Origin of the sequence: Anaerococcus nagyae, assembly GCF_040364225.1 — a bacterium.
In the GTDB taxonomy this organism is placed as follows: domain Bacteria; phylum Bacillota; class Clostridia; order Tissierellales; family Peptoniphilaceae; genus Anaerococcus; species Anaerococcus nagyae.
The window spans coordinates 1,384,117-1,441,787 of sequence record NZ_AP031484.1; the positions used below are offsets into that span (position 1 = coordinate 1,384,117).

Below are 57,671 nucleotides of genomic sequence, written 5' to 3' on the forward strand. Positions count from 1 at the left end.
TCTATAGATTGACTTTTAAAATCTACTACAATATCTCCTGTATCATTAAAATTATAAATTACATCAGTATCTGAATCACCATCATAATTAACGGGATTTTCATATACTGCATCTGGTAAAGTTTCATTTTGACTAACTTTATTAACAGTAACAGTAGTATTATCTTGTGGATATAATAACTTTTTCCAATCTCCGTCTTTCCCGTAAACTCCATCAATATAAAATGATATATTGTGATTATCACTAGCTGTAATTGTATCTTTATTAGGGTTTATATAAAATACTTGTTTGTATTCACCAGTTTTTTCATCATTACTTATAAATTGGCTCTTACCATTTGCATTCCAATTATCACTCACATTAATTGGGCCATAGTCAACTGTTAAAGTTTTATTATTACTTTTATCTCCTACTGAAATTTCAAAAGTTTGATCCTGAGTATTTTTGATTTTTTCTTTTACATCATAACCATGTGAGTTAATATTACCACTTATATCTTTTACATCATGAATATTTTCAGTAAAAGTATAAACTATATGGTTTCTATCTGTTCTTTTGCCCTCTGCAATAACAACGCCATTTTCATCTATGATAGGATCAGCAAAATCAGTATCAGGCTCAATCCCTTTTAAACTCCAATTATCTGAAAGCGTTATTGTAAATTCATCTCCTGGTTGTATATCAGTAGGTGCTTTAAAAGATATGCTCCAGCCTAAATCTTCACCATCAACAGATTTTAATTTTCCTCTTTCTTCTGTATCATAGATTTTAATATCAACATCTTGTAATTTATTACTTATATCTCTACTAGGATTAGCAGTTCTTAGCTGACTTTCATTAAATTCATTGCTTATCTCTAATTCTTCATTGTCGTTTTTATCTAATGTATCTTCTGTTTCTTTTTCTGATTTTACAACTTCATCTGATTCTACTTTTTCAGTAGAGTTATAATTTTCTTTAGGTTTAGGATTATCTTCTTTTTCACTATTTACATCATCTGCTAAGTCTTTATTATCAGTCTCTATATTTTCTGTTTCTGCTAGATTTTCTTTATCTTCTATATTAGAATTTGAAGTTTCTATATCTGATGATTCTATTTCATCGGAGCTTTCTTTGTCTATGCTTACTTCTTTATCATCAGCTTTTTCTTTATCTATTAAAGCTGATAGTTCCTCTTCTAGCTTACTGTCTGTACCCCCCCCCCATATAATTTTGGGTATTTAATGGTTTTTCTTCGTTTGTTTGTTCGTCTGCATGACTTGTCACAGGTAATACTAATACCATTGCCAATGACAAAATAGTTACGGTTTTCTTGGTCGAATTGTTATTTTTCATATTATCCCCCAATTTTTTATTAATGATAATCCTATCATTTCAATTATATTATATCAAGACCTAAATAAATTGCAAGATATATAAAATAGTTTAATATATATTTAAAATAATATAATTTTTTAATCATTACTACTTTTTATAAATTTTATAAAAGATATAGATTCATAAGCTCGTAATATTATTTTTTCTTTCATTTCTCTATTACCATAATTACCTAAAAGATATGAAAAGTCTTTATAATCTGGAAGTATTGCTGATAAGTCAATCTCCACTTCTTCTTTATAGAAATTATTTAAATTTATTAAAACTTGATCCTTATATTTACGCAAATATGCAAAAATCCTTGGATGATCTTCTAGAATTGGAGTATATGACCCATCGGATATTATGTCTTTTTCTTTTCTTAGTTCAATAAGTTTTTTATAGTAATAATAGACTGAATTTTTATTGCTTAATGCACTTTCTACATTGATCTGTCTATAGTTACTATTTACTCTAAGCCAAGGATTTATATTTGAAAATCCAGCATTCTCGCTACTATCCCATTGCATAGGTGTTCTAGAGTTGTCTCTTGATTTTTTGCTAATTATAGAGAAGGCTTCTTCACTAGATTTTCCTTCTTTTATAAGCATTTCATAGGCATTATGACTTTCTATATCCTTGTAATCGTATATTGAATCATAGTTTGGGTCACTCATACCTATTTCTTCTCCCATATAAATATATGGTGTTCCTCTCATCATATGCATAGTTTGAGCAAGCATAGTTGCTGTTTCGTATGGGTAGTTTTTTACATCTCCAAATCTATTATTAGCTCTTGGTTGGTCATGATTATTCCAAAATAGAGCATTCCAACCCCCACCATCTTCCATGCCTACCTGCCACTCATTTAAAATTTCTTTTAATTTTTTAAAGTCAAAGGCATAGTCTGTCCATTTATCTCCATTTTCATAGTCAACTTTAAGATGATGAAAGCTAAATACCATGGAAAGTTCTGTGTTATCATTATTGGAATACATAATAGAATTTTTAATATTTGTAGAGCTCATCTCTCCTACTGTTATGATGTCTTCATGTCGACCAAATGTATCTTGGTTAAGCTCTCTTATCCATTTATGAACTATAGGAGTATCTGTATATAAAGCTTTTTCTTCTACAATATTTCCAGTACTATCTTTTAAAAGCTGATCTTTACCTATTACATTTAACACATCAAATCTAAAGCCTTTGATACCTCTATCTATCCAATAATTCACTATCTTAAATAATTCTTTTCTAACATTTGGATTATGCCAATTTAGGTCTGCTTGAGTTTTATCGTATAAGCATAGATAGTACTTACCAGTATTTCCAAATGGTGCCCAAGCATCTCCAGTAAATTTAGACTCCCAATTTGTAGGAAGTGATCCATCTTCTTTTGGATCTCTTATATAATAAAAATCTTGATAGTACCTATCTCCTGCTAAGGCTCTTTTAAACCACTCGTGTTCTATTGACGTATGATTAAATACCATATCAAACATGAGTCCTAATCCATTTTCTTCAAAGATTTTTATTAAATAATCTAAATCTTCTTCACTACCAAATTTCTCATCTATATGGTAATAATCCGCTATATCGTAACCATTATCATTTTGTGGAGAGATAAAGAATGGATTTAACCAAACCATATCTACTCCCAAATCTTTAATATAAGAAGCCTTAGAGGCAATGCCCCTAAGGTCTCCTATTCCATCACCACTGGTATCCTTAAAGCTTCTAGGATACACTTGATAAATTACTTTTTTTCCTAAATTCATAAATTTTTCCTAACTAAAACTTGGTGTCTTAAATTCAATTTTATTCTGGAACATTTTTTTCTTATTAAATACTACAGTCAAAATAATTGGAACTACTATAGCAATGATCATAGCTATTATAAATGTTATATATGAGCTAGACTGAATAGATAGTAATCCTGGTAATCCTCCTATACCTATATTAAAGGCAGTTGTTTTTGTAAGAACAGAGAACATTCCAGCAATAGCTGATCCTATCATGCCAGCCATAAATGGATATCCGTATTTGATATTGATACCAAATAAGGCTGGCTCTGTTACTCCTAAGTAAGCTGATATTGCTGCTGGTACAGATATTTGCTTTTCTGCTTCATCATTTTTGTGAAGAAAGATAACTGCAAGCACAGCAGAAGCTTGTGCAATATTTGATAGGGCAATCATTGGCCAAAGTATAGTGCCACCAAAATCACTGGCTAGTTGTAAGTCTATGGCATTTGTCATATGATGAAGCCCTGTTATAACTAGTGGAGCATAGAAAAATCCAAAAACAGCACCAAATAACCAGTTGAGCTTTGATGTAAGTCCTGCATAAACTCCATTAGAGATAGCTGTTCCTATCTTCCAACCTATTGGCCCTAATATTGTATGAGCAAGTATAACTGCTGGCAATAAGGATAGAAGTGGTACAAATATCATTGAAACTGACTGGTGTATATGTTTTTTCCAGAATCTTTCTAAATAAACTAGGGTAAAACCTGCAAGCATAGCTGGTATTACTTGAGCTTGATAACCTACTCTTTGAATTTGAAAAGATCCAAAATCCCAAATAGGTATTTCTCCACCCTCTGCAATTGTATATGCATTAGCTAATATATTAGGAGAAACTAAACAAATACCTAATACTATACCAAGTATTTGTGTACTTCCCATTTTACGAGTAATAGACCATACAATACCAACAGGTAAATAATGGAAAATAGCCTCACATATTAGCCATAAGAAATCATTAGTTCCTGACCAAAACTGTGAATGCTCAACAATTGTTTGTCCACCTAGGTTATCAAAAGGTATCTGTCCTAAGATACTCCTTAATCCTAAAAGCAAGCCACCTACTATAATAGCAGGTATAAGTGGTGCAAATATTTCTGCCAATACTGCAGAAACTCTCTGTAACCAGTTTTGGTTTTTCTTTGCATCTGCTTTTACCTCATCCTTGCTAGCTTCCTTAGCTTTTGAAATCGTCATAAAATCGTTATAAAACTGGTCAACATCATTGCCAATTATAACTTGGAACTGTCCTGCTTGTGTAAAACTTCCCTTTACTGATGGTAAGGCTTCAATTTTTTCTATTTCTGCTTTGGCTGGTTCGTTTAATACAAAGCGCATCCTAGTAACACAATGAGTTACTGAAGAAATATTCTCGTCACCGCCAACATATTCATGAAGTTTACGAGCATCATCAATATACTTTCTCATAATACCTCCTTAAATAATTATATATACTATAGGATATTTTTACCCTTTTACAAACCATATTAATATATCAATATAAAAAACAAAAAACTGCAGGCCTATAAAGACCCACAGTTCTATTCTTCATCCTCTAACTCTTTTTGAACATATTCTTCAGCTACTTCTTGCATCTGTTCATTATCTATATTAGATCTATCTATTAATTTTTTTAATTTTTTTTCGTCTTCTCTACTAAAGTCTTCATTATCATCCATTTTCTTTCTCATATAATGGTTTATGCCAACTCTTTTGTAATTTTCATATTTTATTGACTGCCTATCTCTAAACCAAGCCACTAGTAATAAAATCATAAGAGCTATACCAATATAGCCAATGATTGGATAAAAAGTAGATACTAATTTTTTAAATCCACCAAAACTTAGTGCAAATGCTGCTAAGGTTATTATTATAAGCATCTTTCTAAACTTATTTTCATCTCCTTTAGAAAATCTTCTTGATAGGGAGTAGAAAAGTGATATTGCAGTATTAAATATCATACCAAAGATTGTAATGGCCATTAAAACTCCTAATACTGGATGAATAGCTTCTAATATATATAACATTGGTATATCTAGTTGTCCTACTTCATCAATTCTAATAAATATAGTAAAGGCAACTAGTAAACCAAGTATACCTGAGATAGCTCCTCCTAGAAGTCCACCCAAGCCAGCTTCGCTAGGATTCATCTCTTCTCCACCTAGTACAAATCCCATTGATACACTGCACATCATACAAAGACCAAAATAATTGAATACAGATAGTGGAACATTGCTAAAATTAGACGATAAACTAGTTGCTACTGTATTTAAATAATCCCAATTTGGGTTTGAATTGGTGAATGTATATATAGCACCTATTAAAACAAAAGTAATTATAATAGGTGTAAAAGAGCCTATAATCTTAGAAACTTTTTCAAAATCAAGCATACCAACAAATATTATCAAAAGAGCACAGAGAAGTTGGCCTATCCACTTATCTATGCCAAAAGCTTGATTTAGGTTACTTCCTGCACCAGCTATCATAACAAAGCCCATTACAAAGCAATTAAATATTAGACCTAAGTCCATAAATTTTGCTACGTATTTATTTGTTACTTGATCAAAAACATCTTCATGATCAGTTGCTAAATACATTGAACCTAACTGTAAGAGTATGCCTCCAAATAATATATGTAAAATTCCTATTGCACCCGCTCCTATAAGTCCAGGTATTCCTAGGGATACAAAATACTGTAAGATCTCTTGTCCAGAAGCTAGTCCCGCTCCGGTAATGATTCCTACATATGCTAACATTATCACTATTGATTTTTTACTCATAAATCCTCCAAGAGTTTAGTATACTTTAATAATCACTATAATCAATAATTGATAATATGTATACACTATCTATTAATAGACTATTGCTAAAGTAACTCTAGAAAAACTTAAACAGATTTTTTCTAATAATTCTCTCATTTTTGAAATTCATCTAACTTCTTTTTTATCTTTATTGTGATTAAAATATACATAAATATTTTTAATAACCATGTAAATATAATGACTAGTATTGATAATACTTTTTTCAGTATAGAAATTAGTGTATTTACAATTTAACTAATTTTTTTATACTAGGACTCCTTCTAAAACCTGTAATAGATGTATCTTTTTATGATATTTTAAAGCTAAATTATTACAACTATAATTATAGCTAAGGTAAAAGTCCAAATTATCTTAGTTTAATTTTTACCCTTTTTTAATTTTATATTTGCAAATAAAAGTATTTCTGTATGTTTTATATAAATTTAGTTTATTATTTTATACAAAAAAGGTGATGTTGCAGAATAGATAAATCTATTCTGCTCATCACCTTTTTTAGTGTATATTGGTATCAAGCCATTAAATTCTGTATCTTTCTTTAATATGAAAATGAATTTATCCACATTTTTCATAAAAATAGGCTCAATTAATACAGCTAAGATTTTTAATATTTTTTTCTTAAGAAGCTTTGTATTTTATGAGTTCTAAATTCTTGTTTTCTATTTTGGATGCCAGTTTATTTAGGTTTAGTGCCATTGATAAGAGGCATATTTCACTTATTATATTTGATTTTCCTCTATGGTGGAATCTGTTGTAGTTTAGTCCTGATTTTATTTTGGAAAATGCACCTTCAGCTTGGATTGATCTATTTATTCTTTCTTCTATTCCTTGGTCTGAGCTTATATTTTCTAAGGATTCTTTCCTATATTTTTGAAAGATTTCTGCTATGTAGATTCCTTTGGTTTTCTGACCATCTTTGTTCCAGTTAAAGCATCTGTATACTTTGCTGGTTGTTGTGTATCCGCTTTTTCTTTTTCTGTATCTATCAGTGCACCTTATGAATTCTTTGCCTTCTTTTGATATGTATTTGTCTGATGTTTTATCATATCTTAGACTATTTCTGAATTCTTCTTCTTTTTTATACTTTCTAGTTTTTAATTGTTCGTAGTTGGATGGTTTTATGTATGATAAGAGCTTGTTTTCTGCAAGAAAAACATAGTTTTCTTCGCTTTCATATCCTGAATCTGCTACTATTTTGTTTAGTTTGTCGGGGTGGTTTTTGAGTAATTTATTTAGAAATGGTTTTAAGGTGTACATATCGGATGGATGGTGGGATACATTTTCTCCTATGATGAAGCCTGAGGAACTTGCTAGTTGGATGTTGTAGGCTGGTTTTAATTGACCATTTTTCATATGATCTTCTTTCATTCTCATGAAGCTTGCATCATGGTCTGTTTTTGAGTAGGAGTTTCTGTGCTCTCCCATTATTTCTAGATGTTTCCTGTAGCTTTCTAGTTTGTTCTTCCAATCTTTAAGCTTTTCATAGTCTCGTTGGAGTTGGTGTTTTCTTTTTCCTTGTCCATGTACAAAGTTTATTTTATTTTCTGTACATTCTGTACTTATCTGATTGAATGCTATTCTTACTACTGCTAATACCTGTGATGGTGTTAGTTCTCTATTTAAATTAAAGTGCTTTATTATTTTTACTCTTAGTTTCTCTTGCCATTTTTCAATGCTTCCTCGCCACACGAAACTATATCTATTGGCGTAGGCTTCTATTTTTGTTCCATCTATGTATATGCTTGATAAGTCTATTTGATTTTCTTCTATTAGTATTTGAATCATTTGATTTAACAAGTTTGGTGCTAGTTCTACGATTTTTTGTCTAAATCTGTTTATTGTACTATGATCTGGTGGATTTTCTCCATCTAAAAGGTATTTTATCCTCAAATCATATTTGCATGATTTTTCTATATTTCTTGATGAGAATATTCCTTCAGAGTAGCAAAATATTATTATTTGTAGCATTGTTACTGGGTTTACTGTAGGTTTTCTTCCAAATGATGAGTAGACTTTTTTTAATTCTGATAGATCCATCCTTTCAATTATATTTTTTACAAGCCTTAACTTAACATCATCTCTGACATATATTTCAGTGTCAAAATTCATTTTTAATTGAATAGTATCATTAACTAGTGTAAAATTAGTTAATGATGATGTATTTTTAACGGTTTTCATAAATACATTGTATCAGAAAAAGACGAGGATTTCAGTTTCCTCGTCTTTTTTCTATATTAGGACTTTTGCAACAGCCCCTTTTAATAAAATAATTATATTGTATAAAATTATTTAATAACCTTAGTAACAACACCTGATGCTACTGTTCTACCACCTTCACGTACTGCGAATCTTAGTCCTTCTTCTAGGGCTATTGGTTTTTGTAGGCTGATTTTAAATGTTGCGTTGTCTCCTGGCATTACCATTTCTACGCCTTCTTCTAATTCGATATCGCCTGTTACGTCTGTTGTTCTAAAGAAGAATTGTGGTCTGTATCCACTGAAGAATGGGGTATGACGTCCTCCTTCTTCTTTGGTTAGTACGTATACTTGTCCTTCGAATTCTGTGTGTGGGTGTACGCTGTCTTTGGCTGCTAGTACTTGACCTCTTGAGATTTCGTCTCTTTGGATTCCTCTTAGTAGGACTCCTACGTTATCTCCACTTTCTGCTTGGTCTAATGATTTGTGGAACATTTCTACGCCTGTTACTACTGCTTCTTTTGTTTTTTCTGTTAGGCCTACGATTTCTACTGTATCGTTTACTTTTAATGTTCCTCTTTCTACTCTTCCTGTTGCTACTGTTCCACGGCCTGAGATTGTCATTACGTCTTCTACTGGCATTAGGAATGGTTGGTCGTTATCTCTTTCTGGGATATCAAAGTAGTTGTCTACTTCGTCCATTAGTTGTAGGATTTTGTCTGACCATTCGCCTTCTCCACCTTCTTGTAGGGATTTTAATGCACTTCCTACTACTACTGGGGCTTCGTCTCCGTCATAGTCGTATTCGCTTAGTAGGTCTCTTACTTCCATTTCTACTAATTCGATTAGTTCTGGATCGTCTACTTGGTCTTCTTTGTTTAGGAATACTGCTATTTTTGGTACTCCTACTTGACGTGCTAATAGGATGTGTTCTCTTGTTTGTGGCATTGGACCGTCTGCTGCACTTACTACTATGATTGCTCCGTCCATTTGGGCTGCTCCTGTAATCATGTTTTTAACGTAGTCAGCGTGGCCTGGAGCGTCGATGTGTGCATAGTGTCTGTTTGCTGTTTCGTATTCTACTACTGATGTATTGATTGTGATTCCACGTTCTCTTTCTTCTGGGGCTTTATCAATGTGTTCGTAATCTACGAATTCGCCTGTACCGTATTTTTTGTTTAATGCTTGTGTGATTGCTGCTGTTGTTGTTGTTTTACCATGGTCTACGTGGCCTATGGTTCCTATGTTTAAGTGTGGTTTTGTTCTTTCAAATTGTTGTTTACTCATTATAATCTCCTATTAAATTAATCGTTTAATACTTGTTCTTTTACTGATTCTGGCACTTGAGCATAGTGATCAAATTGCATTGAATAGGTTGCTCTACCTTGAGTCTTACTTCTTAAATCAGTTGCATAACCAAACATTTCTGATAGTGGGATGAAGGCATCTAATACATGGATTCCATCTTTTGGATTCATACCATCTATTTTACCTCTTCTTGAAGAAACATCTCCCATTACATCACCTAAGTATTCATCTGGTGTTGTAATTTCTACTTTTTCTATTGGTTCTAATAGAACTGGTTTTGCTCTTTCAACTGCATTTTTAAGACCCATAGATCCTGCTACGTGGAAGGCTACTTCTGATGAGTCGACTTCGTGGTAAGATCCATCATAAAGGATTACGTGCATATCTACCATTGGATATCCACCAAGGATTCCTGAGGCAGCCGCTTCACGAACACCTTCTTCAACTGGTCTGATGTATTCTTTTGGTACAGAACCACCGACAATTTGTGATTCAAATGTAATTCCTGAGCCTTCTTCGCCTGGGATTATTCTTAAGTGAACATCACCGTATTGACCAGAACCACCTGATTGTCTTACAAATTTACCTTGAGCTTCAGCTTCTTGGGTAATACCTTCTCTATAAGCTACTTGTGGGTTACCTATATTAGCTTCTACTTTGAATTCTCTTAAAAGTCTATCTACGATAATTTCAAGGTGAAGTTCTCCCATTCCTGAGATAATTGTTTGTCCTGTTTCTTCATCTGATTTTGTAACGAATGTAGGATCTTCTTCAGCTAGTTTTTGAAGACCTATAATCATCTTATCTTGAGATGCACGTGTTTTTGGCTCTATAGCAACTGAGATTACCGGATCTGGGAATTCCATTTGTTCTAGGATAATTTGATTATCTTGTATACATAATGAGTCACCTGTTGTTGTATCTTTAAGACCTAATAAAGCAACTATATCCCCAGCATAACCTGTTTGGATTTCTTCTTGTTTATTAGAGTGCATTTGCATGATACGACCAACACGTTCTCTTTTTCCTTTAGTCGCATTGTAAATATAAGAACCTGATTCAATTGTACCTGAGTAAATTCTTGTGTAGATTAACTTACCTACATATGGGTCAGTGACAACTTTGAATGCAAGTGCTGCAAGTGGTTCATCATCGCTAGGTTTTCTATCGATTTCTTTTTCAAGATCAGCAGGGTCAGATCCTACGATGTTTGGAACATCTACTGGACTTGGCATAAACTCGATTATTGCATCAAGTAGTGGTTGAACACCCTTGTTTTTATAAGCTGAACCTAAAAGACATGGGAATATCTTTTGTTCGATAGTACCTTTTCTGATAGCTGATTTGATTTCTTCTACAGAAATTTCTTCACCTTCTAGATATTTCATCATGATATTATCATCAACTTCTGATAATTCTTCTAGTAGGTTATTTCTATATTCTTCAGCTTGTTCTTTAAGTTCCGCTGGAATTTCTCCATATATTGGGTGAGCACCTAAATCTTCTGTATTGTATGTTACAGCTTCCATTGTTATAAGGTCAACTGCACCTTCAAATTCTTGCTCAGCTCCTATTGGAATTTCAATTGGAACTGCATTTGCTTTTAATTTATCTTTGATTGTATCAACTGCCATGAAGAAGTCTGCACCAGTTGCATCCATTTTGTTTATAAAACAAATTCTTGGGATATGGTACTTATCTGCTTGTCTCCATACAGTTTCTGATTGTGGTTCTACACCACTTTTTGCGTCGAATAAAGCTACAGCACTATCTAGTACTCTAAGTGATCTTTCTACTTCTACTGTAAAGTCAACGTGTCCTGGAGTATCGATAATGTTAATTCTATGGTCTTTCCAAAAAGCTGTGGTTGCAGCAGATCCAATTGTAATACCACGTTCCTTTTCTTGGTCCATGGAGTCCATTACTGCTGTACCATCGTGTGTATCACCTATTTTATATATTTTACCAGTATAGTATAACATTCTTTCTGTTACAGTAGTCTTACCCGCATCTATGTGGGCCATGATTCCTATATTTCTGGTATCTTTTAGTGCTACTTGTCTAGGCATTTATCCCCCTGAAATTAATATCTGTAGTGTGCAAATGCTTTATTTGCTTCTGCAGCTCTGTGCATTTCTTCTTTTCTCTTAACAGCTGCACCAGCGTTGTTAGATGCATCAATGATTTCTTTTGATAATCTTTCAACCATAGTTTTTTCTCCACGAGCACGTGAAAAATTAACTAACCATCTAAGAGCTAAAGTTTGTCTTCTTTCTGGTCTAACTTCCATAGGAACTTGGTAGTTAGCACCACCAATTCTACGAGCTTTAACTTCAAGTGTTGGCATGATGTTTTCTAGTGCTTGGTAGAATACTTCTAGTGCGTCATTTCCTGTTGTTTCTTCTATAATGTCAAATGCATCATAGACAATTCTTGTTGCAATACCTTTTTTACCATCAAGCATAACATTGTTGATAAGTTTTGTTACAACTCTATCGTTATACTTAGCGTCAGGCATTACTTCTCTTTTTGGTATATGTCCCTTTCTTGACACTTTGCTTCCCTCCTTTACCAATTATTAAGTAATATCATTAGTACTCGACTAATCATTGTCGTAAGTGTGCACACATATACCATAATTTTAATAAAAATTTATTTTTTAATTATAGGTACATTATGCACTTATATTAATTTTATGATCTAGTTTTGGTTCTTTTTAGCACCGTATTTAGATCTACCTTGTTTTCTTCCGTCTACTCCTGCTGTATCAAGAGTACCTCTTATGATGTGGTAACGCACACCTGGAAGGTCCTTTACTCTTCCACCTCTAATTAGTACAACACTGTGTTCTTGTAGGTTGTGACCAATTCCTGGGATGTATGAAAGTACTTCAGCACCATTTGTAAGTCTAACTCTGGCAACTTTACGTAAAGCTGAGTTTGGCTTTTTAGGTGTTACAGTTCTTACTGATGTACAAACTCCACGTTTTTGTGGTGATTGGTTAGGAGTAACTCTACTTTTTAAAGTATTGTAGTTGTAACCTAAAGCTGGTGTGTTTGATTTTGCTTTTGTACTTTTTCTACTTTTTCTAACAAGTTGGTTAATTGTAGGCATAATGCACCTCCTTTTCTTTTAAAATTTAATAAATTGGCAAACTTATGCCAATCCTTAAATATTCTACTATGATTTATTTTAAAAGTCAAATAAAACTTGTAATTTTAAGCTTTATTGTTTCAAATATAGATTTTAGGAAAATCATTTACTATCTTTGTTTTCTTTATAGGATAAATATTTAAGTATGATAAAATCTATCACCACGTAAAACTGAGATATAGGTGAAATATTAGTCCTACTTTCGTATTCAAAAACCTCATGAGTTACAAACGGAATATTGTAAGTAGACATTTGAGCAAGGCTATTATTAGAAAGTTTTGTAATGGACGCTAGTACAGGTTTAGTCTTTAGATTCTTTAGAAAATTAATCATTTCATTATTTTCACCACTTAAACTAAAGGCAAAGATAACATCATTTTTATGTATTTTTTCAATAATTACATCAGGGCTTTCTTTATCTATAACATAAACCATCTTATCAACTGTTAGAAAGTTTCTTTTTAGTTCATCAGCCGCATTTTTTTGGGTATATCCGCTTGCTATAGCATATATATGCTCTGCCTTTTCTAAATCTTTAAATAAGTCTGAGAGGTTTAAAGAAATCATCATAGTCATTGTTAAAAGCAGATCATTTTTTGTATATTCTATTTCATTATCATCAAATTTACTTTCTTTTGTATTAGACCATTTGACTATATATCTTAGTTCGCTATAACCATCAAGGCTAATCTTTTTTGCAAAGCTTACTATAGATGATGGAACAAGTTCAAGAGTATCAGCTAGCTGATTAATATTAAGCGATAGAAACCTATCTTTATCAAGCATAATATAAGAGTATATTTTAAGATCGTTCTTGCTTAATTTATCGTAATTTTCACTTACTAAATCAGTTAGTATCATCATTAGCCTTTCTATAAAATTTAAATAGTTCTTCTAAAGCTTTAACATAAGAACTCATTAGCCTTACTCCATCATAATTATCAGAAAAATACATATTATAATCCACATTGCTTGCTCTATCATAAGTCTTACCTATTACTATCTTTAGACAATCAATACTAGCTATCTTAAACATGAGTTGTTTACTATAAACGTCATTACCAAAATCCACTATAAATACACCACTATTTTTAAGCATTTTCTCTGTAAAAGCGCTTATCTCCTCACCACCACTATAAGTCTCAGCTAAAACTCCCATCTCCTGAAGATACATTTTTATAGTAAATTTAATTATTTTTTCATAACCTCCATTACCATATATAAAGATCCTATCACAGGATTTTATTTTTTTATATATCCCTCCTAGACTTTCGTCAGCTTGAAAATATGAGTCTTTTTTATTGTTATTGATATAATATTTAAGTTCACTATATCCTGAAAAACCAAGTTTTTTGGCAAATCTTAAAACACTAGTTCTTGATGTAAAGCATCTAGAAGCAAAGTCATTTATAGATATATCAAGACCTAATCCATTTTTTGAAATTTCATTAGCTATTGTTATATCAGTATTGCTTAATTTTCCTTCATTTTCTTTTAATAAATTAGAAATATCTATAATATATCACCTCAATATAAAACACCGTTTAATATATAAATTATACATTAAACGGTGTTTATTGCTATTAGCCAGATTAGTTAAGTTCCGGCCAGTATTCTTTGTTTGCTTTTATGAGATCATCTAAAATTGCTTTGGCCACTTTTGCAGAAGGCACTGTGCTTGATAATGTCAATGCTTGCCATAATTTTAGATAAGAATGTTCAATCCAAGCTTCTACTACTAGTTTTTCAACCGATACTTGTTGTTCCATAAGTCCTTTTTGGAATTGTGGGATATATCCTTGGTTAATTTTCTCAAATCCATCTTTACCTACTAGGCATGGGATTTCCACCATTGCTGTTGGATCAAAGTTTGGTACCGCTCCATCATTTGGAACTATTAGTAAGAATCTTTCTTTTGTATTTTCTGCTAGTGCACGTGCAAGATCTACTATATAAGTAGCATGGGCATCTAGCTCGATTTCAATATCTTTTGCTGTTCCAGCCTCTATTATTTTTTGACACATAGAAAATACGTCTTTTTCTCTATGCCCACGCACTTCATCTACTCTTGTATGTTCAGGATCTGTATGTTCTAGTACAAAATCTGGATAGAAATAGTATTTTAAATAAGTGTTTGGTATTGTTTCTGGATCTAGAGCATATACATCTTTTGCCTTAGTAAATGTTTCCATCCAAGATTCTTCCACGTGTTGTCCGCTTCCTATACCATCAGCAAATCCTGTTTTACTTACGTGTTCTTTAATTTGTGGTAATAGGTCATTACCCTCTTTATCATTTATCGCTGTAAACCATCCAAAGTGATTTAGTCCATAATACGAAAAATCTAGTTCTTGCCATTCCTTAAGTCCTACCATATCTGCCATCTTATACATAAGGTCGATTGGCATATCACAGATATTGATTACTTTTGAATCAGGTCTAAGTCTTCTTGTTGCTTCCGCTACTATAGCAGCTGGGTTTGAATAATTTAGCATCCAAGCATCTGGTGAATACTTTTCCATATAATCAATGATTTCAAGTACTCCACCTATTGACCTCATACCATAAGCTATTCCACCAGGACCAGTTGTTTCTTGTCCAAATACACCATGTTTTAGAGGGATTTTTTCATCCTTATCACGCATTTCATATTTACCAACTCTAAGTTGAGCTAGAACAAAATCTACATCAGTGAATCCTTCTTTAGGATCTGTAGTATATAAGAAATCAATTTCTGGATGTCTTTCCTTAAGTATAATTTCCATTGCCCCACCAATTTTTGCTTGGCGATCTTCATCGTTATCATATAACTTGATAGATCTGATCGGAAACTTATCTAAGTTATCTAGTAACATCCCAATTATTCCTGGTGTAAATGTTGATCCACCACCTGCGATCACGATTGAATATTTGTTAGCCATAATTTTCTCCTTTTTCTTTTTGTTAACTTTCTTACTTATTCGTTTTCCTCTAAGATTTCTCCAAATGCATCTGCAACATATTGGATATCCATTCCTACAATTACATGGACAGAATTACCGTTTTTGGCGGTACCATAAGTTCCTATTTCTTTAAAGTAGTCATCACTTTCTACTAGGCTAGGGTCTTTGACATTCACCCTAAGTCTTGTCACACAGTTTGTGAAGTCCTTGATGTTATCTGGACCACCAAGACCTATTAAAATTTCATCGGCCATAGTTTTAAATTTATCAGCACCAGCTTTTTTATTTTTTTCTTTAACTACAGTCTTATCTCCACTAGCTTCTATTGAAGTTGTCTCAGTTTCTTTTTTATTTCTTTCCCTGTATTCTTTTTTAGAATATAGTTTAGCTGAATCTTTATCAGCAGTTCTTCCTGGTGTTTTAAAGTCAAACTTTTCTATTAAAAAAGTAAAGACAAAATACCAAACTACTATAGCAACCAGGCCAATAACTAACATTATCACATATGTTTTCCAATGATTAGCTGCAAGTGGTATCCAGTTTAAGGATGCCATTTCTATAACCCCACCAGAAAATATTCCTACTACTCCAAAGGCATTCATAATCATCGATAGAATAGATGCAAGTACTGCATGTACCACAAAAAGTTGCGGTGCTATAAAAAGAAAAGTAAATTCTATAGGCTCTGTAACGCCACTTAAGACTGCAGTGAGTGCTACTGGTATCATAAGACCAGCAATCTTCTTTTTATTTTCCGGAAGCGCTGTCTTATAGAAAGCTAAGGCGACACCCACACATCCAAATATCTTTGACCAACCTGTAGCTGTAAGTTGAGCATAAGGAGCAATTTCCTTAAGAGAGCCAGTAGCAGCTGCAATTTGTGGTAAATTTTGTGCCCAATAAGCATAGATGCCACCAGGTACAACCAAACTATCATAAAACATTGGAGCATATAATAAGTGGTGAAGACCAAACGGAATTAAAAGTCTTTCTAAAAGAACAAAGATTCCAACTCCCCATGTTCCCGAATTAAGAATTACGCTTCTAAACGAAGCCATTCCATGTTGAATTTTTGGCCAGATTAGAACCGCAAGAAATGCTACAGGAATCATCATTATAAATCCAACTCCAAGCACAAAGGCTGATCCTTTGAAGACCCCTAGAGCTTCGGGAAGCCTTTTATCAAAGTATCTATTATGTATCCAAATAGCTATGCCTGAAATAACTAGAGCACCCATCATACCCATATCAAGGGTTTTTATGTTTGCTATCATAGCAAGTCCACTTGCACCACCCACTTCTTGGCTAAAGTCCACACCAAAAGTTGGCCCCCAGTGCTTTAGTATTGTAGATACATAGTTTAAAAATACTAAATATATTACAAAAGCTTCCATGCTTGCACGAGCATTTTGTTTTTTGCCAAACCTATAGGTAGGGCAATTGCAAATAATAATGGCAATTGATTAAATACAACCCATGCACCTGATAGAATCATATCCCAAATACCAAACCAAATTGTACCTTCTGAAGCAACTGGCCCCATAATTGCTTCAGTAGTAAATAAGGTTCCAAATCCTATTAGTAAAGCTGAAACTGCAAATAGCATTACTGGCGTGAACATAGCTCCACCAAATTTCTGGATTTTTTCCATCATAATATTCCCCTCCTTTGAAAACGTATTTATCTTTACTAATATATTATTATCATTTGTTATCATTGTCAATAAACGTTGGATATTAGGTATTTGTGTGTATTATTTAAAAATATTTTTTAGATGTGATTTTTCACAAAATAATACTTTCATGAGTTATGAGCTAGCAATTCTCTCTTAAATGGGTAATAATTTGTAACAGTATTTTACAGGAGGAAATTATGAACGTAGCTATAATTGGTTGTGGAATAGGTGGCATCTACATACTAAAAACGATTATAGATCACCCAAATTATCATAATAATATAAACTTACATATATTTGAACCTAGGAAAGAGCTAGGTGTAGGACTAGCATATGAAAATGATACTAAATATAAATTATTAAATGTTGATGAATCATATATGTCCTTAGACTTGCATAATCCAGATCATATAAATAATTGGATCTTAAATAATGATAAATATAGTTGTAAAATAGAATCTATGCTTCCTCGTAAAGTATATGGAAAATATATTAAAGATACTTTTGATACTTACTTAGATAGAAAAAATATACATATTCATCATGAAGAAGTTATAGATTTAAATGAAATTAATAACAAATACAAGATAAAAACAAATATTAGAGATTACGAAGAAAGTTTTGATACTATATTCTTATCAATAGGACAATCTCATTATAAGGACGATTATAAACTAAAGAGTAAAGATAAATTCATTTATAATCCTTATCCTCTAAAAGAAAACTTAGTTATTGATCGGATAAATATGGATACTTCTATTGGAATCATAGGAGCTGGACCAACTTCTATAGATATCTATAGATTTATCAAAAGAAAGTATAAGCTAAACAAACCTATATATTTTTTCACAAAGTCATCATCTTTTCCAGTAGTAGAAATACCTTATAAATATGAAAGAAAAATATGCTCTATAGATGATAGTTGGATAGATGAACATATCAATGATAAAGGTTTTATTGATCTTTATACTATTAAAAATACGTTTAATAATGATTTTAAAAGGTATGGCTATGATTTTAATAAAGTATACGAAAGATATAAAGATACAGATATAAAAAAATATAAGCTAGCCTTAGAAGAAAATGATAGATCTTTAGCTTTTACACAAAATTATTTAATGGAATTTTGGTATGTCGCTGCTAAATTATATAACAGTTTAAGTGGCTTAGATAAAGCTTATGCAGATGATAATTACGTCCATAAAATAGACTTTCTTATAACCAAAACTCCTACTGCTACTATGAAGGATTTGATAAGTAATTATGATAAGCAAAGTATAAAAATAATCAAAGAAACTAACGAAATAATTGTAACAGATAAGGATAATTTTATAGTAAAAAGAAAAAATAATAAAGATATAGAAATAGATTTATTAATAAATGCTCAAGGATTTGAAAAAGAACTTGTTAAAGCTATCAAAAAAGATACTCTGCTTAATAATCTCTACGATCATAAATTTATAGAAGCAGATGTAGATGGCAAATACATCAAAGTTGCCTATCCATCATATAATCTTATTAATAAAAAATATGGAATAATGAATAATATATACCTTTCTGGTATGTGGGCAGGGTCTACGGATATCTTAAATAATGATATAAGATCAATTATCCAAGCAAGTCAGCTTATGGCTAATAATTTTATGGCAAAATTATCTGATTAGGTTATACTTTTGTAATCTTGGGGTATAATTTAAAAGTAAATAGGATTAAATTAGGAGGAATTATTATGGATATAACATTTGGGGGAAATAAAGTAAACTTATTAGGTCAAGAAATTAAGGTTGGAGATAGTGCTCCTGCATTTAAAGCAACAAAAAACGATTTAAGCGAATGGAGCAGTACTGATTACGAAGGTAAAATCGTAATTTATTCTGTAGCACCTTCTCTTGATACTAGCGTATGTGCTTTACAAGCAAAAAGATTTAACAAAGAAGCAGCTAGTCTTGATGGAGTAAATGTAGTTACAATTACAGAAGACCTACCTTTTGCTCAAGCTAGATTCTGTTCTAACGAAGACATTGAAAATACAATTATGATTTCAGATTATCAAAATCGTGAGTTTGGTGAAAAATTTGGCTTCTTAATGGATGAAAATAAACTTTTAGCTCGAGGCGTTGTTGTAGTTGATAAAGATGGCAAAGTAGCTTATGTAGAATATGTTCCAGAAGTTACTAATGAAGTTGACTTTGATAAAGCTCTTGAAGAAGTTAAAAAATTAATCTAATTTAAAATAAATAGAAGGGCTGTTACAAAATTATGAATAACCCGTCCCATCATTAGAAAATTCTCTTAGGAAATTTTTTTACATAGACTGCTCTCATGGAGGCAAAATTTCCGTAGAGCTTCTTCTAATAATTTGGGAAAGATTTATTCATTCTCCAACAGCTCTTTTAAAATCTTATATAATATTTAAATATCTTGCCAGTTCTTTTTACCACTAGCTATATTCTTTATATATTTACCTACTCCATTATTTTTTATCATATCCCTATCTATGAAATACACGCCTGCTGCAGATGCTAGCATCTTGATATGGGAAGTATCGTCATTTGAGTTTGAAGATATGAGCACTGGTTTAGCATCCATACCAAATTGTTTAGTATGATTATTAATTTCATATAGATCTTCACTATTTATATTATTTTCAACGGTAGATATAATTATTGTAGAAAAACCTTTAGTACATACTATATCTAAGATATTCTCTATAGCTTTACTATCCTCTCTATAATCATCATAAGCCTTCCATCTAAGATTAACTCTTATCTTGATTTCATCAAAGAAATCAGCATATTTAATAAGTTCAAAATATGTATACACTCTAAGCATACTTCCTTTATCTTCATATCCGTTAAAAAATTCCCTAAATGAAAGATCACCATATTCATAACGGAATAAAACAAAATCATCACCACTTTTTACATAAGGGGAATTTTCGATTTTGTTAAAAATTCTAATAGAATTTCCACCATCTGATTTATCGATATCTAGCATAATTTTATTAACTCTATTAGCAAATTCTTTAGGGTTGTCAACTTTATACTTATATTGAAAACTTAACTTATTCGAAACTATTAAATAACTGTATTCATAGTTTTTTTCTAATAACTGTGTCTTTACTAGATCAAAACCCTCATTATATTCCCACATATTTTTTGATATAAATTCGCCAAGGTTTCTTGATAAATCATCATTATAAGAATGAAGCCTTAGATAACCAGGATTTGCCGGAAATTCATATTCTATTAGTATATCTTCCTTAATCAGTTCATCTAGAAGATGCTTTAAACTCTTATATTTCTTAGTGTCATATCTTCTGAATTTAAAATCACCAACTTCTAATAAGCTATGCTCATCTTCTCTTTCAAACTTATCAAGATTTAGAATGCATAGATTACGGCTATATTTTATAGCTTCTACAAAATTTTGCCAATCATTTGAATCCATATTTATATATGCTTGCCATAACCTAGGATAATGTTTTATTAATCTTGTTATATTAGATATGCTTGGACTCTCGTATACCATAGCATTATTTAAAAAGAAAGTTTCTTCCACAGTAAGGGAACTTTTCATACTATAGAATTCTAAAGCTTTATAGTTTCCGAACCAATTATTTGATCCAATATATTCTATATAATCTATATCCATAAGCTCAGGTCTTTTACCATCTAGATGACTATTTAAGGTCAGGTCTACAACTGAATTTTCCTTATTATAATATTGGAGTTGATCATAAGTAATGACTTCAATATATATATACTTTTGTAGTCTTTTATTTTTCAAAAAGCTTTCAATTCTATCTATTTTCTTACTATCTACAGGCTTATCACTTAAAAATATAAGTTTTTCTGGATAAAATTTGATAGTTGCTATGATATTAGCCCATAAATTTTCATCATCATCTATAAAAGGTTTATAAATAGTCTTAATTTTCTCAGATGATATCAAAGGAATAGAATCAATAATCATATAATCTATTAGTTTAATATCTAATTCTTTATTCCTCCTAATAATTAAATCTAGATCACTTTTTATTTGAATATAATCATTACTTAAAGTCTTTAAATCAGGACTAGCTTCATATAATATCTCTTCTATCTCATAAGTCAAAACATTTAATGAGTTATTAGCGTAAAGCTCATTTTCTATAATTTTATAAGATAGATTAACAAACTTAATCCATAATGGTCTTAATCTTCTTAAGAAATCATTATCATCCCGTAGCGTGTTGTTTAAAACATTTAATAATCTAAATTTTACCTGATCTTCTTTATAAATAGTTTTTTCTACAATTAATTTGTCTATATGATTTGAAACTTCAGTTAACTTATCAATATAGCCTTTTTTTCGCAATCCAGCATTACTATTAGTTATTAAAGGATGAAACTTATTTTGATAGTCAGCATAACCTTTTTGATCTACATAAGCATAGGAGTTAAGCTCAACAGTAGTAGGAATTCTATATCCTTGAGATATCATAAATCTATTCCAAGAATGGTGTTCGCTATCCGCTAATATATCTCTAATATTTATTTCATCAGTATTGTTTTTTGCTCGCAAAAGCATTTTATAGAAATTAAGTGGTGCTTGATCATCATCTTCTATTCCAGCCATAAATAGGTAATATTCCATAGATAAGGCCACTCTTAAAGAGGTCTTTAGGTTATAAAAGTTTTCTTCTAAAAATTCTTTCCATATATCATCATAATCAACTCGCTCACCTTTATTTACAATTACGTGGAGTCTATAAATATCAAAAGCCTCTTCTAATAACTTATCATTAAATTTCCTATTTTTGAATGTAGAAGTTGAAGCTAAGTCAAAATTATAATAGGATATATTTTTTTCTTGTCTAATATCCACTCTATGATTATTTCTTGAATAATTAAGAATAACTCTTTTTTGATTATCTAATCTAAACTCTTCATACAAGACATCACCCATTCTGCTATAATCATAACCCGTATCATCTAATATTAGAATATAAGATTCTTCTATTCTTTCTTTATAAGATTTGAAGTTAATATAAGCGTACGGTTTATCAGTGATATCTGTATTTATATTATTATTTACAATCCTTCCATTTAGCTTTATTTCTGTACTTTGAGCTAATAATGGATTTTCATTAAGCATCTGCTTATAAAACTTTTTAGGATTTTTATCGTATAAATTAATATTAAGATCTACATCTTTTATTATTACAGTTGAGAATATAAAGCTAAAAAATATTCTAGAAAGGTCATTGTTGCCCACAATTGCAACATCAATACTTTTTAAATCATCTTTCTCAATTATATAATTATAAAGTCTATTATAGTCTAAAAAATATACTGCGGATAATATATTAGAAAAGTCCTCATTATTTCTAAATCTTAAGTTGTTTTCTATCTTGATGAGTCTATTTTTAAACTCTTCTACACTTATATATCTACGTATAGGTAAAGTTTCCTGTAATAATTTTATAATTTCCTCTACAGCATACTTATTTACTAAAATCTTATTTGACTTATTGCTAAGCTCATCTCTTACATTTCTAGCAAGAAACTCCATATCCTCATTTTCTAAATTAGTAGGATATCTGCCCATTATTAATGTAAAGAATGTAGCTCCTAGCATATATGTATCTATTTCTTCAGTTATAAAAAATTCTTTTCTTTTGTCAATATTCGTAATGTATCTAATTTCAGGAGGAATAAAGGCTCTTTCACTTGGCATAGAAAATTCATTTATATATTCAAGCTCATTGAGGTCAATAGCTGCATCAAAGTCAAATAATTTAACCTTGCTATTATTATAGTCATAGAGTATATTAGCAGGCTTTAAATCCATATAAATGATGTCATTTTTATGAAGATGGATTAGAATATCTGCTGTTTGAATTAGAATATCTACAATCCTTACTAGATCTAAATTATAGTATTTATCGACACTTGTTGCAGTATCTACTTCATAAAGTGAGTATAAATAAGATTTATCAATCTCTACCCTGTAAGGTTTAACTATCTTATCTTCAAGATAAGGATCCATGTCAAGGATTCTTATATGTTTATTATAGGCATCAATAAATTTATCTCGATCTATCTTGATTCTTTTCCTGTATTTTTTATCTATTGCATCAAAATATAATTCTAACTTATTGTAAGGACTTCTGATAGCTTCTATATAGTTCTCATCGTAAGCTGGATAGAATTCTTTCATTATCATCTTTTTTATAGGCGGATATGTATCATCAACTGCTACCTCATATACCAAAGATGAACCTCCAAGTCCTATAAGTTTTTTAACCTCAACCTCATACTTAACTTCACCCATCATACTAATGATATTGAATTTTTCTCCAACAAGTGAACTTCTTGTTGAATTAACTTTGTTATTTAATTGATCAATAAAATTTTCCTGTGAAGTAAAATCTTTCATATTTAATCCCTTTTATTATTAATAATAATTGCTATAATCGCTTTGTAATTACAAGATAATTATATCATCTTAAATAAATTAGTGGTAAAGCACTTTTATATAGAAATGTTTTCCCGTTATAATTATTATACATCATTTTATACTTAAAATATAAGAATATTAAAATTATATCAAATTTTATTACTGAATTATTAATGTATTCTGGTATAATCATTCTAATATTAAATTAATTATTCTAATGGAGGTAAATATGAAATTAGGGGTTCATGATTTAATGTTAAAACAAAATGATAAAACAAATCAAGAATTCTTCGAAGATACTAAAAAATTAGTACATGAATTAGATAAACTTGGTTACGACAGATATTGGTTTGCAGAACACCACGGATATAAAAGTTTACTAGCAGTTGCACCTGAGATAATATCTAGCTACTTTCTATCTATTACTAAACATATGAATATAGGTGCTGGTGGATGCATGATAATGCACTATTCGCCACTTAAGGTGGCAGAAATATTTAAAACTATGGCAGAACTTGCTCCAGGCAGAATTGACCTAGGCATTGGTCGTGCCCCAGGATGTGGAGTTGCAGAAACAAGAGCTTTAAATCATAAGTTCGAGGATAAATCTCCTGACTTATATGATGAAATTGAAGTTATACTTGATTACTTACAAGATGAGAAACCAAAAGATCCCATTTATAGATTTGTAAAGGCTGTACCAAGATATAACGAATCTTTAGTTAACCCACGGATATTAGGGTCTACAGGAAAATCTGCACCTAAAGCTGCTGAGTGGGGATTACCATACTCTTTCGCTAAATTTTTTCTAGTTGAAACACCTGCAGAAGTATTTAAGCAATATAGGTCTGAATTTAAACCATCTATATATGCTGACAAGCCATATATTTCTATGTCCTACAAAATATTAATTAGTGATGATAGAGACGAACTCGAATACTTAGGAAAATCTTTTGAGTATTTCCACATTCAACAAAATAATGGTAAATTTAAAGGTATAATTGATCCTGAAGAGCTTAAAGATTATCATTTTAGCCTAAATGAACAAGCAATACTAAAAAAAGGCTATGACAATAATTTCTTAATCAAAGGATCAAAGCAAGAAGTAGCTGATATTCTAGAAAAAGAAATAGAAGAATTTTATATAGACGAAATACTTTGCTTTGCTCCTATTTTCGGCATTGATAATAGAATTAGCACTTATAAGTCCTTAAAAGAAATATTTGATTAATAAAAAATCAACCCATATTCAACTTGTAGAATTAGGGTTGTTTTTTATCTATAATTTTATAATTACACCTACAATATAATATTCATTATTTTAAAATAAAATAACTTATGCTAAAATCATTATAAATAATGATAAATCGATAAAAAAGAAAGATTTTTATAAATTATTAAATGAGCAACTAGCAAATCTTAGAACTGATCATCTTGATTTCTATCTACTACATTCTTTAGATATCAAAAGATTTAATGATATGGTTGAACTAGGTGTATTTTACTTCTTCAATGAAATTAAGGAAAAAGGATTTGTCAAACATGTTGGATTTTCTTTCCATGATGAATATTCTTCCTTTGAAAAAATTATAAAATCTTATTCTTGGGACTTTTGTCAAATGCAGCTAAATTATCTAGATATAAATTACCAAGCCGGACTAAAAGGATATAAACTTGCAAAAGATATGGAAATACCGGTTATTATAATGGAGCCAATTAAAGGAGGACGCTTAGCAAAGCCACCTGAAGAAATAGTAGCTTTATTAAAAGACTTCACAGACTTAAGTCCAGCTCAAGAAGCCTTGAAATTTCCTCTAAGTCTAGACAATGTTATGACTGTTTTAAGTGGTATGAATGATATTAATCAGGTAAAAGAGAACCTTGATATGGCTAGTTCTGTTGATTGTAATTCCTTATCTAAAGAAGATATAAATTTTTACCAAGCTCGCCAAATCTATAAATCAAAAGAGCAAATAGGATGTACTGCTTGTGAATATTGTCTACCTTGCACAGTAGATATAAACATACCAAAAGTTTTCTCTCTTTGGAATAATGCTTATCTATATGACGAGAGTAAAAAAAGTAAAGTTCAATATAAAGATTATCTAAAGGAAAGTGTAAGTCCAATAGAATGTATAGAATGTGGGAAATGCGAGGGAATATGTCCACAAAACCTTGAGATAATTGAAGGATTACAAAAGGCTAATGAGTTTTTATCATAGCTTTTCTAAATATAAATATGTGATATATACCCTCTTTAAGTAAGGATGGTACTTTTAGAAAATACAGCCATACATTTAAAAATAATCTCTACAACTACACCATCCATCTCATATAATAAAATAAGAAAATAGATGTTTGCCATAAAATATAGGCAAGCATCCATTTATAACAATTAAATAAATATTGTATCTAGTTAATAACTAAATTTCCTAAGCTAAATTTATTCTACTGTAACTGACTTAGCTAAGTTTCTAGGTTTATCAATATCTAGCCCTAATTTTTTGGCTACCTCATATGCTATAAGCTGTTGGGGAATTACCGCAAAAATAGCTTGATATAAATCATCAGTTGATGGAATTTTTAGACAAACATCATATGTCCTCTCTATCTCTTTATTAATCTCTGGACTAATTCCAATGGTGTAAGCTCCCCTAGCCTTTACTTCTTTAATATTTGATAAAGACTTTTCTCTAAGCTTACTTTGAGTAATCAAATTTACAACTGGTACGCCCTCTTCTATTAAGGCAATGGAACCATGCTTTAGTTCACCGCTTGGCATATCCACTGTATTAATATAAGATATCTCTTTTAATTTTAAAGCTCCTTCTTTGGCAGATAAATAATCAAGTCCCCTACCCATATAGAAAATAGCCTTAGCATCTTTTAATTTTTCCGCAATTTTATCAATTTCTTGCTCTTTATCAAGATAGTCTCTGATTAAAGATGGATATGATTTGAACTCACTTATAGTATCTTTTACATATTCCATATCATAAGTTCCTACTTTATATCCAAAGTCAAGACCCAAAAGGTATAAAGCCATTAATTGTGCCGTATAGGCTTTTGTAGAAGCTACAGAAATTTCCGGGCCTGCATCACAATATATAACTTTATCAGCTTCTCTATCTATACTTGATCCAACTACATTGGTTATAGCAAGAACTTTAGTCCCACGTTTCTTTGCTTCTCTCATTACTGAAAGAGTATCTGCAGTTTCGCCAGATTGGCTAATTGTAATCAACAAGCTATCCTTAGTTAGAAAATCCATATTGTATCTAAATTCTGATGCAATTTCTGCTGTAAGAGCCTTGCCTAATGCTTTTTCCAAAGCTTTTTTTCCAATCTCTCCTGCATGAAAAGCTGTACCACAAGCTGTAATATATATATTATCAAAAGCTAGTATTTCCTCTTTGCTAAAAGATGTATCTCCTAGATTTATGAAGTCATCCTTAACTTTTCTAATGAGTGAGTCTTCAATAACTTTGGGTTGCTCATTAATTTCCTTAATCATAAAATGTTCATAACCATTTTTGCTGGCAGAATCTATAGACATATCAACATGACTGATTTCTTTACTAAGCTCATCTTCCTTGTATTCTATTTTGTATTTACCGTCTTTATTTATTGTTACAACTTCTTCATTTTCTAAGTAGATTACATCTCTTGTGTAGTTTAATATAGCTGGTATATCTGACGCAGCAAAGACTCCATTATCAGTAATACCTAATATTAGAGGACTCTCTTTGCGAACCACTACTAAGGACTCTGGATCACGGCTAGAAATTACAGCCAAGCTAAAAGATCCTTCTATAATTTCTATAACTTTTTTTACAGTAGTAGTTAGATTTTCTTCATAGTATTTATCTAACAGATTTGCCACAACTTCTGTATCAGTTTCTGAATAGAAGCTATAGCCATCTTTTATTAAATCCTCTTTAAGTGCTTGATAATTTTCTATAATTCCATTATGAACAATAGCAATATCGTTTTTATTATTCACATGAGGATGAGAGTTTTCTTCTGATGGTTTGCCATGAGTCGCCCATCTGGTATGCCCTATACCAGTACAGGAATCATATGAATAATCTTTTAGTTTATCAACAAGTCCCTTAATATTACCACTTTTTTTTATTACATCAATAGATCCTCCTTGCAATAGAGCAATCCCTGCTGAGTCATATCCCCTATACTCTAACTGCTCTAAACCAGCTATCAACTTATCTTTGCAATTTTGCTTGCCATTATAAGCAACAATTCCACACATTATAAACCTCCTTGTGGTGAGGATTACTGTAATGATTTTGTCTTTCTATTACTAGAAGTATTTGTACATTACTAAGGCTGTAATACCTTTGGAGCATCCGCCGAATCCTTCGATAACTCCATCCCTCGTCAACCCTAAGGTCCTGGCGCTTCTTATATTTTTTCCTCAAAATTTTTGCTATTTTATTATACCATAATTTGCAAATATACTAAATTATAGATTTTTATCTTCTCTTATCTACTAGTATAACCATCAGTTATATGTATTAGTTAAAGCCTCCCATAGATACTTCTTTTATAAGATTGTCATATTCTTCTTATTTCCATCCAGAATCGATAGCCGCAGCATCTGAAGTAAATATAGAATCTGGGATCCAGAAATATGCTGGTGTAGATTGAACACATAGAGCTGTTTCATTTAATCATCCTCTATCTATAGCGACATCAAATGCTTTTCTTACTTTATTATTTGCAAATAATTCATCTTTAAGATTTGGAAGTATATAGTCTTCAGATATCATACTGACATCATCCGTATTGATACCATACATCTTATCAAACACTGACGTCTATTCTTGTAAGTTTGTTGAAATTGAATTGATTTCCTTAGCTTAAAACACATTCATTCTAGTATTAATATCAGTTAGAAATCTTAAGTTTACTTTTCAAGTTGTACCTTATCAGCATCCTAATAATAAAGCTTCATAAACTTCTTTTTATAAAATATTACAAAAACAAAGAGTTGTTACAAATTAATAAATAATTATTGCTATATCACTTGAGTATACTCAAATGATTTTGGAACAATTTATTTATCTTACAACAACTCCTAATACTATAATATTTTAAATAACACTTATTAATTTGTATGCTCTAATATTTTATAAATTTATTTTTTTCTAGATTATCTAAGTAAATAAGTAATCTTTCATATAGGGGCTCGGATTTTTCTCCGTATGTCTCTTTTAAAATCTTAGCTATATCTTCTATACTATTTTCACCATTTATGGATTCCCAAACTATATTTCCTATACCTTTAACTTTAACTCTAGTAATTTTGGGTCTTTTAAAAAGCTTTTGAGCGATCTTATGATTAAGTCCCTCATGTGACATTAATATTATATAATTCTTGTTTTTTTCATCATATTCATAATCCACATTTTTATAAGGGATCCTATCTAGATTATCCATTAGTTCTATCTTTCTTTATAACTGATTTTGCTTTTGAATAAACAAGTATACCAAGTCCTATAAATAGTAGCACGGATACTTCTTGAGGTAAGCTAAATCTATCAGAAATATTTATAGCATCTGCAAATGTCTTTGCCTTAAAAGGTATTATTGCAAATACAGCAAGGATAATACCCATTATTCCTTCACCTGCTATAAGTCCTGCAGAGTACAATGTACCATTAGTTTCTGCATCCTTTTTACTTTTATCATCCGCTTTGATCTTATCAACTATTAGTCTAACAACTCCACCAAACATTATCCCCAAGGTAGTATTAAGTGGTAGGTAAAGACCTATTGCAAAAGGTAGAACACTTATTCCTAATAATTCTACCATTATTGCAATCGCAGCCCCTACAAATACTAAGTCCCAAGGAAGGTTTCCACTCATTACTCCCTCTACTATCATCTTCATAAGTACAGCTTGCGGAGCTGGTAAATCTTTAGTACCAAAACCTATTGAGGTATTTAATATCCAAAGTATACCACCTATAACTAAAGATGATGTTAGAACTCCAATAATCTCACCAATCTGTTGGTACTTAGGACTTGCTCCCACAATATAACCTGTCTTTAAGTCTTGAGAGCAGTCTCCTGCTATCGCTGCTATTACGCATATAATCGTTCCTATAGAAATAGCTGCTATCATTCCATCATGGCCAACAAGACCTGTAGCCTTAAGAATAAGTGTTGCTATTAATAAGGTGGCTATTGACATTCCTGAAACTGGGTTATTTGAGGATCCTATGATACCAACCATTCTTGATGATACTGTAGCAAAGAAAAATCCAAATATAACTATAATTATAGCTCCAATAATATTTACAGGTGTTGATGGCATCAAAAAGATTAATATTACTGAAACAATTATTAGTATAATTGATATCTTGAAAGATATATCTGTATCTAATCTATCTCCATTACTAGAACTATCTCTACTTTTTAAGTCATTTATTGAGTCCTTAAATGACTTTACTATCATAGGTAAGGATTTAATCAAAGATATAATACCACCTGTAGCCACAGCACCAGCTCCAATATATCTTATATAGTTTGACCATAAATCTGATGGGGCAAGATTTGTAAGTTCTGGACTACCAAAAGCATGAAGAAGTGGCATAAGTACAAACCAAGCAAGCACACCACCTGCTAGCATTATAGCAGAAATAGTAGGCCCAACTATATATCCAACTCCCATCAAGGCAGGTAGAGCATCAAATCCTACAGCAGTTCCAGCAAAATTTTTAGCTGATATTTCATAACTCACTCCTTCAGGAAATATTTTTAGTCCATTTGATAAAAATTTGTAGAGTGATGCAAGGCCTAGTCCTTTAAATACAACACTTGAATCTTGACCACTCTCTTCTCCAGCCTTTAAAACTTCTGCACAAGCTTTTCCTTCAGGATATGGTAAAACACCATCTTCTTTGACTATAAGTGCACGTCTTAGGGGAATCATAAATATTACTCCCAAAACCCCGCCGATCAAAGTTAATAGCAAGATATTTAAGTAAGAAATATAATGGCTATCTCCCCATTCACTTTCCCATAAAAACGCAGCTGGTAAAGTAAATATAGCACCTGCTGCTAGTGACTCTCCTGCTGAACCTATGGTTTGTACTATGTTATTTTCAAGTATGGAATCACGTTTTAATATCTTTCGAACTATACCCATAGATATAACTGCAGCTGGTATAGATGCAGAAATAGTTAGTCCTACACGTAAACCTAGGTAGGCATTAGCTGCTCCAAATACTATAGCAATAAGCATACCTAATATCACAGCCAAGGGCGTAAATTCTCTTAACTGCTTATCTTTATCTCGTTTTTTCATAACAACTCCTCTTATAAAATGTATTTTATTTAAAATATGTAATTTATTATACCACATTATACTTTATTATGATATGCTATTAAAGACAAATATACTTATTCTTTTATTTCTATATAATATTGATAGATATAGCAAACTTAATATCCTAAATTAAGGATCAACTTTTTGTAAAGAAAAAAGCCCACTAACTAATTAGTTAGCGAGCTATATATATTATTTTTGCATTTGTTCTTCATTTTCAGCTTCTTCTATAGCTTCTATATTCATTGCAATTTGTGCATCTTCTAATTCTTTTGTTTCATAGTCTATTTCTACATCATTGTAGCGTTTCATACCTGTACCTGCTGGAATAAGTTTACCAATTATGATATTTTCCTTAAGTCCCATTAGGTCATCTACCTTGCCTTTGATAGAAGCATCTGTAAGAACTCTTGTTGTTTCTTGGAAGCTGGCTGCTGATAACCATGAATCTGTTGCAAGAGATGCTTTTGTGATACCTAATAGTTCTTGTGTATATTCTGCTGGTCTCTTGCCTTCTTCTATCAACTTTTCATTAATAGCGTTGACTTCACGTCTTTCTTGTAAGCTTCCTGGTAAGAATTCTGTATCCCCTGATTCATCGATTTTGACTTTTTTAAGCATTTGACGAGCAATTACTTCTATATGCCTATCGTCAATCTCTACACCTTGGATTCTGTATACTTTTTGTACTTCTTTAGTAATGTAGTTTTGTACTCCAACTTTTCCAAGTACTGCTAATACATCGTGTGGATCTAGTGATCCTTCTGTTAATTGATCACCTTTCTTTACCACATCTCCATCGTGCACTAAAAGTCTTGATCCAAATGGTATGTTGTATTTTTGTACATATCCATCTTCTGATTCTATCTCAACATCTGTTTTCTTTTCATTTTGGATAAGTGTTACAGTACCAGAATTTTCTGCTATATATGCAAGTCCCTTTGGCTTACGGGCTTCAAATAACTCTTCAACCCTTGGAAGACCTGACGTAATTCCTACACCTGCTATACCACCTGAGTGGAAAGTTCTCATTGTAAGCTGTGTACCTGGTTCACCTATAGATTGGGCTGCAATAATTCCAACTGCTTCACCAATATTTACTGGCTTACCTGTAGCAAGATTTCTACCATAGCATTTTGCACAAACTCCATGTTCTGCTTTACATTCTAGTACTGAGCGTAATTTTACTTTCTTAACTCCAGCTGCAACAATTTTTTCTGCTGTATCTTCATCTATTAACTGATCTTTTGAGCAAAGTAGTTCTCCATCAGAATCTTTAATATCTTCAAATGATGTACGTCCTACTATACGAGTATAAAGATTTTCAACTAATTCATTACCATCTTTAAATTCGTAAGCCTCTACATAACCGTCAGTATGGCAGTCATCTTCTGTAACTATAACGTCTTGTGATATATCTACCATTCTACGTGTTAAGTAACCTGAATCGGCAGTACGCAAAGCTGTATCTGTTAGACCTTTACGAGATCCGTGGCTTGATATAAAGTATTCTTGTACAGAAAGCCCCTCACGGAAGTTTGCCTTAACTGGAATTTCTATAGTCTTACCGTCTGCCTGACTCATAAGTCCACGCATACCACCTAGCTGTCTGATTTGGTTTGTTGAACCACGGGCACCAGAATCAGCAAATATTTTGATGTTATTATCATCACGTAGATCTGTTAGAAGTGCTTCTGTTACTTTATCTGTAGTCTCTCTCCAGATATCTATAACTTTTTCATATCTTTCATCATCGGTTATAAGACCACGTCTGTATAATTTTTCATATTTATCAACTTCATTATCAGCATCTGCTATTATATTCCATTTTTCTTTTGGAATATTAACGTCTGCCATGGATACTGTAAGTCCTGAAAGTGTTGAGTATTTGTATCCTGTTTGTTTGATGTAGTCAAGTACTTCTGCAGTTTTGATATTGCCATGTCTTCTAAAGCATCTATCTACTATATCTTTAAGTACTCCAGAATCTGCTACTTGATTGATTTCTAGTGAATATGGATCATCTTTACGATTTACATAGCCTAAATCTTGAGGGATACCTTCATTATATATAAATCTACCAACTGAGGATTCTACAATCTTACCTACATCTTCACTATTTTTTCTTACTCTTACACTAACTCGTGTTTGATATTCTACATCACCTGTAAGTAGGGCTTTTTTCATCTCATTAGTTGAGTTAAATACCATCCCCTCGCCCTTGGCACCTTCTTTGATAGTTGTTAGGTAATAGGCACCAAGTACCATATCCTGTGAAGGTGTTGTAATTGGTTTACCATCTTTTAGACCTAAGATGTTGTTTGTAGACATCATTAATAATCTTGCTTCTATTTGTGCTTCATTTGATAATGGTAAATGTATAGCCATTTGGTCACCATCAAAGTCAGCATTGAATGCGTTACAAGCAAGTGGATGTAGCTTAATAGCTTTACCTTCCACTAGTACTGGTTCAAATGATTGTATACCAAGTCTATGAAGTGTAGGGGCACGGTTAAGTAATACTGGGTGATCTTTGATAACCTCTTCTAGGACATCGTAAACCCTTGGATCTTTTTTCTCTACCATTTTTTTCGCAGACTTAAGATTGTGAGCCATACCACGATCTACAACCTTATTCATTATAAATGGTTTAAATAATTCTAGAGCCATTTCTTGTGGAAGTCCACATTGGTTAAACTTAAGATCTGGACCTACTACTATTACTGAACGACCTGAGTAGTCTACACGCTTGCCAAGTAAGTTTTGGCGGAATCGTCCAGATTTACCCTTAAGTAAGTCTGATAGGCTCTTCATATTTCTATTGGATGCACCTGTTACAGCTCGTCCGCGGCGACCATTATCTATAAGAGCATCTACAGCTTCTTGGAGCATTCTCTTTTCGTTACGAACGATTATTTCTGGTGCTCCTATATCTAGAAGTCTTTTTAATCTATTATTTCTATTTATAACACGTCTATATAAGTCGTTTAGGTCAGATGTAGCAAATCTACCACCCTCAAGTTGAACCATTGGTCTAAGTTCTGGTGGCATAACTGGTAGTACATCAAGAATCATCCATTCTGGCCTATTGCCGCTTGTCATAAAGGCATCAACTACTTCTAAACGTCTTGAAATTCTAACTTTCTTTTGTCCTGTAGAATCTTCTAATTCTTTCATTAGAATTTCGTATTCTTTTTCTAAATCTATATTAGAAAGAAGCTCTCTAACAGCTTCTGCACCCATTGCTGCTCTAAATTCTTGATCATCTGGGTTGTTTTCTATAGTTTCTTGATATTCTGTTTCAGAAATTTCTTGTTTGACTGAAAGTCCAGACTCACCAGGATTTATTACTACATATGAAGCAAAGTATAATATTTTTTCAAGTATTCTTGGGCTCATATCTAAAAGCAATCCCATTTTTGATGGAATGCCTTTAAAATACCATATATGACTTACAGGAGCTGCTAATTCAATATGGCCCATTCTCTCACGACGTACCTTTGATTTAGTGACTTCTACACCACACTTTTCACAAACTACGCCTTTATATCTGATTCTCTTATACTTACCACAAGAACATTCGTAGTCCTTAGTAGGTCCAAAGATTTTTTCGCAAAATAGACCATCTTTTTCTGGTTTTAGAGTTCTGTAGTTTATAGTCTCAGGTTTTTTTACTTCTCCATGGGACCATGATCTGATCTTTTCAGGGGATGCGATTTTCATCCTCATCCCATCAAATTGTGTTAATTCGCTCATAAATCTCCCTATTCTATTTCTTCAATGCTAAATCCTGAATTATCATCTTCTTTATAAAGACTTTCAAATTCTTTTTCTATTAATATGTCATCACTTGACTCAACATTTTCTTCATCTTTAACTTCTTCTGTTACTTTATTTTGAGTAAGTGATCTTGTTTGGGATTTAATTTTTGATGCATCTATTTTGTCTACTTGACTGAATCTATCTTGTTCATCAATATTTTCTTTAAGCTCGATTACTTCTCCATTATTATCAAGTAACTCTACATCTAAGGCAAGTGATTGTAATTCTTTTACAAGTACCTTAAATGATTCTGGTGTTCCTGGTTCAGGAATATTTTCTCCCTTAACAATAGATTCGTAAGTTTTTACCCTACCTGTAACATCATCTGATTTTACTGTTAGAATTTCTTGTAAGGTATGGCTTGCTCCGTATGCTTCTAAGGCCCATACTTCCATTTCTCCAAATCTTTGTCCACCAAATTGCGCTTTACCACCTAGTGGCTGTTGAGTTACTAATGAATATGGTCCTATAGATCTAGCATGGATTTTTTCTTCTACCATATGGTGAAGTTTTAGCATATACATTACACCAACCGTTACAGGATTTTCGAATGATTCTCCTGTTCTACCATCACGTAGCTCGATTTTACCAGTTTTATTAACATATGGTGCAGTCTTTGCTGCTTCTTCAAGTGCATCTTCGATTTCTGTATCCATTGCACCATCAAATACTGGTGTAGCTACTTTCCAACCCATAGTTCTAGCTGCAAGACCCATGTGTACTTCAAGTACTTGTCCAAGATTCATTCGGCTTGGAATACCTAGTGGGTTAAGACAAATTTGAACTGGTGTACCATCTGGTAAAAATGGCATATCTTCTCTTGGTAGTATACGTGAAACGACACCCTTGTTACCATGGCGACCACACATCTTATCTCCAACCATAATCTTTCTTTTGGTTGCTACATATACTCTTATAACTTTATTTACACCTGGAGATAATTCATCTCCGTCTTTTTTATTGTATTCCTTGACATCTACAACTATACCTTGTTCACCATGAGGTACTTTTAATGATGTATCTCTTACTTCACGTGCTTTTTCTCCAAAGATTGCACGAAGTAATCTTTCTTCTGGTGATAGTTCTGTTTCTCCTTTTGGTGAAACTTTACCAACTAGTATATCTCCTGATTTTACTTCAGCACCGATTCTTATAACCCCGTTTTCATCAAGATTTTTCTTCATATCATCACCAACATTTGGTATATCTTTGGTAATTTCTTCAGCACCAAGTTTTGTTTCACGAGCTTCACATTCGTGTTCTTCTATGTGAACTGATGTTAGGACATCATCTATTACTAGCTCTTCATTAAGAAGCATAGCATCTTCGAAGTTGTATCCTTCCCAAGTTGTAAAGGCTATTAGGATATTTTTACCTAGGGCAAGTTCTCCATTTTGTGTAGATGGACCATCAGCTAATATTTCATTAACTTCTACTTTATCTCCTAATTTTACAATTGGTCTTTGGTTAATTGTAGTTCCTTGGTTAGCTCTTTTAAATTTAAGTAATTCATAAGAGTCAATCTCCCCATCTTCGTCTCTTTTTACTTTGATTCTTTCATCACCAACATAAACTACTTCACCAGCATTGCGTGATACTACACAAACACCTGAATCTTTTGCAGCTCTATGCTCTATACCTGTAGCAATAATTGGAGCTTCAGATTTTAAAAGTGGCACTGCCTGACGTTGCATGTTTGCACCCATTAGAGCACGAGTACTATCATCGTTTTCTAAGAACGGTATTAATGATGCTCCAACAGATACTATTTGTTGAGGAGATACGTCCATGTATTGGATACTTTCTCTTGGATAAATATCATTTTCACCATTAAAACCACGTCCTGAAACTCTATCATTTACAAATCTATCTTCTCCATCTAAAGGTTCATTGGCTTGAGCTATTATATAATTATCTTCTTCATCAGCAGTTAGATAATCAATCTCATCTGTTACAACTCCACCTTCTTTTACGATTCTATATGGAGTTTCAATAAATCCATATTTATTGATTCTAGCATAAGTTGTAAGTGAAGTGATAAGACCAATGTTTGGTCCTTCTGGAGTCTCTATTGGGCATATTCTACCATAGTGAGAATCGTGAACGTCACGCACTTCTACTCCTGCACGGTCTCTTGATAAACCACCTGGTCCAAGAGCTGATAATCTTCTCTTGTGAGTAAGTTCACTCATAGGATTTGTTTGATCCATAAATTGTGATAATTGTGATGAACCAAAGAATTCTTTTATAACAGCTGTAACTGGTTTAATATTGATAAGACCTTGTGGTGTGGCAAGATCTGGATCTTGGGTAGTCATTCTCTCACGAACTACTCTCTCCATCCTTGCAAGTCCAACCCTAAATTGATTTTGTAATAGTTCACCAACTCCTCTTACACGTCTGTTACCAAGATGGTCGATATCATCTACTTCACCAACTCCTTCAAATAAGTTGAATTGATAGTTTACTACAGCTAGAATATCGCTCTTTGTAATATTTTTTGGAGAAAGTTCTTTCTTTCTTCTATTCATAGCACTTAAAATGTCATCTGGATTGTCATATTCATCTAAGATTTCTCTCATGACAGGATAGTAAACTTTTTCTGAGAATTCATCTATATCATAGGAAACATCCTCTAATTCTTCGAAAGAAGTTATATCTACAAAGTGATTACCAACTATTCTTAGAGTTTGATTTTCTCCATCATTATTTAATTTTACAATATCAATTGTGTTTATACCTGCATTTTCGATATCAATAGCAGTTTCGCGATTTATAGTTTCGCCTTCTTTAACGAAAAGCTCTCCAGTTTCTCCATCAATTACATCATTTGCAGCAACTCTACCCTCAATCCTAGGCCAGAGTGCAAGTTTGATATTGTACTTATACCTACCAACCTTAGCTAAATCATATCTTCTATCATCAAATAATAGATTATTGATAAGATTTTGTGAAGATTCTAAACTTGCAGGGTCTCCTGGTTTTAATTTTTTGTAAATTTCAATTAAAGCTTCTTCACTTGTTTCAGAATTTTCTTTTTCTAATGTTGTTCTAAGGTGTTTTGTATCACCAAGTGCATTTATTATTTCTTCATCTGTTTGAAATAAAAGTGCACGTACTAAAGTTGTTGCTGGTAATTTACGAGTTCTATCTAGACGAACATTTACTGTATGACTAGCATCAGTATCAAACTCTATCCAAGCACCTCTATTTGGTATAACAGTTGAAGAATAAAGATTATCTCCTGACTTATCAGTTTCTTCAGAATAGTAAACACCTGGAGAACGAACAAGCTGGCTTACTATAACTCTTTCTGCACCATTTATAACAAAAGTAGCAGAATCAGTCATCATTGGGAAGTCTCCCATAAATACTTCTTGTTCTTTAACTTCTTCAGTTTCCTTATTTATAAGTCTAGCCTTAACTTTAAGGTCTCTTGAATAAGTTGCATCTTTATATTTAGCTTCTTGAATAGAATATTTAGTTTCATCATCAAATTCATATCCAACAAATTCCAGAATCAAATTTCCATTGTAATCTTCTATAGGTGAAATATCCTCTAAAATTTCTCCTAGTCCTTCTTCTAAGAACCATTTATATGAATCTTTTTGAACTTTTAGCAAATTAGGTAAATCTAAGACTTGAGGGAATTTAGAAAAACTCACTCTCTCAGTTCTTCCAAACATCTCATTGTGATATTGGGCCATTAATCAAAACTCCTTATCTTTAAAAACAAAAGGCTAAAAATACACATATATCTTAGCCTCAAAAACGAATAAAAATCTCTATAATTAGATTTCTAGCAATGCTTAATTATACTACCTATAATAGGTATTTGTCAACTTAAAATAAATACCTATATAAAATTTGTATTGATCTTATGTTCTTTGCCCTTTAATTCTACTTTGCTATGTCCAATTATTATTCCATTTACAGGATAAAAACCGTCATCTAAATTTAATTTATCTATGTATTTAGCATCTTTACCAAGATTTTCTATAAGTCCTCTAATATAACAAGATCCAAGATTTAAGCTTGTTGCAGCAAGAGATATATTTTCTAATACACATCCTGCATCTGCATATTTTGCATCACTATCTTTACTTGAAGAAAAAATTATAAATAAAGGTGCTCCATATAAAGAATCATGATCCTTATTAAAAGTTTCTTTATACTCTTTACTTATTTCCTCTATCAATGATTTGTCTCTGATAACTGTTATTCTGCACTCATCATATAGACCATGAGCTATAGGAGCTTTATAAGCAGCATCCAATAATACCTTTACATCCTCTTTGCTTATTTTTTGATCTGTAAAATTTCTTGTAGAAACACGTTTTTCTAAAACTTCATAAAAATTCATAAATTACCTCACTTTACTTTTACTATACGAATAATTGCTATATTTACGAGTTAAATTTTAATTATACCATAATTTTATAACTAATCCCTAAACAAAGTCATTTATGTTATAATAAAACAAATGGAGGAAGTATGAAAGATACAATAAAATTTTTTAGTATAATAACAGGAATTTTTAGGTCAATTATGACCATATTATTTTTACTAGGCGTAGTATTTACTGCATTAGTAGATGTAAATTTATTAATTGCCTTTCTAGATTTATTAGGATTTACCGGTATATCTTTAGCCTTAGTAAAGCCAATAATAATTTTAGGGTTTATACTACTATTTATAGTTAACTTTGTTATAACAAGACATATTTTTAAGGCAGCTAATACTGGTGAATATCACTTATCAAACTTTGTATTTGCTCTTTTGTTCCTATCAATAACTATATTTTTCTATGTGACATTTAGAAATTTAACAACTAATGCTATATATGTACTATTTGTCTTAAATGGAATTTTAGTTATAAACTCTCTTTTAGGGCTTATAGCAAGAACCAAAGGAATATATGCTATTGATGATAATACAATAATAGAAAACAAAACTGTTAATAATAAAAACTATATAGAGTTTGATGAAAATCCCCAAATATATATAAATAATAAAGATCAAACAGAACATATAAAAAGAACTACAGATAATAAAAACAATAAAGTAAAAGTAATACCTATCCCTTTAAGTCAGAAATCTGAAGAAGAATCAATCAAAAATAAAAAGTCTATTTCCGAAAAGCAAGCCAAAGAATCAAATATCCCAAAAGATACTAAGGTAGTTTTCGAAAGTGGGAATAATAATAACATTAGTGATAATACAGAAGAAATCAAAACAAACAAAAATTCTACTGAAAATTCACAAAAAGATAAAGAAAATTAATATTTGTTACTAGGCTAATGCCAAAATGAAATGAGGAGTCCTATGGAAGAAAATTATTACAAGTTGCTAAAAGAACATTATAGTACAAAGACAAATATCAGAAACGAACTTATTACACTAAACTCAAAACTTTACTTACCAAAAGGAACTGAGTATTTCTTCTCTGACGTTCATGGAGAAGCTAGTGCATTCTTACAATTACTTAAATCTGCTTCTGGAAATATAAGAGAAAAAACTTCTATGCATTTTGGGGATACATTATTAAAAGAGGAACAAGATGAGATTGCAGAATTGGTCTATAATCCAAAAGAAGTTCTCCACGAAATGGAAATCAATGGCGAACTAACTGATGATTACTTAAATACAACCATACATAGGCTCATAAGTCTATTTAGATTTGTATCTACCAAATATGCTAAGAGTTATGTAAGAGAAAAATTCAAAGACTGCTATACTGATATAGTTGATGAATTATTATATACCAATGATTCAGAATATAATAAAAAAATTTATTATGATAAGCTAGTAGAAAATATTGTAAAATATGGAGCAGCACCAGATTTTATTATTTTAATCTCAAAGCTAATCCAAAGAATTAGTGTTGATAAGCTTCACGTAGTTGGCGATATATATGATAGAGGTCCTTCTCCTCAAATAATAATGGATGAGTTATTAAACTTTCCAAATGTCGATATTCAATGGGGCAATCACGATATAGAATGGATGGGAGCTGTTTCTGGTAATAAGGCTCTTACCGCTGCCTGCCTTGCTAACGCTATCCAATATAATAATATAGACATGTTAGAAGATGGTTATGGAATCAACCTTAGACCTCTTTATGAATTCGCCATAAAAACGTATGCAGACGATCCAGCTACTTTATTTACTCCTAGAGTTTTTGACAAAAATATATATGATAATATTAATTCAGAAACTGCAGCAAAGATGTTTAAAGCTATTAGCATCATTAGATACAAATTAGATGGACAACTTATAGAACGCAACAAAGAATTTAATATGGATGATAGGAACTTCCTAAAAATTATAAACTTTGACGATATGACCTATAAGGGCGAACCATTAAAAGATACAAATTTCCCTACAGTAGATCCTAAAAATCCATTAAAACTTACAGCAGACGAAAAAACTGTAATCAATGCTCTACAATTAGACTTTAACCGTGGTGTAAAAATCAATAAACACATAAATTTCTTATATGAAAATGGGGCTATGTATAAAGTAGAAAATGGTTCACTATTATTTCATGGTTGTATACCTTTAAATGAAAATGGATCATTTACAGAAGTAGAAATAGATGGCGGCAAATTTTCTGGAAAATCATTGATGGATAAATTTGATGCTATAGCAAGAGATGCTTATTACAAACATGACCCGTATGCTATAGATGTTATGTGGTACCTATTTAATAGTAAAAACTCGCCAATATTTGGCAAATCTCAGTTTTCATACTTTGAGAATATATTTATAGAAGATAAGAAACTAAAGGAAGAAAAATATAACTCTTATTTTAAACTATCAAACAATGAAGAAACTGTTGACATGATTCTAGATGAATTTAATGTTACAAGCAAAAGACGAAGAATTGTAAATGGACATGTACCTGTGAAAACCAAAAAAGGAGATACCCCAGTAAAGGCTAAGGGAAAACTATATGTAATAGATGGGGGAATCTCAAAGCCTTACCAAGATAAAACAGGTATTGCAGGCTATACACTAGTATTTAATTCTCATGCTGTATCTCTAGCAGAGCATACAAATTACGAATCAATAACAGATGAGGTAAGTTCTTATAGACCCAATATAAGAGAAATAGAAGTCCTCCACCCAAGGATGCTTATGAAGGATACTGATGAAGGTGCAAGGATTAGAGAAAGAATCAAGGTTTTAGAAAAACTTCTTAAAGACTATGATAATATTTAAAGGTTGTTGTATTATCGAAAACTTATAAAAGATCTATAATAAAAAATGTGCAGAAAAAAACTTACTGCACATTTTTTATTTAAGTTTACATTTTTTCAGGCTCTGGATAAGTTTGTCCAAAAGTATCTACTGTTACGGTTTTTATCTTTTGTTCTTCTTTTGGTCTATCTGATCTATCGGTTTTTGTTTCTGCAATTTTATCAACCACATTCATACCTTCAATTACTTTACCAAAAGCAGCATAATCCCCATCTAAGTGAGGGCTATCCTTATGCATTATAAAAAATTGACTTCCTGCTGAATTTGGCATCATAGATCTTGCCATAGATAAAACTCCAGCTTCATGAGCTAAGTCGTTTTTGAAGCCATTTGAACTAAACTCTCCTTTGATTCCATAACCAGGACCACCCATACCTGTACCTTCTGGGTCTCCTCCTTGGATCATAAATCCTTTTATAACTCTATGAAAAATTAAACCATCATAAAATTTTTGATTAATTAATGATATAAAATTTTTTACTGTATTCGGAGCTATTTCAGGGTATAATTCCGCCTTAATTATATCTCCATTTTCCATTTCAAATGTAACTATTGGATTTTCACTCATATATTACCTCTTTTCTTTTTCATGACTTTACTATTATAACCAAAAAGCAACATGCAAATATTAATCGTTATCTAAATCTAGTTCTTTATCAATTAATCCTGTACCTGTAGCGTAAGATGGATAAGCTTCATCGATACCATCATCAAGCTCAAGTCTAGCCTCGTGGTATTCCCTTTTATGTTTTATCTCTTTTATAGCTTCTATAAACCTAGTTTCATCAAAACCATCAATATCATCATTTAGATTAATTTTTTCTTTAAAGTCATAATTATTTTTAATAGTAAGCTTGCTCTTAGAAGTGTTATACTTAATCTTGTTTATTCCCATATATCTTTCTAAAATATAGTGGTTAGATTTTTCTTTTATATCAAATTTTTTTAATTTTTCTTTTATTAAATCATAGTCATAATCACTTTCATCTATCTCTTTTAAGGCTTCTTCTACCTCATAATAAATTTTTTCAGTCTTTATATAATTTAGCTTAATGATTTTCTCATCTAAAGATTCTTCTACTTCCTTAAAGTAATCTTCATCAAGTTTATTTATATTAAATTTGCTTATAGCCGCTTTATCTATACTAGCTCTAACTATATCATCTAATTTTCCTCTGTGAATCTGACCATTATCATTAACCTTAAGGCTAGATATAGCTGTGTTTATTTCTACAACAGTTCCATCATCACTATACTTAAGATATACTCCTTTGTATTCAATAGTTTCTAAATCTAATATAATTGAAACAATGCTTTCTTCATCTAAGAAAAGACCTTGAATCTTATTCTCATCAGCAAGTTTCCCTAACTTATTCTCTATACCTTTAGATTTATCCATTATTCCCCCTAAGATTGTTTTACATATTTTTAATTATATTAGGATTATATCATTGTTTTGTAAAGTCTATGTAAAATCCTAGGAAACTTATGATAAATGGCTTAAAACAGAAATCTAAACGGATAAAATAGGATTACAAATAGAACAGCTATCAACTTTTTTATAAAGTTTGCTTTCTTTATTTTCTTACCAGATAAATTAGTTCTATCACCATTTTCTAAAAGCATACTAGCATCTTTTTCATAGTAATTAAATTCATTTTTGACTTCTCTAGAGAAATCTTCCCCATTTATAACAAGCATTATCTCAGTATCTACATAGGCTGATCTCATATCCCAATTAAAACTTCCTATTGCGGATATATTATCATCTATAGTAAATGCCTTGCCATGATAAGAAGATTCTTTTTCATTTTCTAAAATATTTACACCTAAATTTCTAAGTTTCTTTTCATGGATTATATAATCTCCAACTCCTACTGTATTAACACCGCTAGATGGAGAATTAGTAAATAAAGTTGTAGGCACATTAGCCGCTATCTCTTCTAATGAACTATACATAAGGTCATTTCCAATAAAATACGGAGTATGAATATCCACTGATTCATTAGCATTTTTCATTAATTCTATAATTTGATAAAAAGCTTCAGGCTCCTTGCTATAAACATTTATAGGGTTTGCAATTAAGTTTACACTTTTTACTTTTGTAAGACTCTTTTTATAATCCCTATGCGTATAATTATCAGGATTTTTAACCTTATCACTTTCATAAGTATTTTCAAGTTTTTTTATGATTTCTTTGTTCTTTCTGTTATTTGCAAATATTGCTGCATCTTTAATATCTTTATTTCTATGACCATTGTTGTATATATCATAAAAATAATCTTTTAGTTGATCTATAGCATCCGCTCTACTTCTTTTATCATAATAAACTAAAACATCCCAGTCGTATGTATATTTTCCCTTAGTTTGCATAAATCTATCAGCTATATTTCTACCACCAACAAAGGCTATCTTATCATCAACGATCATATATTTATCATGCATTCTACCCATGAGCGACCATGGTTTTAAAGGATTCATAGGATTATATATTTTTATATGAACATTTGGAAAACTATCTAATGCTAAATAATAATTATTTTTACCTAAGTTCATAAAAAGAGTATTGCCATCTAAAATTATATCAATTTTCACTCCTCTACTAGCTGCCTCAATTAAGCTAGCCATAAAATCTTCTCCTGTACTATCTATTAGAAACCTATAGTTAGATAGAATAATTTTTTCTTTAGCATTTTCTATAGTTCTTATTTTTTCAACTCTGGCTTCATCATTATCCCTAATTATCTGAGCATAGACAGAAGAATTGTCTTTTCCATAAAACTTATTTATATCAAATTTTTCTTTAAACCTATCCGATACATTTTTTTGTTTCATATAGGGAATACTGGAAAATACTATAATATATATTAAAAATCCAAGTAGAACTCTTATTATCTTCGCTTTCATATAAACCTCTCAGTCTTATCTATTATTAAAAACCCTACTTTAAATAATTTTTTTTACAAAAAACTCCAAGGATCACCCTTGGAGTTTTTTAAAATATTTATTATATTTAATTATTAATACCAACCATTAGCTGCCCAGAATTGTTGAGCTCTTTCCCATGAACCATATCTTTGAGCTACATAGTTATCAGCTGCTGCTTCTTGTTCTGCAGGACTTGCACCATATCTTACTAAAGATGGGTTAAGTTGATATCTACCATAATATCCACCTGCTGCATTGTAAGCTGTATAAGAACCACCTGATTCTCTTTGTGCTATCCATTCTTTAGCCCAGCTTGATGAACCTTGAGATGATGGTTGAGCTTGTGTTTGTTGAACTTGTTGTCTTTGTTGTTGAGGTTGTTTATATGTTTGTGTTCTTTGGTATGTTTGTGTATTTGATTGTTGAGCTTGTTGGTTATTAGAAGCTTGGATTTGTTTATTAGCTTTTTGTGCTGCTTGTTTTTCTTCTCTAGCTTTTCTAAATGAATCTAAGAGATTGTTGTATACATAACCTTCTTTTCCATTTACTTTTACTTTTACATATCCATTATTAGCTAAATCAATAACTTCAACATTTGTTCCTGCTTTTAATACTTCAATTACATTTGAATCAATGTTATCTCCATCTCTGAAGTTTGCATCTGATACAAGCTTTGTTTCATCAAGTATGTGGAACCATTTACCAACTACATAAGCATCCTTACCATTGAAGTTGATTTTTAACCAATCACCTTCTTCATTAATGATATCATATGTATTATCACTATCATTGATAAGTCCAATTACATTATCGCCTAAAGCTGCTTCCGTTCTTACATTTACTCCAGAAGCTAAGTCTTTATCAATTGATATTTTTGCTGCCTCAGAATTTTTAGCCCCTAAGCCAAAAACTGATGGTACTACTAGTGCTGCTGCAAGAGCATATTTTCTTAAATTCTTCATTATGTTTATATCCTTTCATAGTCTATCGACTTTTACTTTTAGTTTTAAATTTGACCTTTTAGTTTCGATTGTAACAAAGGTTACAAAATATTAACAGATCGTTTGTACAAGATATATTATAGGGCGTAATTGTGTCTAAATTATGTATATTTACAATTTTATTTTATTTGCTGTTTTTCGATCTAAACTTTGAAATATAAAGATTTATTAGAAATTTTGATAAATTTCATCTTGAAATCAAATAAGAAATTTTCAATTTTTTTAATTATTTTTTATAAAAATCGGGTAAGCAATATAAATAATTACGTATTTTCTCCAAAATACAAGTAACTAATTTGTTACAAATTAACCCAAAAATATTCTTTATACCTTTATATTTGCCCACTTTTTTTATATGTAGTAAAATTTTATATATTAAGATGAAAGTGAGTAATGTATGATAAATGTTTATCTACTCTGTGGTGGACCTTCTAGTGAGCATGATATATCACTAAGGAGTGCCCTAAACATCAGTAAAAATTTAAGTAAAGAAAAATATAATACTAAGATAGTATATATAGATAAAAATGGTGTATTTTCAAAGTCATTTGATTATATTGATTCAAGTGACGAATTTAGCTTAGTAAAAGAAACAATTTCTAATAAAGCTAAGTCTATAGCGAATTTCTTAAATGAAATAAAAGATTACAATCCAGATAATACGATAATTATCCCTGCTATTCATGGAACTTATGGAGAAGACGGTACTATACAAGGTTTTCTAGACTGTATCGGCTACCCTTATTTAGGTAATGGTCTTTTATCTTCTGCTATTTGTATGGATAAAGTAACTACAAATGATATTTTTGAAAAAAATAAGATTTCTCAAGCAAAATATCTCTATACATATAAAGATGATTTTAATGATGATTTTGTAAATAAATGTATAGATGAAATAGGTCTACCTTTGATAGTAAAGCCCTCCGCTAATGGTTCATCTGTTGGTGTAAGTAAAGTTGAAGATAAAGAACAATTAAAAAGTGCTGTTAAAGAAGCTTTTGAGTTTGATAAAAAGGTCTTAGTTGAAGAACTAATAGATGGTCAAGAAATAGAAATTGCAATAATAGGAGATGGAAATAGTCTAGATGCTTCTATGCCTGCAGCCTATATTACAAATCATAGATTTTTAGACTATGATGCAAAATATTTTGATAAGGAAACTATAGAAGAAATTCCTTTTAATATGGAAAAAGTCTACCAAAAAGAAGCCATGGAATTTGCTAAGGAGTGCTACAAAGCTGCTGGATGTTCTGGCTTTGCTCGTGTAGATATATTCTATACTAATGAACACAAATTTTTTGTAAATGAAATTAACACTTTCCCAGGATTTACACCATCATCATTTTTTGCAAGACTTGCTATGTTGATGTATAACAAATCCTTTGGATACGTACTTGATAAATTAATAGAAGATGGTTTTAGGAGATTTAAATGATTAAAAGAAGTCTAGGTCAAATTGCTAATATGATAGGCGGCAAGCTTTCTGATGATATTTATAAAGATTTAATTATTGAAGGTGTATCTACAGATTCTAGAACCATTAGTAAAAATAATCTATATATACCTCTTGTAGGTGAGGTATTTGATGGCAGAATTTTTATAAAAGAATGTGAAGATAAGGGAGCAGCTGCTTTTATAATTAATGAAGATTATGAAATTAAAAAAAATATTAATATTCCTTATATAAAAGTAACAAATACTGAAGATGCTCTTAGAGATTTAGCTAAAGCTTATCGTAAAGAGCTTGATATAAAGATAATAGGTATTACTGGATCTAACGGAAAAACTACAACTAAAGATCTTTTAACATCTGTTTTAAGTGAAAAATATAAAGTCCAAAAAACTTTAGGTAACCTAAATAATCAAATAGGAGTTCCCAAGACAATACTAAACCTTAATGAAGACACTGAAATAGGAGTAATAGAATTGGGCACCGATAACTTTGGTGATATATCTCTAACCACTAGTATTGCTCAACCTAATATAGCTGTGATTTTAAATATAGGAGATAGTCATTTACACAATTTAAAAACTCGCGAAGGTATAGCTAAGGCTAAGATGGAAATAGCTGAAGGATTAAGTAAAGACGGCATCTTTATTTATAATATAGACGACCCAGTTCTAAAAAAAATAGTTCCAACTTATGATCTAGAACAAAATGTAATGACTTTTGGTCAAGATCAAAATGCAGATTATATAATAAAAAGATTAGAAACCAATACTAACGGGGTACAATTTAAACATGAGGATGAAGTTTATACAATACCACTTTTAGGCGACCATCAAATTTACAATGGTGGTTTTTCTGCTATGGTAGGAGAACTTTTAAATCTAAATGAAAATCAAATCAAAAATGGTCTAAAAAAAGTAAGCGCTAGCTCTAATAGATCTACTATTTTAGAATTAGATGGCTTTGATATCCTAGATGACTCATACAAATCCAATCCTCAAGCTCTTTTAACAGGACTAAATACTTGTTATATGCTAGGTGGGTATACAAATAAAATCGTAGTTCTTGGAGATATGTTAGAACTTGGTGATGATGAAGATAAGCTTCATTATAACATAGGAAAGAACATAGACCCTAGCCAAATCCACTATTGTTTATTCTATGGTCCTCTATCAAAGTACATGTATCAAGGAGCTTTGAAAAATTTCCCTAAATCAAGAATTTTCCATTTTGATAGTAAAGCAGATGCTTGTGATAAGTTAAAGCAACTTATTTGCAAATCAACTCTAGTCTTTGTAAAAGGCTCACATGGTATGCACATGGAAGAAATAATCGAATGCGTTAGAAAACTTAAATTATAAGGAGTAATTATGATTTATACAGTAACACTAAATCCTTCATTAGATTTATTTACAGAACTTGATAATCTAGTTTTAGGTGAACGCAATAGAATCCAAAACGAAAGAACATTGCCAGGCGGAAAGGCTATAAATGTCTCAAGAGTACTAGCTGCTCTTAGAATTCCAACAGTAGCTACAGGTTTTGTAGGAGGATTTCAAGGTCAATTTATAAAAAAATGGCTTCAAGATGAAGATATCACTACAGACTTTGTAGAAATGAAAGGTGTAAATAGGACAAACATTAAAATTTTTGAAAATAATAGAGAAACAATGATCAACTTCCCTGGACCTAAAATAAGTGCAGAAGAAATTGACGAATTACTCTACTATCTTTCAAGAGTCCGTGAAGGAGACACTATAATATTTGGTGGATCTGTACCTCCTATGGAAGAAAATATGGATGAGGATATATATGACAGGCTATTATCTGTAGCCCGTGGTAACAAAGCTGATTTTGTAGCCGATGTTCCTAGTCAATATCTATTAAATATGGTTAAGGAAAAGCCTTTATTAATAAAACCAAATGGCGAAGATATATCTAAAATATTTAATGTAGAAATAAATGATAAATATGACTATATCCCTTATGGCAAAAAGTTAAGAGAAATGGGTGCTAAGAATGTTATAATTTCTTATGGTGCTCAAGGTTCTATGCTCTTTACAGAAGATAAGGTCTATGCTTCAAACGAAATAGATGATGGTAGAGAGATTATAAATACTGTAGCTTGTCGCGATTCAATGATTGCAGGTTTCCTTGGAAATATGGTAAAGAATAATGACCCGGTAGAATCTTATAAGCTTGCAATAGCAGCTGCCTCAGCAACAGCAAGAGTCTTAGATCTACCAACCCATGATCAAATCTTGGAAATGTTTGACTTAGTAGAAATTGAAGAAATTGAATAATAAAAAAAAAGCGAGAAATCTAAAAAACTTCTCGCTTTTTTATTATTTTGTTTTTATGTATTTTCTTATTAAATATATAAAATAAATTAGCATAGCAAATGTAACCATTCCTGCTATTACTCTTCTAGTTAGTCCAACTTCTGTTGCTAAAATACTATAAATAGAAAGAGATACTATAGCTATTAAAGATACAATTATTACTATTGCTCTACTTATATTTCGCACTTTTGGTGTAGTCTTTGTATCTTCTGCTTTATTTATAGCAAGATTAAAATACTTCATAGCAAGCATGGCTATAATAAAATACAAAATATTTTCAAAAAAAATCCATAAAAATCCTTTCAAAAAAAGCTAGATTTAGTATATAAATTTTTATACTAGCTAGCTTTTACTTCTTATTTATCTTTTTCAATCAATTCTCTAAGAGCTTCCACAGCTACTTTAATAGCCATCTCTGTATCGTGAACTACAGGATTTTCAAGTCCTTTCTTTTCTCTTTCTTGATTAGCCACTACTAAAAAGCATGAGCCACATCTTACATTTAGATAATTGGCTATTGTAAATATAGCTGCAGATTCCATTTCACTAGCCAACGTTCCAAGCTTTAGCCAAGCATTCCATCTATTTTCTAGTTCATATGAAACAGGCATCCTTTCTGCTTCATGTTGACCATAGAATGAATCCTTGCATTGAACTACACCTATATGGCTCTTAAGATTTAATTTATTTGATGCACTTTTTAAAGCACTTGTTACTTCGAAATTGCTTACCGCTGGAAATTCTATAGGAGCGTACTCACGACTAGTTCCTTCTGCTCTTATAGCTGCATTAGCTATAACAACTTCCCCACTTTTTATATTTTCTTGCATGCCACCACATGTTCCTATCCTAATAAATGTATGAGCACCTATTTTTGTAAGTTCCTCCATGGCTATTGCAGCTGATGGACCACCAATTCCTGTTGAAGTCACAGAAACTTTTACACCCTCAAGATTTCCAGTATATGTCACATACTCCCTATTATCTCCTACAAGCTTTGCATCATCAAAATATGCCGCTATCTTCTCACACCTTTTAGGATCTCCTGGAAGTATTACATATTTACCTATATCCTCTTCACTCACATCTATATGATATTGCTTATTGTCTTCACTATATTTCATAAATCTTCCTCTTAGGCTTAAATTTCCTCTTCTAATACAATTTGCTTATACTCTATATTATTGCGTTTTAAAAGTTCTAGGGCATATTCATCTACTCTATAAGCCTCTTTGTAATAAATCTTACTAATTCCAGCTTGAATCAAGCTTTTTGTACAGTTTAAGCACGGAAAATGAGTTACATAGCAAATACAGCCTTTTACAGAAATACCTTCCTTTGCACAATATAACAGTGCATTCATCTCTGCATGAATTGTAGCTATGCAATGGCCATCACGCATAGTATGACCTATTTCATCACAATGAGGATTGCCTTTTATAGAACCATTATACCCAGTTGTAACGATTCTATTATCATCATTTACAATAACACATCCCACATAGGCCCTATCACATGTACCTCTTTGTGAAACTGTTACAGCAAGTTTCATAAAATATTCATCCCAAGTCAATCGGTCTTTAGCCATAAATCCTCCCTATTAAAATTTAAGTCTTATCTTAAATAGGATATCAAATAGTTTTGTTCCAATCAATAGACCAAGAGCATATATGATTAAGTTTATAATGACAATATCATTGTTCATTAAAGTACCTGATAATATCACATAAAAAAGTGCAGCAAAGCTAAAACTAGCAAGTATTTTTGTATATTTTTCTATGGGTTTAGAAATAATCATATATCCAGACTTTTCTGCACTTATCTTTTGATTTACTATATATGATAATATAGCAATAAGTAATGCCATTACTAAAAAGCCAACTATATAAATATATTCAAATTGAAAATTTATTAAAGTTATAAAAGGTTTAAAAAACTCTGGTAAACTATCCCTAAATCTACTATAAGAAGTATCGAAGCTATACATATTATCTGGTGAAAATATAGATATTATAGATCTTATGTTTTGTACTATTAAATCTATACCACCAACGGTTATAATTCCTAAACCTATATGTCCTAAAAAATTACCTGCTATCATTCCTGTAGATACTGACAAAATGCTTGCCCCAAACGTTAAAAGTACCAGCTTAAATATTGGACTTAAAATATTGGTAATATCCACTATAGATGAGAATGCTGAGCTTTTTAATATCATAGTACTTATTAATAAATTAATTAATAAGACTGCAAGTCCAAATAAAAATGCTATTAAAGATTTCATCCATACTTCATCTTGCTTTTTCCATGGGAACATGCTTGTAAATTCATAATATGGTAATGATTGCTCTAAAGAAGTTATTAAAAAAGCCAGTCCTAGCACAAAAAATATTATAGGAGCAAGCAAATTATTCATATAATAATCTTTAATTCCATCATTCGATATAAAATCCACTGTATCTATATAATTTTGTATTGGCTCAAGTAATTCAAAATCATTACCATAATCATTATTTGCATTTGAATCTTCAAAATCATAATATGATTCAGTTTCTGAATATTTAGTGTATTTAAGTTTATATTTACTTGTATATTTCTTAGATATTTCTTCGGCCTTATCCATATAAGCTTTATTCAATTGTTTATCAGCTGATGGTGCACAAACACCTACTTTTTTAGCCATAGTTTCTACAGACTTACTAAAGTATTCTTCCTTAGATTCTATCTGGCTACTTGCGTTAATACTATTAAGTAAAACAGTTAGTAAGGCTAATAGGATAATCCATATAGAAAATCTTTTCCAGATAATTTTAAATAATTTTTTTATATCAGTCATTATGTCCGCCTTCCTCTAAATAGAAATAATCTTCTAATCTTATATCTAAACTATCGTATTGAATAACTTGATCCTTATTTAATAAGCTAGTTAAGCTTTCATCATCTATGTCAGCTAGAATTGTATAGACTCTTCCTATGTGAGAAATGATTACAGACTTATCTTTAATATCACTTGGTAATTCATCCTTTACAACAATTTGAATTTTTTTGATATCTCTTGACCCTTCTTCGTTTGTCACAGATAATTTTCCTTCTTTTGATAAATAATAAATACTATCACAAATACCGGATAGCTCACTTAGTTCGTGACTTGATGAAAATACAGCACATCCCTTATCTCTAGCATCTAATAAATATTCTATAATATGTCTTTTATTTAGAACATCCATTCCGTCTAGTATCTCATCGGTAAGTATTACCTCTGCATTTGTTGCAATAACTGTTATAAGACCTAATAAGTTCTTTTCTCCTTTAGAAAGATTTCTTATAGTCTGATTTGTATCTAAATTATTTTTTTTGATCTCGTCAATAAAAAACTTATAATCAAATTTTGGGTAAATAATCTTATAATAATCTGGAATTTCTTTTATTTTATCATAGTTAAAATAATCAAATCTATCCGGTAAATAAGCTATATGCTCTATAGTTTTAGGATTTACATTTAATGAATTGCCTGCTATTTTAAATTTGCCACTATCAGCATTATAAATACCAGCTAATATTTTAAGTAAAGTAGTCTTCCCAGATCCATTACGACCCACTAGACCTGTAATATTTCCTTCTTTTAACTCTAGACTTACATTATCTAGTACCTTACTATTAGAAAAAGATTTATTTATGTTTATTGCTTCTACTATCATCTAAATCACCTGACTTTTTATAAAGTGTTATTATTTCATCAAGACTTATGCCTAAATATCGTGCCTCTAGGAAATCATCTTCTAGTTTCTCCATCATCTTATCTATCCTTTTGCTGATCTTATTATCATCAAAAGATATAAATGTACCAATACCTGGTTTAGTTTCTATAATTCCTTGTCTATCCAACTCTTTAAATGCTTTTGAAACAGTTGCCTGATTTACCAAAAGTTCACGAGATAGCTCTCTAACCGATGGAAATCTATCTCCATTTCTAAAAAGACCCTTAGCTATAGCTAGCTTTGTCTGTTCTACAATTTGCATATAAAGTGGAGTTTCAGAATTAGGATTTAATTTAAACACTGTGTACCTCCTGCATAGTGTTACGTGCTTCGCCATACACCATGATTACATTATAGCACTAGTTTACATTTTTTCAAATAAAAAAGAGCACATTTGTGCTCAAATTTAAAATAAAGTTGCAAACGGCTTAGCTAAAGCTCCAACAGCTTTGGTAACTATAGGCATATTTCTAACATCTTCCATAGTTACTGGAGTTGCTATATTAAAAAATACATCAAAATCATTTTTCATTTCCACTAGTGCTGTGGTATCTTTCATCCACACCCCACATTCAAAGTTAAGATATAAAGCTCTATAGTCTAAATTTATAGTCCCTACAAATCCATAGCTATCATCTGATAGCCAAGTCTTAGAATGGGAAAATCCTGGAGTATATTCAAAAATCTTTATACCTGTTTCGATTAATATTTTATAGTGAGTTTTCGCCAAAGCAAAAGCAACCTTTTTATCTGGTATATGTGGTAGGCAAACTCTTACATCTACTCCCCTCTTAGAAGCATTTATAAAGGCATTAATGATTTCATCTTCCACTATAAAATAAGGAGTCATTATATATACATAATCAGTTGCATTATTAAGCATCGAAATAATAGAATTTTTACCATAGTCTTCTAAATCCATAGGACTATCAGAAAATGGCATAGCAAGTCCCTTGCCATCAAGGTCAGCTTTAATTGGTAAGTACTTTCCAAAGTCTTCTACTTCATCTCTTATAGAATTCCACATTTGTAAAAACATTATAGTAAAAGTTTCTGTAGCTTGTCCTTTAAGACGAATGCCACAATCTTTCCAGTGCCCAAATCTCTCAAAGACATTTATATACTCATCAGCAAGATTGATACCTCCTGTAAATGCATATTCGTTATCAATAATAAATATTTTCCTGTGGTCTCTATTATTATAGTAGGTAGATAAAATTGGAATCATTGGAGAAAATACTCTACAATCTATGCCTAAAGATTCCATCTCTTCGGGAAAATCTTTCTTAACTCTAGTCAATAAATTTGTACCATCTATAAGGAGCCTTACCTCTACACCCTCTTCTACTTTTTTAACTAATTCTTCTAAAACTGTTCCCCACATATATCCATAATCTATAATGAAAATTTCTATAAATATGAATTCTTTGGCGTTTTTTATAGATTCTAATATATCTGCAAATATATCCTCGCCAACTGGATAGTACTTAGTAGAAGTGTTTCTATGAACCACAAATCCACCCAGGTCATAAAAATAATTTAGTCTATTATATAAGCTTTTGTCCTCTTCTTTAAGCTCTTCAAGCAAAGTTACATCCTTAGTATGATATTTTCTAGAAGTTTTTTCTATATCCAATACTCTCCTTTGTTCTTTCTTATAGCCAACACTCAAGTGTGCTAATAAAAATACTCCTGTTCCAAACACAGGAAATATAGATATAAGAATAAACCAGGATAACTTGTAAGATGGGCTTATAGAACTTACATTTAGTATTATTAACATTATAATAAGTCCTAGAGCAGTATCTCCTCCAATAAGCAAACTAGGTTCTAGATCTATATATTTATAAAGATATATCAAAATACCAATTTGTAAAAGTATTAGGATTATAAACGCTCCTAATCTAGAAAACAACATAGAAGCTAATGATTTTTTGGTTTTCTTTACATATTTATTGTTATTAACTTTTTCTATAATACGTGCATATTCCTTATCCATATTAATATTATAGCAAATTTTATACTTTTAGTTAATTGACAAAAAAACTTTATTCAATATTATATATAGTATCGAAGGAGTAAATGATGAGTAATATTCTAGTTATAAATGATTTTGTCTCTAAGGGCAAAATGGCAGGTAATATGATGGAACCTGTCTTAACATATAAAGGCCATCAAACATTTTTTTTGCCTACAGCTTTAATTTCAAATGATTTTTCTGCTGGAAAGGTAGCAATCCTTGATGCAAGTTCTTATATCATGGATTGCTTTAAAGTATGGGATGAATTAGCTTTTAAGTTTGACTTGATATTCATTGGTTATATAGAAAATAATATTCAAAAAAATTTAATAATTGATTATCTAGAAACTAGAACTAATAATCCACTAGTAATTCTAGATCCTATAATGGGCGATGATGGTTCTTTGTATAAAGGCGTAGGAGAAGAGAAAATAGAAATTTATAAAGAAATACTGCCATACACAGATATTATTATGCCAAACTTTACTGAAGCCAACCTTTTATCTTTAGATAAACATAAAAATTTAATTAAAGATAATAAAAAATATATTATAACTAGTGTGTATGATAAAAGTGGATACTATACTCTAGGAGTTGATAAAGATTTACATAAATCTTACTTTGAAAAGTTAGATTTAAATTATGCTGGAACGGGTGATCTGATGGATGCACTTTTTATTATATATTATTTAGAAAATAATTCTTTTAATAAAGCAATAGATTTGGCAGTAGATAAAATGAGTGAAATTTTGAAAATTCAAAAGAAACTTATTCCAGATTCTAATGAAATAATGATAGAAAGTTACTTATCTATGCTAGATTAAGGAGGAAAATTTGCTTGATAAAAAATACTATAAAAGAGCTTTAATACTTGCTTGGCCAGCAGTTTTTGAATCATTTTTTATAGCATTAGCAGGGCTTATAGATACCTTTATGATTAGTGGTTTAGGGCCTTCTGCAGTTGCAGCTATAGGTCTTACTACCCAACCAAAATTTTTAGCGCTTACAGTATTTTTTGCAATAACAAGTGCCGTATCAGCACTTGTTGCTAGGCGACAGGGAGAGGGAAATAGAAAAAAAGCTAATCAAACTCTTGTCACTGCTATACTTATCTCCTTGATATTTGTTGTGATAACCACTGTTATAATGGTTGTTTTTGCAGACCCTATATTAAGATTTGCAGGTAGCTCAGATGAAACTCATGTTATGGCAAAAGAATATTTCGTTATAATAATGCTTGGAACTGTATTTAATGCCGTAGCTTGGTCTATAAATTCAGCTCACAGAGGCGCTGGAAATACTCAAATAGCATTTGTAACAAATCTTGTCGCCTCTATAGTAAATATTATATTTAACTATTTATTGATTCAAGGAAACTTAGGATTTCCTGCCCTAGGAACTAAGGGTGCTGCTATAGCTACAGTGCTTGGTACTTTCGTTGAAACTATCATGTGTATTCATTCCTTGAAAAAACGTAAGAGCTACATTAGTATAAAAGAAATGAAAAAAGTTCCTATGAAAATCGATAAAACTATAAGTAAAGAAATTTCAAAATTAGGAACAAATATTTTTATAGAAATAATGTCTATGAGAATAGGATTTTTCATAACAGCAATAACGGCTGCAAAACTTGGTACAGATAATTTTGCCCTTCACAATGTAGGTATGAATTTATTATCACTTTCTTTCTCCTTTGGAGATGGTATGAGTGTCGCTGTTATTACTTTAACCGGTAATAGCCTAGGAGCTGGTAAAAAAGATGAAGCCATAGCCTATGGTAGGGTATGTCAGCAAATTGGACTTATTTTAAGTATTATAATTTCTATAATATTCTTTGCATTTGGAAAAGGAATATTCTCCTTATTCTTTTCTAGCAAAGAATTAGTTGATAGAAGTTCAATCATCATAAAATACTTAGGTATTATAGTATTAATGCAAATCTTGCAGGCAATACATGGCGGATCTTTAAGGGCAGCTGGTGATGTAAAATTCACGTTAGCTGTTGCTATAGTTTCAGTAACTATAATAAGATCCTTAGT

Annotated in this window: 45 protein-coding genes and 2 pseudogenes (2 of these 47 only partly in view); 11 read left to right on the top strand and 36 right to left on the bottom strand. The window is 31.2% G+C overall.

Annotation, left to right across the window (positions count from 1 at the left end; translation table 11 throughout):
• The 17 genes and pseudogenes from ABXG81_RS06785 to ABXG81_RS06865 form a co-directional block, all read right to left on the bottom strand.
• Window positions 1-359, bottom strand: partial view of a MucBP domain-containing protein gene (locus ABXG81_RS06785; protein ID WP_353528612.1) — the 5' end (the start) only. It extends 6,022 nt beyond the left edge of the window; 359 of the gene's 6,381 nt are visible here — the first part of the coding sequence; the start codon lies at window positions 357-359; the stop codon falls past the left edge of the window.
• An 87-nt stretch (window positions 360-446) separates the two neighbouring features.
• Window positions 447-1,220 (bottom strand): annotated as a pseudogene (locus ABXG81_RS06790) (Ig-like domain-containing protein); the annotation flags it as partial.
• On the bottom strand, window positions 1,183-1,335 hold the full coding sequence (locus tag ABXG81_RS06795) for a hypothetical protein (protein ID WP_353528613.1): 153 nt from the start codon (window positions 1,333-1,335) through the stop codon (window positions 1,183-1,185). The gene ABXG81_RS06795 and the pseudogene ABXG81_RS06790, both read right to left, overlap by 38 nt.
• A 119-nt stretch (window positions 1,336-1,454) precedes the next feature.
• A complete protein-coding gene (treC, locus tag ABXG81_RS06800; protein ID WP_353528614.1) occupies window positions 1,455-3,134 on the bottom strand; it encodes an alpha,alpha-phosphotrehalase in 1,680 nt (559 codons plus the stop codon).
• A 9-nt stretch (window positions 3,135-3,143) separates the two neighbouring features.
• Window positions 3,144-4,589 (bottom strand): PTS system trehalose-specific EIIBC component, encoded by a 1,446-nt coding sequence (treP, locus tag ABXG81_RS06805; protein ID WP_353528616.1) that lies wholly within the window; start codon window positions 4,587-4,589, stop codon window positions 3,144-3,146.
• Window positions 4,590-4,702: 113 nt separating this feature from the next.
• Complete coding sequence (locus ABXG81_RS06810) at window positions 4,703-5,941, bottom strand: hypothetical protein (protein WP_353528618.1); 1,239 nt, start codon at window positions 5,939-5,941, stop codon at window positions 4,703-4,705.
• A gap of 657 nt (window positions 5,942-6,598) precedes the next feature.
• Window positions 6,599-8,158 (bottom strand): IS1182 family transposase, encoded by a 1,560-nt coding sequence (locus ABXG81_RS06815; RefSeq protein ID WP_353528620.1) that lies wholly within the window; start codon window positions 8,156-8,158, stop codon window positions 6,599-6,601.
• Between the two features lie 107 nt (window positions 8,159-8,265).
• Window positions 8,266-9,462, bottom strand: a complete 1,197-nt coding sequence (gene tuf / locus ABXG81_RS06820) for an elongation factor Tu (protein WP_117522332.1) — start codon at window positions 9,460-9,462, stop codon at window positions 8,266-8,268.
• 17 nt (window positions 9,463-9,479) lie between these two features.
• Complete coding sequence (gene fusA, locus ABXG81_RS06825; RefSeq protein ID WP_117522063.1) at window positions 9,480-11,552, bottom strand: elongation factor G; 2,073 nt, start codon at window positions 11,550-11,552, stop codon at window positions 9,480-9,482.
• A 14-nt stretch (window positions 11,553-11,566) separates the two neighbouring features.
• A complete protein-coding gene (rpsG, locus tag ABXG81_RS06830; protein ID WP_117522062.1) occupies window positions 11,567-12,037 on the bottom strand; it encodes a 30S ribosomal protein S7 in 471 nt (156 codons plus the stop codon).
• Window positions 12,038-12,183: 146 nt separating this feature from the next.
• Entirely contained in the window at window positions 12,184-12,597 is a 414-nt protein-coding gene (gene rpsL, locus ABXG81_RS06835) for a 30S ribosomal protein S12 (RefSeq protein ID WP_117522061.1), read from the bottom strand.
• A gap of 141 nt (window positions 12,598-12,738) precedes the next feature.
• Entirely contained in the window at window positions 12,739-13,500 is a 762-nt protein-coding gene (locus ABXG81_RS06840) for a MurR/RpiR family transcriptional regulator (RefSeq protein ID WP_245325749.1), read from the bottom strand.
• Complete coding sequence (locus ABXG81_RS06845) at window positions 13,484-13,795, bottom strand: hypothetical protein (protein WP_245325750.1); 312 nt, start codon at window positions 13,793-13,795, stop codon at window positions 13,484-13,486. Before ABXG81_RS06845 ends, ABXG81_RS06840 begins: the two co-directional genes overlap by 17 nt.
• 159 nt (window positions 13,796-13,954) lie before the next feature.
• Window positions 13,955-14,155, bottom strand: a pseudogene (locus tag ABXG81_RS06850) (MurR/RpiR family transcriptional regulator); the annotation flags it as partial.
• Window positions 14,156-14,228: 73 nt separating this feature from the next.
• Entirely contained in the window at window positions 14,229-15,557 is a 1,329-nt protein-coding gene (locus tag ABXG81_RS06855; protein ID WP_353528623.1) for a 6-phospho-alpha-glucosidase, read from the bottom strand.
• Between the two features lie 35 nt (window positions 15,558-15,592).
• A complete protein-coding gene (locus tag ABXG81_RS06860; protein ID WP_353529249.1) occupies window positions 15,593-17,038 on the bottom strand; it encodes a PTS transporter subunit EIIC in 1,446 nt (481 codons plus the stop codon).
• Window positions 16,957-17,232: a PTS mannitol transporter subunit IIABC gene (locus ABXG81_RS06865; RefSeq protein WP_353528624.1), complete on the bottom strand. Its 276-nt coding sequence runs from the start codon at window positions 17,230-17,232 to the stop codon at window positions 16,957-16,959. Before ABXG81_RS06865 ends, ABXG81_RS06860 begins: the two co-directional genes overlap by 82 nt.
• A 218-nt stretch (window positions 17,233-17,450) precedes the next feature.
• Between ABXG81_RS06865 and ABXG81_RS06870 the strand changes: the two genes are divergently transcribed.
• Both ABXG81_RS06870 and tpx read left to right on the top strand, forming a co-directional pair.
• Window positions 17,451-18,917 (top strand): FAD/NAD(P)-binding protein, encoded by a 1,467-nt coding sequence (locus ABXG81_RS06870; protein WP_353528625.1) that lies wholly within the window; start codon window positions 17,451-17,453, stop codon window positions 18,915-18,917.
• Between the two features lie 65 nt (window positions 18,918-18,982).
• Window positions 18,983-19,480, top strand: a complete 498-nt coding sequence (tpx, locus tag ABXG81_RS06875; RefSeq protein ID WP_209814651.1) for a thiol peroxidase — start codon at window positions 18,983-18,985, stop codon at window positions 19,478-19,480.
• A 185-nt stretch (window positions 19,481-19,665) separates the two neighbouring features.
• Here the strand turns inward: tpx and ABXG81_RS06880 are convergent, their stop codons facing one another.
• Complete coding sequence (locus ABXG81_RS06880) at window positions 19,666-23,676, bottom strand: hypothetical protein (protein WP_353528626.1); 4,011 nt, start codon at window positions 23,674-23,676, stop codon at window positions 19,666-19,668.
• A 250-nt stretch (window positions 23,677-23,926) separates the two neighbouring features.
• Here ABXG81_RS06880 and ABXG81_RS06885 point away from each other — a divergent pair, with 250 nt between their 5' ends.
• Both ABXG81_RS06885 and ABXG81_RS06890 read left to right on the top strand, forming a co-directional pair.
• On the top strand, window positions 23,927-24,928 hold the full coding sequence (locus tag ABXG81_RS06885; RefSeq protein ID WP_353528627.1) for an MsnO8 family LLM class oxidoreductase: 1,002 nt from the start codon (window positions 23,927-23,929) through the stop codon (window positions 24,926-24,928).
• A 139-nt stretch (window positions 24,929-25,067) separates the two neighbouring features.
• Complete coding sequence (locus ABXG81_RS06890; RefSeq protein WP_353529250.1) at window positions 25,068-25,919, top strand: aldo/keto reductase; 852 nt, start codon at window positions 25,068-25,070, stop codon at window positions 25,917-25,919.
• 221 nt (window positions 25,920-26,140) lie between these two features.
• On the opposite strand, the gene glmS is transcribed toward ABXG81_RS06890, so the two are convergent.
• The 7 genes from glmS to ABXG81_RS06925 form a co-directional block, all read right to left on the bottom strand.
• On the bottom strand, window positions 26,141-27,964 hold the full coding sequence (gene glmS, locus ABXG81_RS06895; protein ID WP_288223174.1) for a glutamine--fructose-6-phosphate transaminase (isomerizing): 1,824 nt from the start codon (window positions 27,962-27,964) through the stop codon (window positions 26,141-26,143).
• 421 nt (window positions 27,965-28,385) lie between these two features.
• A complete protein-coding gene (locus ABXG81_RS06900) occupies window positions 28,386-28,526 on the bottom strand; it encodes a hypothetical protein (protein ID WP_288223175.1) in 141 nt (46 codons plus the stop codon).
• Window positions 28,527-28,836: 310 nt separating this feature from the next.
• The gene (locus tag ABXG81_RS06905) at window positions 28,837-29,154 is read right to left on the bottom strand and encodes a PqqD family protein (protein ID WP_117522051.1); all 318 of its coding nucleotides are present in this window, start codon (window positions 29,152-29,154) and stop codon (window positions 28,837-28,839) included.
• The gene (locus ABXG81_RS06910; RefSeq protein WP_288223176.1) at window positions 29,147-31,027 is read right to left on the bottom strand and encodes an oligopeptide transporter, OPT family; all 1,881 of its coding nucleotides are present in this window, start codon (window positions 31,025-31,027) and stop codon (window positions 29,147-29,149) included. The genes ABXG81_RS06905 and ABXG81_RS06910 overlap by 8 nt, the downstream gene beginning before the upstream one ends.
• A gap of 213 nt (window positions 31,028-31,240) precedes the next feature.
• The gene (gene rpoC / locus ABXG81_RS06915; protein WP_117522049.1) at window positions 31,241-34,804 is read right to left on the bottom strand and encodes a DNA-directed RNA polymerase subunit beta'; all 3,564 of its coding nucleotides are present in this window, start codon (window positions 34,802-34,804) and stop codon (window positions 31,241-31,243) included.
• A gap of 8 nt (window positions 34,805-34,812) precedes the next feature.
• Window positions 34,813-38,577: a DNA-directed RNA polymerase subunit beta gene (locus ABXG81_RS06920; RefSeq protein ID WP_117522048.1), complete on the bottom strand. Its 3,765-nt coding sequence runs from the start codon at window positions 38,575-38,577 to the stop codon at window positions 34,813-34,815.
• A gap of 149 nt (window positions 38,578-38,726) precedes the next feature.
• Complete coding sequence (locus ABXG81_RS06925; RefSeq protein ID WP_353528629.1) at window positions 38,727-39,233, bottom strand: nitroreductase family protein; 507 nt, start codon at window positions 39,231-39,233, stop codon at window positions 38,727-38,729.
• Between the two features lie 131 nt (window positions 39,234-39,364).
• Between ABXG81_RS06925 and ABXG81_RS06930 the strand changes: the two genes are divergently transcribed.
• Complete coding sequence (locus ABXG81_RS06930; RefSeq protein ID WP_353528631.1) at window positions 39,365-40,153, top strand: hypothetical protein; 789 nt, start codon at window positions 39,365-39,367, stop codon at window positions 40,151-40,153.
• A gap of 42 nt (window positions 40,154-40,195) precedes the next feature.
• Window positions 40,196-42,094, top strand: coding sequence for a fructose-bisphosphatase class III (locus tag ABXG81_RS06935; RefSeq protein WP_117522045.1), 1,899 nt, complete (start codon window positions 40,196-40,198; stop codon window positions 42,092-42,094).
• A gap of 85 nt (window positions 42,095-42,179) precedes the next feature.
• Here ABXG81_RS06935 and ABXG81_RS06940 read toward each other — a convergent pair whose 3' ends face one another.
• The 4 genes from ABXG81_RS06940 to ABXG81_RS06955 all read right to left on the bottom strand — a co-directional run bounded on the left by ABXG81_RS06940 (window position 42,180) and on the right by ABXG81_RS06955 (window position 46,023).
• Entirely contained in the window at window positions 42,180-42,701 is a 522-nt protein-coding gene (locus tag ABXG81_RS06940; RefSeq protein WP_117522044.1) for a peptidylprolyl isomerase, read from the bottom strand.
• A 60-nt stretch (window positions 42,702-42,761) separates the two neighbouring features.
• Window positions 42,762-43,532, bottom strand: coding sequence for a hypothetical protein (locus ABXG81_RS06945; RefSeq protein WP_353528632.1), 771 nt, complete (start codon window positions 43,530-43,532; stop codon window positions 42,762-42,764).
• 101 nt (window positions 43,533-43,633) lie between these two features.
• Complete coding sequence (locus ABXG81_RS06950; protein ID WP_353528634.1) at window positions 43,634-45,040, bottom strand: phospholipase D-like domain-containing protein; 1,407 nt, start codon at window positions 45,038-45,040, stop codon at window positions 43,634-43,636.
• A gap of 113 nt (window positions 45,041-45,153) precedes the next feature.
• Window positions 45,154-46,023 (bottom strand): SH3 domain-containing protein, encoded by an 870-nt coding sequence (locus ABXG81_RS06955; RefSeq protein ID WP_117522041.1) that lies wholly within the window; start codon window positions 46,021-46,023, stop codon window positions 45,154-45,156.
• Window positions 46,024-46,459: 436 nt separating this feature from the next.
• Between ABXG81_RS06955 and ABXG81_RS06960 the strand changes: the two genes are divergently transcribed.
• The 3 genes from ABXG81_RS06960 to ABXG81_RS06970 are packed head-to-tail and all read left to right on the top strand — an operon-like array spanning window position 46,460 to window position 49,815.
• Entirely contained in the window at window positions 46,460-47,497 is a 1,038-nt protein-coding gene (locus tag ABXG81_RS06960) for a D-alanine--D-alanine ligase family protein (protein ID WP_353528635.1), read from the top strand.
• On the top strand, window positions 47,494-48,873 hold the full coding sequence (gene murF / locus ABXG81_RS06965) for a UDP-N-acetylmuramoyl-tripeptide--D-alanyl-D-alanine ligase (protein WP_117522039.1): 1,380 nt from the start codon (window positions 47,494-47,496) through the stop codon (window positions 48,871-48,873). The genes ABXG81_RS06960 and murF overlap by 4 nt, the downstream gene beginning before the upstream one ends.
• 9 nt (window positions 48,874-48,882) lie before the next feature.
• A complete protein-coding gene (locus ABXG81_RS06970; protein ID WP_316116156.1) occupies window positions 48,883-49,815 on the top strand; it encodes a 1-phosphofructokinase family hexose kinase in 933 nt (310 codons plus the stop codon).
• Between the two features lie 42 nt (window positions 49,816-49,857).
• On the opposite strand, the gene ABXG81_RS06975 is transcribed toward ABXG81_RS06970, so the two are convergent.
• The 7 genes from ABXG81_RS06975 to ABXG81_RS07005 all read right to left on the bottom strand — a co-directional run bounded on the left by ABXG81_RS06975 (window position 49,858) and on the right by ABXG81_RS07005 (window position 55,611).
• A complete protein-coding gene (locus tag ABXG81_RS06975; RefSeq protein ID WP_117522037.1) occupies window positions 49,858-50,124 on the bottom strand; it encodes a hypothetical protein in 267 nt (88 codons plus the stop codon).
• 86 nt (window positions 50,125-50,210) lie between these two features.
• Window positions 50,211-50,978 carry a uridine phosphorylase gene (gene udp, locus ABXG81_RS06980; protein ID WP_209814676.1) on the bottom strand — a complete coding sequence of 256 codons (768 nt, stop codon included), beginning with the start codon at window positions 50,976-50,978 and terminating at the stop codon, window positions 50,211-50,213.
• Between the two features lie 17 nt (window positions 50,979-50,995).
• The gene (locus ABXG81_RS06985; RefSeq protein WP_117522035.1) at window positions 50,996-51,442 is read right to left on the bottom strand and encodes a deaminase; all 447 of its coding nucleotides are present in this window, start codon (window positions 51,440-51,442) and stop codon (window positions 50,996-50,998) included.
• Window positions 51,443-51,454: 12 nt separating this feature from the next.
• Window positions 51,455-52,690, bottom strand: a complete 1,236-nt coding sequence (locus ABXG81_RS06990; protein WP_353528638.1) for a hypothetical protein — start codon at window positions 52,688-52,690, stop codon at window positions 51,455-51,457.
• The gene (locus ABXG81_RS06995; protein WP_117522033.1) at window positions 52,683-53,552 is read right to left on the bottom strand and encodes an ABC transporter ATP-binding protein; all 870 of its coding nucleotides are present in this window, start codon (window positions 53,550-53,552) and stop codon (window positions 52,683-52,685) included. Before ABXG81_RS06995 ends, ABXG81_RS06990 begins: the two co-directional genes overlap by 8 nt.
• A complete protein-coding gene (locus tag ABXG81_RS07000; protein WP_117522032.1) occupies window positions 53,524-53,913 on the bottom strand; it encodes a GntR family transcriptional regulator in 390 nt (129 codons plus the stop codon). The genes ABXG81_RS06995 and ABXG81_RS07000 overlap by 29 nt, the downstream gene beginning before the upstream one ends.
• Before the next feature lie 105 nt (window positions 53,914-54,018).
• Window positions 54,019-55,611, bottom strand: coding sequence for a phospholipase D-like domain-containing protein (locus tag ABXG81_RS07005; RefSeq protein ID WP_353528640.1), 1,593 nt, complete (start codon window positions 55,609-55,611; stop codon window positions 54,019-54,021).
• 86 nt (window positions 55,612-55,697) lie between these two features.
• Between ABXG81_RS07005 and ABXG81_RS07010 the strand changes: the two genes are divergently transcribed.
• Window positions 55,698-56,456, top strand: coding sequence for a bifunctional hydroxymethylpyrimidine kinase/phosphomethylpyrimidine kinase (locus ABXG81_RS07010; protein WP_209814686.1), 759 nt, complete (start codon window positions 55,698-55,700; stop codon window positions 56,454-56,456).
• Between the two features lie 10 nt (window positions 56,457-56,466).
• Window positions 56,467-57,671, top strand: partial view of an MATE family efflux transporter gene (locus ABXG81_RS07015; protein WP_209814688.1) — the 5' portion only. It continues 136 nt past the right edge of the window; the window shows 1,205 of its 1,341 coding nt (coding positions 1-1,205); its start codon is at window positions 56,467-56,469; the stop codon falls past the right edge of the window.

What these genes read in the sequence shown, in the direction of transcription:
- ABXG81_RS06795 (WP_353528613.1), bottom strand. Translation starts at nt 1,335, where the DNA reads ATGAAAAATAACAATTCGACCAAGAAAACCGTAACTATTTTGTCATTG.
- treC (WP_353528614.1), bottom strand. Translation starts at nt 3,134, where the DNA reads ATGAATTTAGGAAAAAAAGTAATTTATCAAGTGTATCCTAGAAGCTTT.
- treP (WP_353528616.1), bottom strand. Translation starts at nt 4,589, where the DNA reads ATGAGAAAGTATATTGATGATGCTCGTAAACTTCATGAATATGTTGGC.
- ABXG81_RS06810 (WP_353528618.1), bottom strand. Translation starts at nt 5,941, where the DNA reads ATGAGTAAAAAATCAATAGTGATAATGTTAGCATATGTAGGAATCATT.
- ABXG81_RS06815 (WP_353528620.1), bottom strand. Translation starts at nt 8,158, where the DNA reads ATGAAAACCGTTAAAAATACATCATCATTAACTAATTTTACACTAGTT.
- tuf (WP_117522332.1), bottom strand. Translation starts at nt 9,462, where the DNA reads ATGAGTAAACAACAATTTGAAAGAACAAAACCACACTTAAACATAGGA.
- fusA (WP_117522063.1), bottom strand. Translation starts at nt 11,552, where the DNA reads ATGCCTAGACAAGTAGCACTAAAAGATACCAGAAATATAGGAATCATG.
- rpsL (WP_117522061.1), bottom strand. Translation starts at nt 12,597, where the DNA reads ATGCCTACAATTAACCAACTTGTTAGAAAAAGTAGAAAAAGTACAAAA.
- ABXG81_RS06840 (WP_245325749.1), bottom strand. Translation starts at nt 13,500, where the DNA reads ATGATGATACTAACTGATTTAGTAAGTGAAAATTACGATAAATTAAGC.
- ABXG81_RS06845 (WP_245325750.1), bottom strand. Translation starts at nt 13,795, where the DNA reads ATGGGAGTTTTAGCTGAGACTTATAGTGGTGGTGAGGAGATAAGCGCT.
- ABXG81_RS06855 (WP_353528623.1), bottom strand. Translation starts at nt 15,557, where the DNA reads ATGGCTAACAAATATTCAATCGTGATCGCAGGTGGTGGATCAACATTT.
- ABXG81_RS06865 (WP_353528624.1), bottom strand. Translation starts at nt 17,232, where the DNA reads ATGATGGAAAAAATCCAGAAATTTGGTGGAGCTATGTTCACGCCAGTA.
- ABXG81_RS06870 (WP_353528625.1), top strand. Translation starts at nt 17,451, where the DNA reads ATGAACGTAGCTATAATTGGTTGTGGAATAGGTGGCATCTACATACTA.
- tpx (WP_209814651.1), top strand. Translation starts at nt 18,983, where the DNA reads ATGGATATAACATTTGGGGGAAATAAAGTAAACTTATTAGGTCAAGAA.
- ABXG81_RS06880 (WP_353528626.1), bottom strand. Translation starts at nt 23,676, where the DNA reads ATGAAAGATTTTACTTCACAGGAAAATTTTATTGATCAATTAAATAAC.
- ABXG81_RS06885 (WP_353528627.1), top strand. Translation starts at nt 23,927, where the DNA reads ATGAAATTAGGGGTTCATGATTTAATGTTAAAACAAAATGATAAAACA.
- glmS (WP_288223174.1), bottom strand. Translation starts at nt 27,964, where the DNA reads ATGTGTGGAATTGTTGCTTATAATGGCAAGCAAAATTGCAAAGATAAG.
- ABXG81_RS06905 (WP_117522051.1), bottom strand. Translation starts at nt 29,154, where the DNA reads ATGGATAATCTAGATAGGATCCCTTATAAAAATGTGGATTATGAATAT.
- ABXG81_RS06910 (WP_288223176.1), bottom strand. Translation starts at nt 31,027, where the DNA reads ATGAAAAAACGAGATAAAGATAAGCAGTTAAGAGAATTTACGCCCTTG.
- rpoC (WP_117522049.1), bottom strand. Translation starts at nt 34,804, where the DNA reads ATGAGCGAATTAACACAATTTGATGGGATGAGGATGAAAATCGCATCC.
- ABXG81_RS06920 (WP_117522048.1), bottom strand. Translation starts at nt 38,577, where the DNA reads ATGGCCCAATATCACAATGAGATGTTTGGAAGAACTGAGAGAGTGAGT.
- ABXG81_RS06925 (WP_353528629.1), bottom strand. Translation starts at nt 39,233, where the DNA reads ATGAATTTTTATGAAGTTTTAGAAAAACGTGTTTCTACAAGAAATTTT.
- ABXG81_RS06930 (WP_353528631.1), top strand. Translation starts at nt 39,365, where the DNA reads ATGAAAGATACAATAAAATTTTTTAGTATAATAACAGGAATTTTTAGG.
- ABXG81_RS06935 (WP_117522045.1), top strand. Translation starts at nt 40,196, where the DNA reads ATGGAAGAAAATTATTACAAGTTGCTAAAAGAACATTATAGTACAAAG.
- ABXG81_RS06940 (WP_117522044.1), bottom strand. Translation starts at nt 42,701, where the DNA reads ATGAGTGAAAATCCAATAGTTACATTTGAAATGGAAAATGGAGATATA.
- ABXG81_RS06945 (WP_353528632.1), bottom strand. Translation starts at nt 43,532, where the DNA reads ATGGATAAATCTAAAGGTATAGAGAATAAGTTAGGGAAACTTGCTGAT.
- ABXG81_RS06950 (WP_353528634.1), bottom strand. Translation starts at nt 45,040, where the DNA reads ATGAAAGCGAAGATAATAAGAGTTCTACTTGGATTTTTAATATATATT.
- ABXG81_RS06955 (WP_117522041.1), bottom strand. Translation starts at nt 46,023, where the DNA reads ATGAAGAATTTAAGAAAATATGCTCTTGCAGCAGCACTAGTAGTACCA.
- ABXG81_RS06960 (WP_353528635.1), top strand. Translation starts at nt 46,460, where the DNA reads ATGATAAATGTTTATCTACTCTGTGGTGGACCTTCTAGTGAGCATGAT.
- murF (WP_117522039.1), top strand. Translation starts at nt 47,494, where the DNA reads ATGATTAAAAGAAGTCTAGGTCAAATTGCTAATATGATAGGCGGCAAG.
- ABXG81_RS06970 (WP_316116156.1), top strand. Translation starts at nt 48,883, where the DNA reads ATGATTTATACAGTAACACTAAATCCTTCATTAGATTTATTTACAGAA.
- udp (WP_209814676.1), bottom strand. Translation starts at nt 50,978, where the DNA reads ATGAAATATAGTGAAGACAATAAGCAATATCATATAGATGTGAGTGAA.
- ABXG81_RS06985 (WP_117522035.1), bottom strand. Translation starts at nt 51,442, where the DNA reads ATGGCTAAAGACCGATTGACTTGGGATGAATATTTTATGAAACTTGCT.
- ABXG81_RS06990 (WP_353528638.1), bottom strand. Translation starts at nt 52,690, where the DNA reads ATGACTGATATAAAAAAATTATTTAAAATTATCTGGAAAAGATTTTCT.
- ABXG81_RS06995 (WP_117522033.1), bottom strand. Translation starts at nt 53,552, where the DNA reads ATGATAGTAGAAGCAATAAACATAAATAAATCTTTTTCTAATAGTAAG.
- ABXG81_RS07005 (WP_353528640.1), bottom strand. Translation starts at nt 55,611, where the DNA reads ATGGATAAGGAATATGCACGTATTATAGAAAAAGTTAATAACAATAAA.
- ABXG81_RS07010 (WP_209814686.1), top strand. Translation starts at nt 55,698, where the DNA reads ATGAGTAATATTCTAGTTATAAATGATTTTGTCTCTAAGGGCAAAATG.